The sequence below is a fragment of the Streptomyces sp. NPDC096132 genome (assembly GCF_044763345.1).
Classification (GTDB): Bacteria; Actinomycetota; Actinomycetes; order Streptomycetales; family Streptomycetaceae; genus Streptomyces.
In genome coordinates this window covers 1-55,561 of record NZ_JBIWGA010000034.1, presented here as the reverse complement: position 1 = coordinate 55,561, position 55,561 = coordinate 1, and the positions used below count along the sequence as shown (strand labels likewise).

53 protein-coding genes and 1 pseudogene (1 of these 54 cut by a window edge) are annotated in these 55,561 nt (G+C 71.0%); 16 read left to right on the top strand and 38 right to left on the bottom strand.

All coding sequences use genetic code 11. The annotated features are described in order from the left end of the window. The 10 genes from argG to ACIRF9_RS45255 form a co-directional block, all read right to left on the bottom strand. Positions 1–1,138, bottom strand: the 5' portion of a protein-coding gene (gene argG / locus ACIRF9_RS45300; RefSeq protein ID WP_403835311.1) for an argininosuccinate synthase. It extends 311 nt beyond the left edge of the window; the window shows 1,138 of its 1,449 coding nt (coding positions 1–1,138); it begins with the start codon at positions 1,136–1,138; the stop codon falls past the left edge of the window. 121 nt (positions 1,139–1,259) lie between these two features. Continuing rightward, the gene (locus ACIRF9_RS45295; RefSeq protein WP_403835308.1) at positions 1,260–1,496 is read right to left on the bottom strand and encodes a hypothetical protein; all 237 of its coding nucleotides are present in this window, start codon (positions 1,494–1,496) and stop codon (positions 1,260–1,262) included. An 89-nt stretch (positions 1,497–1,585) separates the two neighbouring features. Beyond that, positions 1,586–3,955 (bottom strand): SpoIIE family protein phosphatase, encoded by a 2,370-nt coding sequence (locus ACIRF9_RS45290; protein ID WP_403835305.1) that lies wholly within the window; start codon positions 3,953–3,955, stop codon positions 1,586–1,588. Positions 3,956–4,096: 141 nt separating this feature from the next. Further along, positions 4,097–4,702, bottom strand: a complete 606-nt coding sequence (locus ACIRF9_RS45285) for a sigma-70 family RNA polymerase sigma factor (RefSeq protein ID WP_403835303.1) — start codon at positions 4,700–4,702, stop codon at positions 4,097–4,099. A 143-nt stretch (positions 4,703–4,845) separates the two neighbouring features. Beyond that, positions 4,846–5,529 (bottom strand): hypothetical protein, encoded by a 684-nt coding sequence (locus ACIRF9_RS45280; protein ID WP_403835301.1) that lies wholly within the window; start codon positions 5,527–5,529, stop codon positions 4,846–4,848. Between the two features lie 157 nt (positions 5,530–5,686). Further along, positions 5,687–6,952 carry an ArgE/DapE family deacylase gene (locus ACIRF9_RS45275; protein ID WP_403835299.1) on the bottom strand — a complete coding sequence of 422 codons (1,266 nt, stop codon included), beginning with the start codon at positions 6,950–6,952 and terminating at the stop codon, positions 5,687–5,689. 63 nt (positions 6,953–7,015) lie between these two features. Then, positions 7,016–8,431 carry an ATP-binding protein gene (locus ACIRF9_RS45270; protein WP_403835296.1) on the bottom strand — a complete coding sequence of 472 codons (1,416 nt, stop codon included), beginning with the start codon at positions 8,429–8,431 and terminating at the stop codon, positions 7,016–7,018. Then, on the bottom strand, positions 8,432–9,142 hold the full coding sequence (locus ACIRF9_RS45265; RefSeq protein WP_403835401.1) for a response regulator transcription factor: 711 nt from the start codon (positions 9,140–9,142) through the stop codon (positions 8,432–8,434). A 158-nt stretch (positions 9,143–9,300) separates the two neighbouring features. Further along, on the bottom strand, positions 9,301–9,897 hold the full coding sequence (locus tag ACIRF9_RS45260) for an FMN reductase (RefSeq protein WP_403835293.1): 597 nt from the start codon (positions 9,895–9,897) through the stop codon (positions 9,301–9,303). Then, positions 9,894–10,985 carry an LLM class flavin-dependent oxidoreductase gene (locus ACIRF9_RS45255; RefSeq protein ID WP_403835291.1) on the bottom strand — a complete coding sequence of 364 codons (1,092 nt, stop codon included), beginning with the start codon at positions 10,983–10,985 and terminating at the stop codon, positions 9,894–9,896. Before ACIRF9_RS45255 ends, ACIRF9_RS45260 begins: the two co-directional genes overlap by 4 nt. 167 nt (positions 10,986–11,152) lie before the next feature. Here ACIRF9_RS45255 and ACIRF9_RS45250 point away from each other — a divergent pair. Further along, positions 11,153–11,497: pseudogene (locus tag ACIRF9_RS45250) on the top strand (helix-turn-helix domain-containing protein); the annotation flags it as partial. On the opposite strand, the gene ACIRF9_RS45245 reads toward ACIRF9_RS45250, so the two are convergent. From ACIRF9_RS45245 to ACIRF9_RS45230, 4 genes are read right to left on the bottom strand one after another with little or no spacing between them, the layout of a single operon-like run. Further along, on the bottom strand, positions 11,494–12,243 hold the full coding sequence (locus tag ACIRF9_RS45245; RefSeq protein ID WP_403835288.1) for a TIGR03943 family putative permease subunit: 750 nt from the start codon (positions 12,241–12,243) through the stop codon (positions 11,494–11,496). The pseudogene ACIRF9_RS45250 and the gene ACIRF9_RS45245 overlap by 4 nt on opposite strands. Then, positions 12,240–13,310, bottom strand: a complete 1,071-nt coding sequence (locus ACIRF9_RS45240; protein ID WP_403835285.1) for a permease — start codon at positions 13,308–13,310, stop codon at positions 12,240–12,242. The genes ACIRF9_RS45245 and ACIRF9_RS45240 overlap by 4 nt, the downstream gene beginning before the upstream one ends. Before the next feature lie 7 nt (positions 13,311–13,317). Beyond that, positions 13,318–13,791: a MarR family winged helix-turn-helix transcriptional regulator gene (locus tag ACIRF9_RS45235; protein WP_403835282.1), complete on the bottom strand. Its 474-nt coding sequence runs from the start codon at positions 13,789–13,791 to the stop codon at positions 13,318–13,320. 58 nt (positions 13,792–13,849) lie between these two features. Next, on the bottom strand, positions 13,850–14,317 hold the full coding sequence (locus ACIRF9_RS45230; RefSeq protein ID WP_403835280.1) for a hypothetical protein: 468 nt from the start codon (positions 14,315–14,317) through the stop codon (positions 13,850–13,852). 110 nt (positions 14,318–14,427) lie between these two features. Between ACIRF9_RS45230 and ACIRF9_RS45225 the strand changes: the two genes are divergently transcribed. After that, on the top strand, positions 14,428–14,763 hold the full coding sequence (locus tag ACIRF9_RS45225; protein ID WP_403835279.1) for a YnfA family protein: 336 nt from the start codon (positions 14,428–14,430) through the stop codon (positions 14,761–14,763). A gap of 19 nt (positions 14,764–14,782) precedes the next feature. Here ACIRF9_RS45225 and ACIRF9_RS45220 read toward each other — a convergent pair whose 3' ends face one another. After that, entirely contained in the window at positions 14,783–15,220 is a 438-nt protein-coding gene (locus ACIRF9_RS45220; protein ID WP_403835277.1) for an ester cyclase, read from the bottom strand. Between the two features lie 98 nt (positions 15,221–15,318). Between ACIRF9_RS45220 and ACIRF9_RS45215 the strand changes: the two genes are divergently transcribed. Further along, positions 15,319–16,095, top strand: coding sequence for an SDR family NAD(P)-dependent oxidoreductase (locus tag ACIRF9_RS45215; protein ID WP_403835274.1), 777 nt, complete (start codon positions 15,319–15,321; stop codon positions 16,093–16,095). Positions 16,096–16,215: 120 nt separating this feature from the next. Here the strand turns inward: ACIRF9_RS45215 and ACIRF9_RS45210 are convergent, their stop codons facing one another. Next, a complete protein-coding gene (locus tag ACIRF9_RS45210) occupies positions 16,216–16,521 on the bottom strand; it encodes a hypothetical protein (RefSeq protein WP_403835272.1) in 306 nt (101 codons plus the stop codon). Further along, positions 16,509–16,793, bottom strand: a complete 285-nt coding sequence (locus tag ACIRF9_RS45205; protein WP_403835269.1) for a hypothetical protein — start codon at positions 16,791–16,793, stop codon at positions 16,509–16,511. Before ACIRF9_RS45205 ends, ACIRF9_RS45210 begins: the two co-directional genes overlap by 13 nt. 92 nt (positions 16,794–16,885) lie before the next feature. On the opposite strand from ACIRF9_RS45205, the gene ACIRF9_RS45200 reads away from it, so the two are divergent. Further along, positions 16,886–18,148 (top strand): GNAT family N-acetyltransferase, encoded by a 1,263-nt coding sequence (locus ACIRF9_RS45200; RefSeq protein WP_403835267.1) that lies wholly within the window; start codon positions 16,886–16,888, stop codon positions 18,146–18,148. Positions 18,149–18,184: 36 nt separating this feature from the next. On the opposite strand, the gene ACIRF9_RS45195 is transcribed toward ACIRF9_RS45200, so the two are convergent. After that, on the bottom strand, positions 18,185–19,378 hold the full coding sequence (locus tag ACIRF9_RS45195) for an RtcB family protein (RefSeq protein ID WP_403835264.1): 1,194 nt from the start codon (positions 19,376–19,378) through the stop codon (positions 18,185–18,187). A 203-nt stretch (positions 19,379–19,581) separates the two neighbouring features. On the opposite strand from ACIRF9_RS45195, the gene ACIRF9_RS45190 reads away from it, so the two are divergent. From ACIRF9_RS45190 to ACIRF9_RS45180, 3 genes are all read left to right on the top strand, one after another. Next, positions 19,582–20,442 (top strand): DUF3558 domain-containing protein, encoded by an 861-nt coding sequence (locus ACIRF9_RS45190; RefSeq protein ID WP_403835262.1) that lies wholly within the window; start codon positions 19,582–19,584, stop codon positions 20,440–20,442. 133 nt (positions 20,443–20,575) lie between these two features. After that, on the top strand, positions 20,576–21,499 hold the full coding sequence (locus ACIRF9_RS45185) for a DUF3558 domain-containing protein (RefSeq protein WP_403835260.1): 924 nt from the start codon (positions 20,576–20,578) through the stop codon (positions 21,497–21,499). A gap of 74 nt (positions 21,500–21,573) precedes the next feature. Next, positions 21,574–22,944 carry a DUF2637 domain-containing protein gene (locus ACIRF9_RS45180; RefSeq protein WP_403835258.1) on the top strand — a complete coding sequence of 457 codons (1,371 nt, stop codon included), beginning with the start codon at positions 21,574–21,576 and terminating at the stop codon, positions 22,942–22,944. 71 nt (positions 22,945–23,015) lie between these two features. Here the strand turns inward: ACIRF9_RS45180 and lysS are convergent, their stop codons facing one another. After that, the gene (gene lysS / locus ACIRF9_RS45175) at positions 23,016–24,758 is read right to left on the bottom strand and encodes a lysine--tRNA ligase (RefSeq protein ID WP_403835256.1); all 1,743 of its coding nucleotides are present in this window, start codon (positions 24,756–24,758) and stop codon (positions 23,016–23,018) included. Positions 24,759–24,898: 140 nt separating this feature from the next. Here lysS and argS point away from each other — a divergent pair, with 140 nt between their 5' ends. Further along, positions 24,899–26,662 (top strand): arginine--tRNA ligase, encoded by a 1,764-nt coding sequence (gene argS, locus ACIRF9_RS45170; RefSeq protein ID WP_403835255.1) that lies wholly within the window; start codon positions 24,899–24,901, stop codon positions 26,660–26,662. A 101-nt stretch (positions 26,663–26,763) separates the two neighbouring features. Here argS and ACIRF9_RS45165 read toward each other — a convergent pair whose 3' ends face one another. Both ACIRF9_RS45165 and ACIRF9_RS45160 read right to left on the bottom strand, forming a co-directional pair. Continuing rightward, entirely contained in the window at positions 26,764–28,263 is a 1,500-nt protein-coding gene (locus ACIRF9_RS45165) for a sensor histidine kinase (RefSeq protein ID WP_403835253.1), read from the bottom strand. Then, positions 28,250–28,930, bottom strand: a complete 681-nt coding sequence (locus ACIRF9_RS45160; RefSeq protein WP_403835250.1) for a response regulator transcription factor — start codon at positions 28,928–28,930, stop codon at positions 28,250–28,252. Before ACIRF9_RS45160 ends, ACIRF9_RS45165 begins: the two co-directional genes overlap by 14 nt. 128 nt (positions 28,931–29,058) lie before the next feature. On the opposite strand from ACIRF9_RS45160, the gene ACIRF9_RS45155 reads away from it, so the two are divergent. Beyond that, a complete protein-coding gene (locus tag ACIRF9_RS45155; protein ID WP_403835248.1) occupies positions 29,059–30,534 on the top strand; it encodes a hypothetical protein in 1,476 nt (491 codons plus the stop codon). On the opposite strand, the gene ACIRF9_RS45150 is transcribed toward ACIRF9_RS45155, so the two are convergent. Next, entirely contained in the window at positions 30,512–30,937 is a 426-nt protein-coding gene (locus ACIRF9_RS45150) for an ATP-binding protein (RefSeq protein WP_403835245.1), read from the bottom strand. The genes ACIRF9_RS45155 and ACIRF9_RS45150 overlap by 23 nt on opposite strands. A 113-nt stretch (positions 30,938–31,050) precedes the next feature. Here ACIRF9_RS45150 and ACIRF9_RS45145 point away from each other — a divergent pair, with 113 nt between their 5' ends. Genes ACIRF9_RS45145 through ACIRF9_RS45135 form a run of 3 tightly spaced genes read left to right on the top strand, consistent with a single transcriptional unit; the run spans position 31,051 to position 32,920 of the window. Then, entirely contained in the window at positions 31,051–31,857 is an 807-nt protein-coding gene (locus ACIRF9_RS45145; protein WP_403835243.1) for a Scr1 family TA system antitoxin-like transcriptional regulator, read from the top strand. Further along, entirely contained in the window at positions 31,854–32,099 is a 246-nt protein-coding gene (locus tag ACIRF9_RS45140) for a DUF397 domain-containing protein (RefSeq protein ID WP_403835240.1), read from the top strand. Before ACIRF9_RS45145 ends, ACIRF9_RS45140 begins: the two co-directional genes overlap by 4 nt. 35 nt (positions 32,100–32,134) lie before the next feature. After that, positions 32,135–32,920, top strand: coding sequence for a DUF4253 domain-containing protein (locus tag ACIRF9_RS45135; protein ID WP_403835238.1), 786 nt, complete (start codon positions 32,135–32,137; stop codon positions 32,918–32,920). Between the two features lie 15 nt (positions 32,921–32,935). Here ACIRF9_RS45135 and ACIRF9_RS45130 read toward each other — a convergent pair whose 3' ends face one another. Next, positions 32,936–34,129, bottom strand: a complete 1,194-nt coding sequence (locus ACIRF9_RS45130; RefSeq protein WP_403835235.1) for a PLP-dependent aminotransferase family protein — start codon at positions 34,127–34,129, stop codon at positions 32,936–32,938. Between the two features lie 447 nt (positions 34,130–34,576). Continuing rightward, entirely contained in the window at positions 34,577–35,569 is a 993-nt protein-coding gene (gene hemB / locus ACIRF9_RS45125) for a porphobilinogen synthase (protein ID WP_403835233.1), read from the bottom strand. A 219-nt stretch (positions 35,570–35,788) separates the two neighbouring features. Between hemB and ACIRF9_RS45120 the strand changes: the two genes are divergently transcribed. Continuing rightward, positions 35,789–38,086: an N-acetylmuramoyl-L-alanine amidase gene (locus ACIRF9_RS45120; protein WP_403835230.1), complete on the top strand. Its 2,298-nt coding sequence runs from the start codon at positions 35,789–35,791 to the stop codon at positions 38,084–38,086. A 64-nt stretch (positions 38,087–38,150) separates the two neighbouring features. On the opposite strand, the gene ACIRF9_RS45115 is transcribed toward ACIRF9_RS45120, so the two are convergent. From ACIRF9_RS45115 to ACIRF9_RS45095, 5 genes are all read right to left on the bottom strand, one after another. Then, positions 38,151–39,860: a uroporphyrinogen-III synthase gene (locus ACIRF9_RS45115; protein WP_403835227.1), complete on the bottom strand. Its 1,710-nt coding sequence runs from the start codon at positions 39,858–39,860 to the stop codon at positions 38,151–38,153. Further along, positions 39,857–40,816: a hydroxymethylbilane synthase gene (gene hemC / locus ACIRF9_RS45110; RefSeq protein ID WP_403835225.1), complete on the bottom strand. Its 960-nt coding sequence runs from the start codon at positions 40,814–40,816 to the stop codon at positions 39,857–39,859. Before hemC ends, ACIRF9_RS45115 begins: the two co-directional genes overlap by 4 nt. 5 nt (positions 40,817–40,821) lie before the next feature. Continuing rightward, on the bottom strand, positions 40,822–42,516 hold the full coding sequence (locus tag ACIRF9_RS45105) for a glutamyl-tRNA reductase (RefSeq protein ID WP_403835223.1): 1,695 nt from the start codon (positions 42,514–42,516) through the stop codon (positions 40,822–40,824). Beyond that, positions 42,513–43,283, bottom strand: a complete 771-nt coding sequence (locus tag ACIRF9_RS45100; protein ID WP_403835221.1) for a redox-sensing transcriptional repressor Rex — start codon at positions 43,281–43,283, stop codon at positions 42,513–42,515. The genes ACIRF9_RS45105 and ACIRF9_RS45100 overlap by 4 nt, the downstream gene beginning before the upstream one ends. A gap of 246 nt (positions 43,284–43,529) precedes the next feature. Continuing rightward, positions 43,530–43,805 (bottom strand): glutaredoxin family protein, encoded by a 276-nt coding sequence (locus ACIRF9_RS45095; RefSeq protein WP_403835218.1) that lies wholly within the window; start codon positions 43,803–43,805, stop codon positions 43,530–43,532. 103 nt (positions 43,806–43,908) lie between these two features. Here ACIRF9_RS45095 and ACIRF9_RS45090 point away from each other — a divergent pair, with 103 nt between their 5' ends. From ACIRF9_RS45090 to ACIRF9_RS45080, 3 genes are all read left to right on the top strand, one after another. Then, positions 43,909–44,841, top strand: a complete 933-nt coding sequence (locus ACIRF9_RS45090) for an HAD family hydrolase (RefSeq protein ID WP_403835216.1) — start codon at positions 43,909–43,911, stop codon at positions 44,839–44,841. A gap of 332 nt (positions 44,842–45,173) precedes the next feature. After that, positions 45,174–45,962, top strand: a complete 789-nt coding sequence (locus tag ACIRF9_RS45085) for an ECF subfamily RNA polymerase sigma factor, BldN family (protein ID WP_403835213.1) — start codon at positions 45,174–45,176, stop codon at positions 45,960–45,962. Between the two features lie 251 nt (positions 45,963–46,213). Next, positions 46,214–47,440 carry a DUF5667 domain-containing protein gene (locus ACIRF9_RS45080; RefSeq protein ID WP_403835212.1) on the top strand — a complete coding sequence of 409 codons (1,227 nt, stop codon included), beginning with the start codon at positions 46,214–46,216 and terminating at the stop codon, positions 47,438–47,440. A gap of 83 nt (positions 47,441–47,523) precedes the next feature. Here ACIRF9_RS45080 and ACIRF9_RS45075 read toward each other — a convergent pair whose 3' ends face one another. From ACIRF9_RS45075 to ACIRF9_RS45035, 9 genes are all read right to left on the bottom strand, one after another. After that, positions 47,524–48,582 carry a lysophospholipid acyltransferase family protein gene (locus tag ACIRF9_RS45075; RefSeq protein WP_403835210.1) on the bottom strand — a complete coding sequence of 353 codons (1,059 nt, stop codon included), beginning with the start codon at positions 48,580–48,582 and terminating at the stop codon, positions 47,524–47,526. A 14-nt stretch (positions 48,583–48,596) separates the two neighbouring features. Continuing rightward, a complete protein-coding gene (locus ACIRF9_RS45070) occupies positions 48,597–49,679 on the bottom strand; it encodes an NAD-dependent epimerase/dehydratase family protein (RefSeq protein ID WP_403835208.1) in 1,083 nt (360 codons plus the stop codon). 295 nt (positions 49,680–49,974) lie between these two features. Beyond that, entirely contained in the window at positions 49,975–50,073 is a 99-nt protein-coding gene (locus tag ACIRF9_RS45065) for a 30S ribosomal protein bS22 (protein WP_003948845.1), read from the bottom strand. A 167-nt stretch (positions 50,074–50,240) separates the two neighbouring features. Next, entirely contained in the window at positions 50,241–50,453 is a 213-nt protein-coding gene (locus tag ACIRF9_RS45060) for a helix-turn-helix domain-containing protein (RefSeq protein WP_004984898.1), read from the bottom strand. 129 nt (positions 50,454–50,582) lie between these two features. Then, positions 50,583–51,407, bottom strand: a complete 825-nt coding sequence (locus tag ACIRF9_RS45055; protein WP_403835399.1) for a phosphatase — start codon at positions 51,405–51,407, stop codon at positions 50,583–50,585. Positions 51,408–51,538: 131 nt separating this feature from the next. Then, positions 51,539–52,711: an acetoin utilization protein AcuC gene (locus ACIRF9_RS45050; protein ID WP_403835205.1), complete on the bottom strand. Its 1,173-nt coding sequence runs from the start codon at positions 52,709–52,711 to the stop codon at positions 51,539–51,541. Next, complete coding sequence (locus ACIRF9_RS45045) at positions 52,662–53,897, bottom strand: MFS transporter (protein WP_403835203.1); 1,236 nt, start codon at positions 53,895–53,897, stop codon at positions 52,662–52,664. The genes ACIRF9_RS45050 and ACIRF9_RS45045 overlap by 50 nt, the downstream gene beginning before the upstream one ends. Before the next feature lie 66 nt (positions 53,898–53,963). Next, positions 53,964–54,734: a VC0807 family protein gene (locus ACIRF9_RS45040; RefSeq protein ID WP_403835200.1), complete on the bottom strand. Its 771-nt coding sequence runs from the start codon at positions 54,732–54,734 to the stop codon at positions 53,964–53,966. Between the two features lie 79 nt (positions 54,735–54,813). Beyond that, positions 54,814–55,458, bottom strand: coding sequence for an HAD family hydrolase (locus ACIRF9_RS45035; RefSeq protein ID WP_403835198.1), 645 nt, complete (start codon positions 55,456–55,458; stop codon positions 54,814–54,816). Positions 55,459–55,561: the final 103 nt, after the last annotated feature.

Sequence of the window (55,561 nt, the reverse complement as noted above, 5' to 3'; positions counted from 1 at the left end):
AGGCCGGGCCCGTGGTGTCGAGGATCGAGTAGTCCTCGCCGCGCCGCAGGCGGAGGGTGACCTCGCCGGTGACGGCGGCGCCGACCCAGCGCTGCAGGGACTCGCGGACCATCAGCGCCTGCGGGTCCAGCCAGCGGCCCTCGTACATCAGCCGGCCGAGACGCCGTCCCTCGTTGTGGTACTGGGCGACGGTGTCCTCGTTGTGGATGGCGTTGACGAGGCGCTCGTAGGCGGCGTGCAGCAGGGCCATGCCGGGCGCCTCGTAGATGCCGCGGCTCTTGGCCTCGATGATCCGGTTCTCGATCTGGTCGGACATGCCGAGGCCGTGCCGGCCGCCGATCGCGTTGGCCTCCATCACCAGCTCGACGGCGGAGCCGAACTCCTTGCCGTTGACGGTGACCGGGCGGCCCTGGTCGAAGCCGATCGTCACGTCCTCGGCGGCGATCTCGACCGACGGGTCCCAGAACCGCACGCCCATGATGGGCTCGACGGTCTCGATGCCGGTGTCCAGGTGCTCCAGCGTCTTCGCCTCGTGGGTGGCGCCCCAGATGTTGGCGTCGGTGGAGTACGCCTTCTCGGTGCTGTCCCGGTAGGGCAGCCCGTGGGCGACGAGCCACTCGGACATCTCCTTGCGGCCGCCGAGCTCGGTCACGAAGTCGGCGTCCAGCCAGGGCTTGTAGATCCGCAGGTGCGGGTTGGCGAGCAGGCCGTAACGGTAGAACCGCTCGATGTCGTTGCCCTTGAAGGTCGAGCCGTCGCCCCAGATCTGGACGTCGTCCTCGAGCATCGCCCGGACCAGGAGCGTGCCGGTGACGGCACGGCCGAGCGGCGTGGTGTTGAAGTACGCCCGCCCGCCGGAGCGGATGTGGAACGCACCGCAGGCGAGCGCGGCCAGGCCCTCCTCGACCAGCGCCGCGCGGCAGTCGACCAGGCGCGCGATCTCGGCGCCGTAGGTGTGCGCACGGCCGGGCACCGAGGCGATGTCGGGCTCGTCGTACTGGCCGATGTCAGCGGTGTAGGTGCACGGGACGGCGCCCTTGTCGCGCATCCACGCGACGGCGACCGACGTGTCGAGTCCGCCGGAGAAGGCGATGCCGACGCGCTCGCCGACCGGAAGGGAGGTGAGGACCTTGGACATAGGAAGAGTATGCAGCAGAACGCATGACCATGCAAAGTTGAGCAGGCGGCTGTGATGGGGGTCACATCGAGCCCGGGCGCACGGTTCTTTCGGGGGTGGGTGACGGCCTTCGACACGGGCGTCACGCTCCGGCTTCGCTCGCCTCCTTGAGCAGCCGGCGGGCCTGCCAGGCCTTACGGACGGTGTGTACGCGGATGGCGGTGAACAGCACGACGGCGGCGCCGATGCCGGCCATGGCCCAGCCGCCGTCCCGGGCGACGGAGGCGTAGAAGAGGAAGCCGGCGAAGAAGGCGCCGAAGACGATGAGCAGGGGTTCGCGCACCCAGAACGGGAGGACGCGGAGGACGAGTCCGAGCATGCGGCCAGTTGATCAGGTTCATGCCATTCAACGCCACGGGTTTTCCACGCTTCCCGCACAGATTCATCACGTCCGCCTTCTCCGGACGCCTAGACGCTCTGTTCCGCCCAGATCGTCTTCCCGCCCTTGGTGCCGGGCCGGGTCCCCCAGCGCTCGGTGAGCTGGGCGACCAGGAGCAGGCCCCGGCCGCCCTCGTCGTAGGTGCGGGCGCGGCGCATGTGCGGGGCCGTGCTGCTGGCGTCGGAGACCTCGCAGATGAGGACGCGGTCGAGGATGAGCCGCAGCTGGACCGGGGGTTCGGCGTGCCGGATGGCGTTGGTGACCAGCTCACTGACGATCAGTTCGGTGACGAAGGCCGCGTCGGTCAGCCCCCAGGCCTCCAGCCGGTCGACGACGTTCTTGCGGGTCTCGGCTACGGCGGCGGGGTCGGGCTGCACGTCCCAGATGGCCACCCGGGAGGCGTCGAGCGCCCGGGTGCGGGCCACGAGCAGCGCCACGTCGTCGGCGGGCCGCTGCGGCAGCATCCCGGCGAGGACCGTGTCGCACAGCGCGTCCAGCGAGTCGGCGGGCTCGGCCAGGCTCCGGCACAGCAGGGAGACCCGGTCCTCGGTGTCGTCGGCGCGGGTGCGGGAGTCGATCAGGCCGTCGGTGTAGAGGGCGAGCACACTGCCCTCGGGCAGGTCGAACTCGACCGCCTCGAAGGGGAGTCCGCCCAGGCCCAGCGGGGGGCCGGCCGGCAGGTCGAGCAGTTCGACCACGCCGTCCGGACTCACCAGGGCGGGCAGCGGGTGCCCGGCCCGGGCGAGCGCGCACCGCCGCGAGACCGGGTCGTACACGGCGTAGAGGCAGGTCGCGCCCACGTCCCCGATGGTCTCCCCGTTCCCCGGGACCTCCGCCTCGGTGGCCAGCCGGGCCACCAGGTCGTCGAGGTGCGTGAGGAGTTCGTCGGGCGGCAGATCGATGTCGGCGAGGGTCCGTACGGCCGTCCGCAGCCGTCCCATGGTCGCCGAGGCGTGGATGCCGTGGCCCACGACGTCCCCCACGACCAGCGCCACCCTTGCCCCGGACAGCGGGATCACGTCGAACCAGTCGCCGCCGACCCCGGCCCGGGCGCCGGCCGGCAGATAGCGGGAGGCCACGTCCACCGCGGACTGCTCGGGCAGCCGCTGCGGCAGCAGACTGCGCTGCAGGGTGACCGCCGTGCCGCGGGCGCGGGTGTAGCGCCGGGCGTTGTCGATGCAGACCGCGGCGCGGGCCGCCAGCTCCTCGGCGAGGATCAGGTCGTCCTGCTGGAACGGGTCGGGGTGCCGGTGCCGGGCGAAGACGACGACCCCGAGGGTGGTGCCGCGCGCCGACAGGGGCACGGCCATCACGGAGTGGAAGCCGAAGTCACGGATGCGGGCGGTCCGCACCGGATCGTCGGCGACCCAGTCGGAGATCGCGGACTCGGTCACCTGCCGGCGCACGGCCCGCCCCGAGTGGAGGCTCTCGAACGGCGGGGAGCCCCGCGGGTACTCGTCCACGTCTCCCAGTGCGAGGACCGCCTCGGGCACGCCGGGCAGCACGGACTGGTGGGCGACGCGCCGCAGCAGCAGGGACCCGTCCCTCGCGGGCTCCTCCTGGCCCTCCTCGAACGAGGTCAGCAGGTCCACGCTGAGGAAGTCGGCGAGGTCCGGCACCGCCACGTCCGCCAGCTCCTGCGCCGTCAGGGTCACGTCCAGCGTGCTGCCGATCCGGGTGCTGGCCGCGGCGATCAGCTGCAGACGCTTGCGGGCCCAGTACTGCTCCGTCATGTCGTGCCCGGTGGCGGCCACGCCCAAGACCCGGCCGTCCGGGTCCTCCACCCGGTAGAGGTGGACGGACCAGGCGTGCTCACGGGCCTCGCCGGGGGAACGGGCGTGGTTCTCGACGTACTGCGGCTCTCCCGTCTCCAGGGCCAGCCGCATCCGTTCCTCGACCTCCGCCGCCACCAGGGTGGGGATCACGTCCGTCATCCGCAGCCCGCGCAGCTCCTCCTCGCTCAGTCCCAGGGCACGCTGCGCGGAGCGGCTGGAGTGGCGGTAGCGCAGGTCCTTGTCGTACACCGAGGTCGCGCAGGACGGGGACTGCACCAGCCCCCGCCGCATGAGCGCGTCGTCCTCGGGCCGCAGCCGGGGCCCGGGCACGGCGGAGACCAGAAGCCAGTCAGGGGACCCGCCGTCCGCCGTCCGGTGGTGGGCCAGGACCCTGGTGTCCAGGCGGTGGCCCGCCCGGTGCCGGAGCGCGAGCGTGCCGTGCCAACGGGGCAGTCCGGCGAGCGGCGGAAGGCCGTGCACGGCCGGCTCCTCGACCAGCAGTACGGCCGCCGGCCGGCCCACGACCTCCTCGGCCGGGTACCCGAGGAGCCGCTCGGCACCGTCGTTCCACCCGGTGACGGTGCCGTGCTCGTCAACGGTGACACGCGCGGTGAGTGCCTCCATGGCCGCTCAACTCGCTCTCCTGAGTGACGGATAGTGACGGATGGCGACGGACATCCCGGGTTACGGATATGTCGCACTCCTACCCATTCGTGGCACCGTTCACCATTCACCATTCACCGTTCGCTATTCGCCGTTCACCGTTCAGGCGGCGGCGCAGGCGAGCGCGTTCGCCTCCTCCCTCTCCCCCGTCTCGTCCAGCAGGTCCATGAGGGCCGCGCGCGCCCTGGCCACCCGGGAGCGGACCGTGCCGACCGGGCAGTCGCCGACCTCCGCCGCCTCCGCGTACGGCAGCCCCAGCAGCTGGGTGAGGACGAACGCCTCCCGCCGCTCGTCCGGCAGCGCGGCCAGCAGGTCGAGCAGCACGATCCCTTCGTCGAAGCCGGGCAGCCCGCGCGGCTGCGCCGACTCGACGGCCAGCTGCCAGTCCGGTACGTCGGCCGTGCGGGGCCTGGCGGAGGCGTACCGGTAGCTGTCGGTCACCGCCCGGCGGGCGATGGACAGCAGCCAGGAGCGCGCCGAGGAACGGCCCTCGAACCGGTGCAGGCTGCCGAGCGCCCGCAGGAACGTGTCCTGGGCGAGGTCGTCCACAGCCTGGGGATCGCCGCACAGATGGGCGACGTACCGCTGCACGTCCCGGTGGAGCGCGCGGACGAACCGCTCGACGGCGACCGCGTCACCGGAGCGTGCGGCCAGCGCCCACGCCGTGATCGACTCGTCGGGGCATGGCGTAGGAGCAGAAGTGATCACCTGGGTGTCCTTCTCGGTCGTCCGGATGCCGCGGGGCTCACGGGCCCTGCGGTCCGGATACGGGGAGACGGCCCTACGGCGCCTGCGCGCACGTACGGCCGAAGCCCGGGGCGCACACGGGCGGCCCGGGTCACCGGCTGCCGTCAGACGGCAGCGGTCCCCAGGGGCGGACCCCGAGAAGTGATCGCGTGGACGAGGAGCAGCCGCGGCGTCCGCTCCGAGCGGCGACGGCGCGGCCGGACGCGCGGGCGCTCCGGCGTGGCGGGCAGGGCGAGGAGCAGCCGCAGCGGAGCCGCCAGCCACCCGGCCGCCGCCCGCAGCACACGGAACGCGGCCTTCTCGCCGTGGGCCAGCCACAGCCCGCACAGCAGCGCGGCCAGCAGGTGGGCGGCGAGCATCCCGAACGAGGAGGAGCCCACGCCGAGGGAGTCTCCCGAGCCCATGTGACTCGGGTGGCTCATGTGGCCCATGTCCATGCCGGCCATGGCACCCATGGGGTCGCCGGACCCGGTGCCCGTCGAGCCCGTGCCCGTCGAGCCCATGTCCATGGCGGCCGTACCCGCGCCCCCGCCCACCGACTGCGCGTACTCGAACGCCGTGTGCAGGGCCGTCTGCGCGGCCACGACGACGGTCACGACCGTCACCGGCCCCCGCTCACGGCCCGCCAGGCACCAGCCGGCCGCGCCGGTCAGGGCGGCCCCGGCAGCCAGGGCCCACGCGGGCACATGGACGCCGGACATCAGGACGTGCCCCAGGGCGGCGAGCAGCACGCACACGGCCGCGAACATCGCGGCACGCAGCGTACGAGAACACCACCCGGCGGTCATGGCGCCTCATCCTCGCATCCGTACAGGGGCCGTCACACGGTGGTACGCAAACCCACGGGCTCGCGCTCATCCGCGGCCGGCTCCGGACAGGCCGCCGACACCGGAGAGGAGGGAAATCACGTCCGCGGGGTTCCTCCGGCGGCCCCCCGGCGATCCCTCACTTCACGCCCACCGTCCGCAGCACCGTCAGCACCAGTGCGCGGGCCGCGTCGGTCACCTCCCGTACGGACACCTGCTCCCGGGCGCTGTGCGCGACCGCGATGTCGCCCGGGCCGAACTGCAGCGTCGGGATCCCGGCGCCGGTGTAGTGCCGCAGATCGCTGCCGTACGTCGCCCCGCGCTCCCGGGGCCGGGCCGCGCCGGTCGCGTCGGCGTACGCGTCCGCGACGGTGTCCCGCAGCGGATGCCCGGCCGCAAGGCGCCCGCTCGCGAACTGCCCGCCCGGCCAGGTCACCACCGCCGGGTGGTCCCGCAGCCAGGGGTCCTCGGCCCCCGCCCGCGCCACACACCGCTCCAGCGCCGCCCGTGCCTCGGCCGGGTCCTCCCCGAGCCGCACGCCCAGCCGCCCCTCGGCGACGAGCGCGTCGGGCACGCTGCTCGCCCAGTCGCCGGAGCGCAGGGTGCCGACGGAGAGGGAGTACGGGATCGGGTACTCGGCGAGGAGCGGGTCGGGGTCGCGGTTGCGGTCGGCCTCCAGCCGGGCCAGCGCCCGGTGCAGGGGCAGATAGGCGTCGATCGCGCTCACCCCCGCCTCCCGCGAGCTGGCGTGGGCTGCCTTGCCGGGCACGGTGATCCGGAAGGTCAGCGCGCCCGCGTTGGCGGTGATCACCGTCCCGGCGGTCGGCTCGGCGATCACGCACGCGTCACCGCCGTACCCCCGTCGCAGGGTGCCGAAGGCGCCGATCCCGCCGTCCTCCTCCCCGATGACGAAGTGCACGGCGACCCGCCCGCGCAGCCGCACCCCGGCCGCCCGGATCGCCGCCAGCGCGGCCAGGTGCGCCACCAGCCCGGCCTTCATGTCGCAGGCCCCGCGCCCGTGCACGAGGTCACCGGTCACCCGCGGTACGAACGGATCCCCGGCCCAGGCGGCCGGGTCCCCGGGCGGTACGACGTCCACATGCCCCTGGAGGATCAGCGTCGGCCCGTCACCGCCGTCGGCCGTGTGCCCCACCAGCCCCCACGCCTCCTCGCGCGGCACCTCCATGCCGGGGAAGTCCGGGTGCGCGAGCAGCACGGGCAGATCCATGGACCACAGGTCGACGTCCAGCCCGAGCCGCTCGAGCCGCCCGGCGAGGAGGTGCTGCGCCTCGGACTCGGCGGCGCTCCCGGTGACGCTCGGTACGGCGATCAGCTCCAGCAGCGTCCGTACGGCGTCCGTCTCGTCGACCGCCGCCAGCGCGGCCGTCTCCTGGTCACTCAGCACCCGTCGGTTCCCCTCGGTCGTCCCTGCTCCGACGAGGTGAGCGTCGTACGCCGGACGCCCCCGTCACAACCCCCCGCCGACCGTGAACCCGATCACCGAGCCGCCGCCCGCCCGCTGGTGGGCGAAGGGCGCGCCGCCGTGGGCGAGGGCGACCTCCCGCACGATCGACAGGCCGAGGCCGGAGCCCGGCAGGGAGCGGGCGTCGGCGGCGCGGTAGAAGCGGTCGAAGACCCGGGTGAGGTCGGCCTCGGCGACACCGGGGCCACGGTCGAGGACCTCGACGCGGACGGTGCCCGGCCGGGTGGGCCCGGTGACGGCGATCTCGACGGGCGCCCTGCCCGCGCGGTCGAACTTGGTCGCGTTCTCGACGAGGTTGGACACCGCCCGCTGGAGCATGCCGGGCCGCCCGTCGGTCGTGGTGTCGCCGCTCGCCCGGACCAGGATCTCCCGCCCGGTGCGGCGCCGGGCGACCCCCGCGACCTCCTCGGCGATGTCGGCGAGGTCCAGCTTCTGCGGGGGCTCGGTGTCGGACTGGCCGGCCGCGAGGTCGACGAGTTCGTTGACCAGGTCGGTCAGCTCGCGGGCCTCCTGGGTCAGGTCCGCGACCAGTTCCTCCCGCATCGACGGCGGCAGCTCGTCGATCCTGCGCAGCAGCGAGATGTTCGTCCGCAACGACGTCAGCGGGGTGCGCAGCTCGTGCCCCGCGTCCTGCACCAGCCGCCGCTGGTCCTCCTCCGACTGGGCGAGCCGGCCCAGCATGCGGTCGAAGGCACGGCCGAGCCGGCCCACCTCGTCGTGTCCGGTGACCGGCACCTGCACACCGAGGCGGCGGGTGCGGGCGACGTCCTCGGCGGCGGTGGTCAGGATGACGAGCCGGTGGGTGATGCGCCGTGCCAGCCACCAGCCGAACAGGCCGGCGGCCAGCACGACGGCGGTCATCAGGATCAGCGTGCGCTGCTGGAGCGCCCGCAGCAGGTCCTCGGTGTCGCTGAACTCCTGCGCGACCTGCACCGCGCCCCGCCCGCCGCCGAGCGCGACGGTCGCCACCCGGTAGACGTCGCTGCCGACGTCCACGTCCTTGTGCTCGGCCATCCGCCCGGCCGCCGCGGCCCCCGCGACGTCCCGGTCCGCGGCCACCACCGGCAGCCGGGGGCTCCCGCTGTCCGCGACCGTGCCGTCGGCGCCCAGCACCTGCACGTTCGTCCGCGCGGGCCGCACGATGTCGTGGCCCGGCGCCGCCGAGAAGAAGTCCTCCGGCGCCATCCTGTGCCCGCGCACCTCGTCCCGCAGATCCTGCACGACCTCGTCGAACACCGACTCCTGGTCGACCCGCACCAGCCGCGCGGCCGCCGAGTACGACAGCACACCCACCAGCACGGTCACGGCAGCGGTCACCGCCGCGAAGGACACCGCGAACGTGGTCCGCAGCGACACCAGCTTGGGCCGCGGCCGAGCCAGCAGCCGGCGCAGCCCGCCCACTCAGTCCTCCCGCAGCACGTAACCCACCCCGCGCACGGTGTGGATCAGTTGCGAGGCGCCCGGTTGGTCCAGCTTGCGGCGCAGGTAGCCGACGTAGACGGCGAGGTTCTTGGAGCCGGGGCCGAAGTCGTAGCCCCAGATGCGGTCGTAGATCGTCGAGTGGTCGAGGACGATCCCGGCGTTGCGCACCAGCAGTTCCAGCAGCTCGAACTCGGTGCGGGTCAGCTCCAGCTCCCGCTCGCCCCGCCAGGCCCGCCGCGCCTGCGGGTCCATCCGCAGTCCGGCCGCCTTCACATGCCGCTCGGGCGTCTGCTTCGGGGCGGCGGCCGCCTCGGGTGCGGCGGGGACGCTGCCCGGGTTGGTGCGGCGCAGCAGCGCCCGCAGCCGGGCGAAGACCTCCTCGACGTCGAACGGCTTGACGACGTAGTCGTCCGCGCCCGCGTCCAGGCCGGCGATCCGGTCGGCGGTCTCCACCAGCGCGGTCAGCATCAGGATCGGCGTACGGTCGCCCTCGGCGCGCAGCACCCGGCAGACCTGGAGGCCGTCGATCCCGGGCATCATCACGTCGAGGACGAGCACGTCCGGCGGCGACTTGTGGGCGTGCGCCAGCGCCTCGACCCCGTCGGCGACCGCGGTGACCTGGTAGCCCTCCAGGGCCAGGGCGCGTTCCAGGGCGTGACGGATGGCGCGGTCGTCTTCGGCGAGCAGCAGGGTGGGAGGCACCGGTCCAGTCTGCCAAGGCCTCCGGCGGTTCGGCCGTGAGGAAGGTCTTACGATCGCCCTTCTTACTCGGCTCTCACCGTCCGGCGGGCGTGCCTGGGGGCTGCCGCCCCCAGACAGGCTGAAACACACCGGCCGGCGCTCGAAACTCACCTGCTGGAGATCGCCGCCAGCTGCTCGGCGAACGGCACGACCTCGAAGGCGTCCTTCGCCGGCTTCGCCGGACAGGCCGTCGACAGTCCGCCCATCAGCGTCGCCAGCTCCCCCGCCGCCCGTTCGATCCGCTCGGGCAGGCCCTCCGCGCCCCAGTCCTCCGAGGCCGCGTAGACGGCGGTCGGGACGACGACGGCCCGCAGGTGGGCGAAGAGCGGCCGCAGGGCGTGCTCCAGGACCAGCGAGTGCCGGGCGGAACCGCCGGTCGCGGCGATCAGCACGGGCTTGCCGGTCAGCGCGTCCTGGTCCAGGACGTCGAAGAACGACTTGAACAGTCCGCTGTAGGAGGCGGAGAACACCGGGGTGACGACGATCAGTCCGTCGGCTGCGGCGACCGCGTCGAGCGCGTCCGCCAGCTTCCGCCCGGGGAACCCGTTCGTGAAGTTGTGCGCGATCTCGACGGCGAGGTCGCGCAGCTCCACGACCTGGACGTCGACGGAGGCCTGCCCCGCCACCGCCCCGGCCAGCCGGTCGGCCAGCAGCCGGGTCGACGACGGGACGCTCAGCCCCGCCGAGACGACGACGAGCTTCATGCGACGGCCTCCTTCTTCTGCGCGTCGGCGAGCAGGGACGCGTGGGTCGGCGCCTCGGGCACGTCCGCCGGACGCCCCTTCGCGAACTCCTCGCGCAGCACCGGCACGACCTCCTCGCCCAGCATGTCGATCTGTTCCAGGACTGTCTTCAGCGGCAGCCCCGCGTGGTCCACGAGGAACAGCTGGCGCTGGTAGTCGCCGGCGTACTCGCGGAAGGTCAGGGTCTTCTCGATGACCTGCTCGGGTGTGCCGACGGTCAGCGGGGTCTGGTCGGTGAAGTCCTCCAGGGACGGCCCGTGCCCGTAGACCGGCGCGTTGTCGAAGTACGGCCGGAACTCGCGCACCGCGTCCTGCGAGTTCTTCCGCATGAACACCTGCCCGCCGAGCCCGACGATCGCCTGCTCCGGGGTGCCGTGCCCGTAGTGGGCGTAGCGGGCCCGGTACAGCTCGACCATCCGCTTGGTGTGGTCGGCCGGCCAGAAGATGTTGTTGTGGAAGAAGCCGTCGCCGAAGTAGGCGGCCAGCTCGGCTATCTCCGGGGACCGGATGGAGCCGTGCCAGACGAAGGGCGGTACGCCGTCCAGCGGCCGCGGCGTGGAGGTGAACCCCTGAAGGGCGGTCCGGAACTTTCCCTCCCAGTCGACGACGTCCTCCCGCCACAGGCGGTGGAGCAGGGCGTAGTTCTCGATGGCGAGGTTGATGCCCTCCCGGATGTCCTGCCCGAACCAGGGATACACCGGGCCGGTGTTGCCACGGCCCATCATCAGGTCCACCCGCCCGTCGGCCAGGTGCTGGAGCATCGCGAAGTCCTCGGCGATCTTCACCGGGTCGTTCGTGGTGATGAGGGTGGTGGAGGTGGAGAGGATCAGCTTCTCCGTCCGCGCGGCTATCCAGCCGAGCATGGTGGTCGGGGACGACGGCACGAACGGCGGGTTGTGGTGCTCACCGGTCGCGAAGACGTCCAGGCCGACCTCCTCGGCCTTCAGCGCGATCGCGACCATGGCCTTGATCCGCTCGCGCTCGGTCGGCGTACGGCCCGTCGTCGGGTCCGGCGTGACATCGCCCACCGTGAAGATCCCGAACTGCATGGTCGCTCACCCTCCAGGTTGTTGACGGTTCAACTATACCCGGAGAACGGCGACCCGCACTCACCTATTCCCAGCGACCGGCACTCACCTATTCCCAGCCCGGATCCCGGCCCGCCAGCGCCCGCAGCCGCTCGAACGCCGACGCCTGCGCCGCGGCCGGCACCGGCCCGCGGGCCGACCGCGCCATGGCCCTCGTCCAGCGCGCCCGCGCCGACCGCACGGTCCGTCGCGTGGACGACTTCGCCGACGCGGCCGGACTCTCCGTACGGGCACTGCAACGGCTCTTCTCGGCCTACGTCGGCGTCAGCCCCTGGGGGTCCCCCCTCTGGGGGAGGGTGATCCTCCGCTACCGCATCCACGAGGCCCTGGAAGCCGCCGCCACCCGGGACGACCTCGACTGGGCCGCCCTGGCCGCCGACCTCGGCCACGCCGACCAGGCCCATCTGGCCCGGGACTTCACCGCGACCGTGGGAGTGCCACCGTCCGCGTACGCCCAGGCCGCCTCCGGCTAGGACGTGAGGGGCAGCGCGTCCATGTACGCGTTGGACGGCTTGCGCACCTTCGTCACGCTCCGCGCGTCCAGCGCCACCACCGCCGACGACGTGCCCAGCGTGCCGGCCGCGTGCCAGGTCCCGGTGACCGTCACCCAGGTGTCCGCCTTCGGCACGGCGCCCCCGTACACCCGTACCTTCAGCGTCGTGGCGTCCGCCGCGCAGCAGCTGATCAGGATGCGTGTCAGATACCAGCCGTCCCCGCCGGCCGGCGAGGCGAACCCCGTCAGCCGCACCGCACGTCCCTTGATGGCCCGGCTGCGGTCCTGCTGCACCCGCTGGGTGAAGTCGGTCAGCGTGATCGGCAGCGGCGAGGTCGTGGGCAGCGGGTCGAAGCCGTCGTCCCGCACCGCGACGGCCTTCACCGGCTCCCGGGAGGCCGTGTACGAACCGAGGGCGGGCGGCGCGTAGAACAGCAGGCTCAGCACGGGCAGGAACAGCAGCCAGGCGACGCGCGGAACACCGGAGTGGTCGTGCCCGTGCCCCTCGTCGGGGTCATGCCGTTCCCTCTCCGCGCCATGCCGTTCCTTCGAGAGGGAGGCCAGGGCCTCCACCACCCCCAGCCCGACCAGCACCACCCCGGAGACGACCAGCAGCGGCCGCATCCCCGGCTTCACAAACCGCAGGTACTCGTCCGTGAGCAGCGAGGTGTGCAACAACCCCAGCCCGGCGAGCACGAGCAGCGCCACCTGCGCGAACCGCTTCACAGCAGCACCCCTCCCACGACCGCGCTGCACACCACCGCGACCACCACCGTCGCCGAGGAGAAGCGGACCGCGAAGGCCCGCCCGAACGTCCCCGCCTGCAACGCGATCAGCTTCAGATCGACCATCGGCCCCACCACCATGAACGCCAGCCGGGCGACCGGCGAGAACCCGGTCAGCGAGGCCGCCACGAACGCGTCCGCCTCGCTGCACACCGCCAGCAGGATCGCCAGCGCCGCCAGGAACAGCACCGACAGCCACGGCGAACCGGAGAACGCCTCGAGGACCGAGCGCGGCACCGCCACATTGAACGTTGCCGCCGCCATCGCCCCCACCACCAGGAAACCCCCCGCGTGCAGGAAGTCGTGCTGGAAGCCGCGCCGGAACTCCGTCCAGCGGCTGGCCCCCGGCCGGTGCCCGGTGTGCCGTACGACGGGCCGCAGCCACTCCTCCCGGCCCAGCCAGAGCCACAGCCAGCCCATCGTCGCCGCCGTCACCAGCGAGGCCAGCAGCCGGGCCAGCACCATCTCGGGGCTGCCCGGGAACGCGACGGCCGTCGCCGTCAGCACCACCGGGTTCACGGCGGGCGCCGACAGCAGGAAGGCGAACGCGGCCGCGGGCGTGACCCCCCGCCCGATCAGACTGTTCGCCACCGGCACCGACGCGCACTCGCACCCCGGCAGCACCACCCCCGCCACCCCCGCGACCGGCACCGCCAGCGCCGCACGCTTCGGCAGCAGCCGCCCGAACACACTCGCCGGCACGAACGCGTTGATCGCTCCCGACAGCGCCGTACCCAACAGCAGGAACGGCAGCGCCTGCACGGTCACCGCCAGACACACCGTCCGCCACGCCTGCACGGCCGGCTCCTCCAGCGACCGCCCGACGAGCACCAGCAGCGCCCCCGGCAGCACCGCCGCGCCCAGCAGCAACAGCGGCCACTGGCGCGGCAGTCGACGCGCCGCGGCCGCCGCCTGCACCCCGTCCACCGGTGTGTCGGTGTCCCGTATGCCGGTGTCTCGTATGCCCGTGCCCCGTATATCCGTGCCCCGTATGTCGGTGTCCCGCATGTCCCCTCTAGACCCGGCCTTCCCGCAACCGCGCGATCCGCTCCCCGTGGAACTCCACCGTCCGCCTCATGTGCCGCACGATCACGGCGAGTTCGGCGTCCGCCAGATCCTCGAACAGGGGCGAGCGGTCCCCGCCCAGCCGCTCCCACATCCGCCCGAACTCGGCGATCCGCTCCGGCACCGGCGCCACCAGCACCCGCCGCCGGTCGCCCGTGTCCCGCTCCCGGACGACGTACCCCGCCTTCTCCAGCCGGTCCACCAGCCGCGTCGCCGACCCGGTGGTCAGCCCCGTCAGCTCGGCCACCCGGCCCGCCGTCACCGGCTCCCGCTCCAGCGTCAGCAGGTTCAGACACTGCAGGTCCGTGGGATGCAGCCCGAGCCGGTCGGCCAGCGCCTGGTTGAACAGGGCGTACGACGCCACGTACCGGCGGGAGACGGTGGACAGTTCGTCCAGCAGCCTCGACCGCACGTTCCCGGACATCGCCCAACCCCTTCGTCAGCGCCGTGTGCCGAGATCGTACTCAGGGACCTCACTGACCTCAGAAGTAGTACGCGTCCCCGGTGTCCAGCACCAGCACCTGCTGTTGGTCATTGGCCCGGTTGCGGTCCACCGAACCGCCCGCCCACACCGTGTCGATCGCCACCGTCGCCTCCGTCGGCCGCCCCCGCAGCCGCACCCCCACCTCGATGCGCTCCCCCAGCCCGTCCGCCGCCAGCGCACCCGTCCGGCACACCACCGACCGCTCCCCCGTCCGCGCACACCTCTCGGGCAGCCGCTGCTCCCCCGCCGCGAGCGGCACCGACCAGCGCAGCCGTACGGTCGCGTCGGCGACGTCCGCCGGACCGTGGTTGCGCGGGGTCAGCCGTACGTCGATCCGCCCGCCGTGCATGACGGCGGAGCCGTGGTAGGAGAGATCGGCCTCGGCCGTGTCCCCCGCCACCGCGGGCGAGCCCACCGCCAGCATCCCCATGGCCCCCCACACCGCGAGCCCCCGCATCCTGCGCATGCCACCACTCCTCGTCCGGGTCGTCTCCTACCCGGCCATGTATCCCCCGCGGAACGGACGGCGAGGCGCCCTCCAACAGGTGACAGGGCAGCGCGTGTGAAGCTGGCGGCATGTCGATCCTCCGCTCCGCAGCCCTCTTCGTCCTCGCCGCGCTCCTCGAGATCGGCGGCGCCTGGCTGGTCTGGCAGGGCGTGCGCGAGCACCGCGGCTGGCTCTGGGCCGGCGGCGGAGTCCTCGCGCTCGGCGCGTACGGGTTCGTCGCCACCTTCCAGCCCGACGCCCACTTCGGCCGTGTCCTGGCCGCGTACGGCGGGATCTTCGTCGCCGGTTCGCTCCTGTGGGGCGCGGTCGCCGACGGCTACCGGCCCGACCGCTGGGACCTGGCGGGCGCGCTGATCTGCCTCGCGGGCATGGCCGTGATCATGTGGGCACCGCGAGGCGGGTGAGCTGTAGCGGCTATGCCTGCTATGGCGTCTCGTCGGGCGCCAGCCCCAGCTGCTGCAGGAACTCCATCTCGTCGAAGTACAGCCGGTAGTCCACGATCCGGCCGTCCTCGTCGATGGTCGCGAAGTCCACCCCGCGGAGCCTGACCTCCTTGTTCGTCGCCGGCAGTGACTCCCCGGTGGGCAGCTGGATCGGCCCGGTGTTACGGCCGCCGAAGAACCCCTCGTCGATGGCCGTGTTGCCGATCTCGTACGCGTGCAGCGACTCGTAGCGGCCCTCGGGAACCGCGTCCGTCAGCTGCCGCCAGTACTCGACGATGCTGTCCCGGCCGCGCAGCTCCCCGCCGTCGGGGGTGACGGCGACGGCGTCATCCGCGAACAGCTCACCGATGACCTTGAGGTCCGCCCTCGTGGTCAGCGCCTCGGTGAGCCGGTCCATGACCTCTCGTGCCTGCCCCATGGTCCACCTCCCGGACAGAGGATCACCCACCTCGATTTTCGCACCTATCCTGGCCGGACACCCTTTCGACGCCGACCGTCCCGCCCGAGGAGCAGTCCATGGCCACCGCCGCACCGTCCGCCGCCTCCCGCATCGCCGTCGTGACCGGTGCGAGCAGCGGAATCGGCGCCGCCACGGCCCGGCAGCTCGCCACCGCGGGCTACCGCGTCGTCCTCACCGCCCGCCGCAAGGACCGCATCGAGGCGCTGGCCGAGGAGATCGTCGCGGCGGGCGGCTCGGCGACGGCGTACCAGCTGGACGTCACGGACCGCGCGGCCGTCGACGAGTTCGCCACCGCCTTCAAGGCGATCGGCGTGCTCGTGAACAACGCGGGCGGCGCCCTCGGCGCCGACCCGGTGGCCACCGGCGACCCGGCCGACTGGCGCACGATGTACGAGACGAACGTCCTCGGCACCCTGCACGTCACCCAGGCCCTGCTGCCCAAGCTGGAGGCGAGCGGCGACGGCACGGTCGTGGTGGTCTCCTCCACCGCCGGCCACGGCACGTACGAGGGCGGCGGCGGCTATGTCGCCGCCAAGCACGGCGCCCATGTCCTCGCCGAGACGCTCCGCCTGGAGATCGTCGGCAAGCCCGTCCGCGTGATCGAGATCGCCCCCGGCATGGTCAGGACCGACGAGTTCGCGCTCACCCGCTTCGGCGGCGACGCCGACAAGGCCGCGAAGGTCTACGAGGGCGTCGCCGAACCCCTCACCGCCGACGACGTGGCCGACACGATCACCTGGGCGGTGACCCGCCCCAGCCACGTCAACGTCGACCTCCTGGTCCTGCGCCCCCGCGCGCAGGCCTCGAACACGAAGGTGCACAGGGAGCTCTGATGACCTCCAAGGACCCGCACGACGAACGCCAGATGTGGTGGTGGCTCGGCTACTTCCTGTTCGGCATCCACATCGTGGCGTTCGTGATGATCTACGCGGTGCGGCACGCGAAGTGACCGGTCAGGGTGCCGTGCACCCCGGGTCGTCGACGATCACGGCGTTGGCCGGGATGATGACGACGTCGTCCTCGTCCTCGACCTGCACGGACTTCGTCGTGGCGTAACCGCGTTTGCCCTTCCCCACGCACTTGGTGGCCAGGTTCCCGAACCCGTCGGGGAAGTTGTAGACCTCGGCGGGGCTGTCCTCCCCCGCACCTTTGGCCACCGGGGCGTCGGCCTTGCCCCGCTCGTCGTAGTGCTCCCGCGAGCATCCGCCCAGTGCGAGGACGAGCAGGGCCACCAGGCCGGCGGCGCTCACCCGCCGCATGTCTTGTCCTCGACGATCTGCACATTGGACGGCCCGGTCGCGTTGGTGGTCACATACGCCCGGAACCCGTGCCCCACGCACTTGGTGGCGAGGTTCCCGAACCCGTCGGGCATGTTGAACACCTCGGCCGGGGTGTCGTCCCCCGTCTTCCCCGACACCGGGGCGTCTCCCTTGCCCCGCTCGTCGTCGTACTCCTGCGAACACCCGGCGAGCAGACTGCCCACGACGAGCACGACCCCCGCCGTCCACACCGACGCACGTATCCGCTTCATCAGACACCCCCGTGTCAACAGGCCGATTCGGCTCACCTCAAGACAGCGCACCGCCCCACCGCGGTTCCGCGACGGCCGCATAAGGTCACGACGTGGACCGACACATACCGTTCGACAAGCTGCACAACTTCCGCGACCTGGGCGGCTACCGGACCCGCGACGGCCGCCGTGTCCGCCCCGGCCGGCTGTACCGCGCGGACTCCCTGGGCAAGCTGACCAAGGACACGGACGACTGGACGCGCTTCCTGGCCCTGGGCGTGGGCACGGTGATCGACCTCCGCCATCCCTGGGAAGCCGAGGGGAGAGGCCGTGTCCCGGCGGACGCCTCGTTCACGTACCACAACCTGAGCATCGAACACCGCCCCTACAACCAGGCGGCCCTGACGCCCGACGTCGACCCGGGCCCGTACCTCGCGGAACGCTTCATGGAGGTGGCGGAGGACGGCACGAAGGAGATCCGGGCGGCCCTGGAACTGGTCGCGGAAGCGTCGGAAGAACGGGCCCTGGTCTTCCACTGCGCCTCCGGCAAGGACCGCACCGGCGAACTGGCGGCCCTGATCCTGGCCCTCCTCGACGTCCCCGACGAGACGATCATCGAGGACTTCAGCCTGACGGAACTCGCGACACCGGCCCTGCTGGCCGACTGGCGCGCCCGCAACGAGGGCCGCTCCCCCACCTGGCCGGGCTTCGCCCGAGCCCCCGAGTCGGTGATGCGTCTGTTCCTCTCCTCCCTGCGCGCCCGCTACGGCTCGGTGGAGGGTTACGTGACACAGGCCCTGGACCTGAACGCGCGGTCCCTCTCCACAACCCTGCGCACCCGCCTCCTGGAACCGACCCCCACCACCTGGCCGGACCTCACCTACCGCAGGGCCACGCCCCAGGACGCCCCCCTCCTGGTCCGCCTCCGCGACACGGCGGCGCTCTGGCAACTGGCCCGAGGCATCGACCAGTGGCGACCGGGCGAGAAGGACGAGACCCACTTCCGCGACCGCATGCGCGAGGGCGAAGTCTGGCTGGCCCACACGAACGGCTCGGTGACCGGCGCCTACGAGCTCTGGTGGACCGACCCCGCCGCCTGGGGCCCCCGCCCACCCGACGCCGGCTACATCCACCGCCTGATGACAACCCCCCACACGGCACCCCCGGGCACGGGCCGCGAACTCCTCACCCACGCCGAGTCCCGCATAGCCACCGAGGGCCTTCCCTACGCCCGCCTGGACTGCCTCTCCTCCAACCCCCGCCTCCGCGCCTACTACGAGTCCGCCGGCTACCGGGTCGTAGGCGAACAGCGCGCGAAGGACGGCGGCTCGGGCAGCCCGTACGCGGTGACACTGCTGGAGAAACGGCTGGTGTGACCGCAGGGGGAGGGCCCTGGCCCTCCCCCTGCCGGCTCAGCCCTTCACGCAGACGACCTGCTTCAGCTTCGCCACGACCTCCACGAGGTCCCGCTGCTGGTCGATGACCCGCTCGATCGGCTTGTAGGCGCCCGGGATCTCGTCCACGACGCCGGAGTCCTTACGGCACTCCACGCCCCGTGTCTGCTCCTCCAGGTCCTTCGTCGAGAAGCGCCGCTTGGCCGCGTTGCGGCTCATGCGCCGGCCGGCGCCGTGCGACGCCGAGTTGAAGGCCTTCTCGTTGCCGAGGCCCTTCACGATGTACGAACCCGTGCCCATGGAGCCCGGGATGATCCCGTACTCGCCGGAACCGGCCCGGATCGCGCCCTTACGGGTCACGAGCAGGTCCATCCCGTCGTAGCGCTCCTCGGCGACGTAGTTGTGGTGAGCGCTGATCTCCGGCTCGAAGGTCGGCTTCGCCTTCCGGAACTCCTTGCGGATCACGTCCTTCAGGAGCGCCATCATGACCGTGCGGTTGTACTTCGCGTACTCCTGCGCCCAGAACAGGTCGTTGCGGTACGCCGCCATCTGCGGGGTCTCCGCGATGAAGACGGCGAGGTCGCGGTCGACCAGACCCTGGTTGTGCGGGAGCTTCTGGGCCACGCCGATGTGGAACTCGGCGAGTTCCTTGCCGATGTTGCGGGAACCGGAGTGCAGCATCAGCCAGACGGAACCGGTCGTATCCGTGCAGACCTCGACAAAGTGGTTGCCGGATCCGAGCGTTCCCATCTGCTTGGTGGCACGTTCCTGACGGAACTTCACCGCATCGGCGACGCCCCCGAACCGCCCCCAGAAGTCGTCCCAGCCCGCGGCGGCGAAGCCGTGCAGCCGCCCCGGGTCCACCGGGTCGTCATGCATCCCCCGCCCCACCGGAATGGCCTGCTCGATCTTCGACCGCAGCCGCGACAGATCCCCGGGCAGGTCGTTCGCCGTCAGGGACGTCCTGACGGCGGACATCCCGCAGCCGATGTCGACGCCGACCGCGGCCGGGCACACCGCACCCTGCATCGCGATGACCGAACCGACCGTCGCGCCCTTCCCGAAGTGGACGTCCGGCATGACCGCCAGACCCTTGATCCACGGCAGGGTGGCGACATTGCGCAGCTGCTGCAGCGCGACGTCCTCCACCGTCGCCGGGTCGGTCCACATCCGGATCGGTACCTTCGCGCCCGGCATTTCCACGTACGACATATCGTCCCCAACCCCCCGGAATCACAAAAGAAGTCTCAAGTCGCAAAACCGGCGCCAAGGTCGACGAAAAAGGACAACGGACCGGCGTCCACGGTGTTGCGTGCGATACACATTGTCTGCCGGTGCCGCCCCCGCCCGGCAAGCGATTAACCAGCGGGGACACTGGACCACGATCATCACGCGACCGTCGAGAGGAGCCGACCGTGCAGCGGAAGGCCTATGTATCCGGCGTCGCCGCCCTCCTCGCGGCGCTGCTGGTCGGCTGCACCGGCGGCTCGGACAACGGCGGTTCGACGGACGACTCCAACCCCGGCGAGGCCGGCACGGCTTCGGCCACCGCGCAGCCCGGCAAGTACACCACCCTCCCCGAGGCCTGCAGCGCCGTCGGACGGTCCACGCTCGACTCCCTGCTGCCCGGCATCAAGGAACTCGCCGACGAACAGCAGCGCGAGACCGCCTACGCGGGCGAGGCGACGCTGACGTACGACACGGACCGCAAGGTGGGCTGCCGTTGGAAGGCGCAGTCGACGGACTCCACCGACCGCCTCTCCGTCGACTTCGAACGTGTCGTCTCCTACGACAACTCCGTCAGCGACGACAACGAGGCCGAGGAGTTGTTCGCCAAGAAGGTCGCCGCGGCCGACCTCCCGGAGCCCACACCCTCCGACACCGCCACGGAGACCCCTGCTTCCAGCGCGAGCCCCTCGACCTCCTCGACCCCGTCCGGCTCCGCGACCCCGTCCAGCTCCGCGACCCCTTCCGGCTCCGCGACCTCTTCCGGCTCCGCCTCGGCCGGCTCCTCCGCCTCCGCCACCCCCACCGGCCTCCAGCCCCGCCTCCTGGACGACCTCGGCGACGAGGCGTTCGTCGACGACGCGCTCAGCAGTTCGGGGTCGACGGTGAAACAGCGCACCGTGACTGTGGCGTTCCGCACGTCCAACGTCATCGTGACCATCGAGTACGAGGAGCAGCCGGCCACCGTCGGAACGGTCCCGGACAGCGAGGAAATGCAGGACAAGGCCCGGAAACTGGCCTCTCGGCTGGCCGACTCCCTGGCGGGATAACGGCCTTCGTCGTGCGCCCGGGGCAGGTCCGCAAAGCCGGTGAAGCGGAACCGCACAGCTGTCTCACCGCGTACCGTGGCCCCTCGGACCCGATCCGACCGCAGGAACCACGAGCGTCATGAGTGAAGGAACCATGCAGCGACGAGCCCAGCGAGACGACCAGTTTGCCCAGCGCGCCCCCCGTACGGGAGGCCTGAACCGTGTCCTGGCCGCCGCACTCGCGGTGCCGGTGATGGTGTTCGCCGCGGCCTGCTCCTCGGACTCCGGCTCGGACTCGGGCTCCGCCACCACGGACAACGCGCAGGGCACCGGCGGCTCCGGCAAGGTCGCCGCCAGCTCCTCCCCCACCGTCCAGGCGGCCGCGTACGCGACGCTGCCCGGCGCCTGCAAGGTGCTGTCGAAGAAGACGCTGACCGAACTGGTCCCGAAGGGGACGTCCTCGGGCAAGGAGGGCGCCTCCAGCGATGTTGCCGCCCGCACCAGCTGCTCCTGGTCCAGCCTCGACAACAACGGGGTAAAGGGCTCCCAGTTCCGCTGGCTCAACGTCTCCCTGCTGCGCTTCGAGTCGGACACGGCGAGCGGTGACGCCGAGACACAGGCGGAGACGTACTACGCGAAGCAGGTCAAAGCCGCCCAGAGCGTGGCGGACGCGAAGAACACCAAGACGGAGACGGTCACCGGGACGGGCGACCAGGCGACGGTGGTGCGCTACGACCTGAAGAAGAAGGAAGGCGCCTTCAAGCAGCAGACGATCGTCGCCCGCGTCGAGAACGTGATCGTGACCCTCGACTACAACGGCGCCGGCCTGGCCGGCGAGAAGACCCCGAGCGCCGACACCCTGACGACGGCGGCGAAGAAGGCGGCCAAGGAGGTCGTGGCCGCGGTGCAGTCCGCCAACGGCGAAGGCGGCAGCGGCAGTTCGGGCACGACGACGAGCCCGTCCCCCACCAAGTCGGCCTCGAAGTCCGCCTCCGCGACCCCGAAGGCGACGGCCTCCAAGACCCCCTCGAAGACGGCGACCACGTCGGCTTCGAAGTCCACTTCCTCGAAGAGCTGACGATCCGGCAACACGTGCGCCGCACACATGTGCCACCCTGTTGCGCGCAACAACACGCAAGGGGAGGGAAGTAGGTGGCCGCGCCAATCCAGCTGACTCGGATGCACCGCGTTCTCATAGGCGTGGTCGTGACCGGCGCCGTGATCATCGCCGGCATCGGCTTCGCCGGCTCGTACGCGGCCGTGCGCGAGTTGGCCCTGAAAAAAGGATTCGGGAACTTCTCCTACGTGTTCCCGATCGGCATCGACGCGGGCATCTGCGTCCTGCTGGCCCTGGATCTGCTCCTGACCTGGATCCGCATCCCGTTCCCGCTGCTCCGCCAGACGGCCTGGCTGCTGACGGCGGCCACCATCGCCTTCAACGGCGCGGCCGCCTGGCCGGACCCGCTGGGCACGGGCATGCACGCGGTGATCCCGGTCCTGTTCGTGGTCGCCGTCGAGGCGGCCCGCCACGCCATCGGCCGCATAGCGGACATCACGGCCGACAAGCACATGGAGGGCGTCCGCATCACGCGCTGGCTGCTCTCCCCCGTCCCCACCTTCCTCCTCTGGCGCCGTATGAAGCTGTGGGAGCTCCGCTCCTACGACCAGGTGATCAAGCTGGAGCAGGAACGTCTCGTCTACCAGGCGAGGCTCCGCTCCCGCTTCGGCCGCGCCTGGCGCCGCAAGGCCCCGGTCGAGTCCCTGATGCCCCTCCGCCTGGCCCGCTACGGCGTCCCCCTGGCAGAAACGGCCCCAGCGGGCCTGGCAGCAGCAGGCATAGAACCGGCGGTACTCCCGCCGGCCTCCCCACACCAGGAACTCACGGCGGCGGGTGCCGACGTGTCTGCGGCGGCGGCCGCGCTGACGGCAGCGCCCGCCTCCGACACCGTAGCTGCGGGCAATCGTGCCGCTGGGGCGGCACGGGTGGGCGCAGCGGCACCTCCCAGCGAGCAGCGCGCATACCCCGGCGGCAACCAGAACCCCGGGTACCCGGACAACGAACCGCCCCCCGACGAGAGCCCCTGGTTCCAGGCGGCGGACCCGAACCACATCCAGTACCAAGGCGGCTACGACCCCACCTACGACCCCTCGGAGCAGTACGCCCAGTGGTACGAGCAGGAACAGCACGCCACCGAGTACCGCGAGCAGTACGAGGAGGAGCCCCCGGCCCCGGGCCAGGAACCCTCCCCGGAGGAGACCGGCACGTTCCCCATCCCGGTGGGCCCGGGCCGCACCCGCGAACTGGGCGAGGGCGGCGGCCCCCCGGAACCGGACGAGGACGCGTACTACCAGGTCTTCCGTGAGTCGATCAAGGGCGGAAACGGAGCACCGACCCCGAAGGGATTCATCGTCGACGTCGAGGCGACGTACGGCATCACGCTCCCCGAGGCCGAGGCCAAGCGCATGGTGAACCGCTTCTCCAACCGCCTCAACGCGGAACTGGCGGACGAGCACATCGCCTGAGAAACACGCATGAGAAAGCCGCATGAGAAAGCGCCCGGTGCCCCACGGCACCGGGCGCTTTCCTCACGGCGTCACTGCCCGAGCAACGCCCGCACCCGCTCCTGCCCCACCGCCAGCAGCAGCGTGGGCAGCCGCGGACCGGTGTCGCGCCCGACGAGCAGGTGGTACAGCAGCGCGAAGAACGTCCGCTGGGCGGTCTTGATCTCCGGCGGCAGTTCCTTGGGCGTGGCATCGGCGGCGAACCCGGCCTGCACCTTCGGGACGCCGTAGACGAGGTGGGTCAGCCCGTCCAGCGACCAGTGATCGGCGAGGCCGTCGAGCAGCAGCCGCAGGGACTGCTGGGAGGCCTCGTCGAGGGACTTCAGCAGCTCGGCGTCCGGCTCCTCGCGCACGATGGTCCGCTGGTCGGCGGGGACGTGCGTGTTGATCCATGCCTCGGCCTTGTCGTACCGGGGCCGGGCCTCGTCGAGCGTGCCGAGCGGGTCCGAGGGGTCCAGTTCGCTCAGGATCCGCAGCGCCTGGTCCTCGTGCCCGGCGGTGATGTCGGCGACGGAGGCGAGCGTCCGGTACGGCAGCGTCCGCGCCGTACGCGGCAGCTCACCGGTGGCCGTGCGCACCGCGCGCGAGTGCGCGGCCACGTCGGCCGGCAGCGCGGCCCCCTCCGCCACCTTCCCGTCCAGCTTGTCCCACTCGTCGTAGAGCCGCTGGATCTCCTGGTCGAAGGCGATCTTGAAGGACTGGTTGGGCCTGCGGCGGGCGTAGAGCCAGCGCAGGATCTGCGGCTCCATGATCTTCAGGGCGTCGGCCGGGGTGGGCACGCCGCCGCGCGAGGACGACATCTTGGCCATGCCGCTGATGCCGACGAACGCGTACATCGGCCCGATGGGCTGCTTGCCGCCGAAGATCCCGACGATCTGCCCGCCGACCTGGAAGCTCGACCCCGGCGAGGAGTGGTCGACGCCCGACGGCTCGAAGACGACGCCCTCGTACGCCCACCGCATGGGCCAGTCGACCTTCCAGACCAGCTTGCCGCGGTTGAACTCGTTGAGCCGGACGGTCTCCGAGAAGCCGCACGCGGTGCAGGCGTAGGTCAGCTCGGTGGTGTCGTCGTCGTAGGAGGTGACGGTCGTGAGGTCCTTCTCGCAGTTGCCGCAGTAGGGCTTGTACGGGAAGTAGCCGACGGAGCCGGAGCTGCTGCCGTCGTCCTCGCCGGCCGCGCCCGAGCCCTCGGCGGCCTCCAGCTCGGCCTCGTCGACCGGCTTCTGCGACTGCTTCGCGGGCGTCTTCTTCGTCCGGTACTGGTCGAGGATCGCGTCGATGTCGGCGCGGTGCGCGACGGCGTGCAGAACCTGGTCCCGGTAGACACCGGAGGTGTACTGCGCGGTCTGGCTGATGCCGTCGAACTCCACGCCGAGCTCGGCCAGCGACTCGACCATCGCGGCCTTGAAGTGCTCGGCCCAGTTCGGGTACGCCGATCCGGCGGGGGCCGGGACGGAGGTGAGGGGCTTGCCGATGTGCTCGGCCCAGCCGTCGTCGACCCCGGCGATGCCGGCGGGCACCTTGCGGTAGCGGTCGTAGTCGTCCCAGGAGATCAGATGGCGGACCTGGTGGCCGCGCCGGCGGATCTCGTCGGCGACGAGGTGCGGGGTCATGACCTCGCGCAGATTGCCCAGGTGGATGGGGCCCGAGGGCGAGAGGCCGGATGCGACGACGACAGGTTTGCCGGGGGCCCGACGCTCCGACTCCTCGATGACCTCGTCCGCGAAACGGGAGACCCAGTCGGTGGTCTCGGTGCTCTGAGCCACGATCGGCACGTCCTTCTTTACTGAACGGGTGACGCTACGGGTGACGCTCCATTGTCACAGACCGTGTCCCGACCGGGAAAACGGCTTTACCCCCCGTGGGATACTGGCGGAGACCATCCATTCCCACGAGGAGAACGGCACCCCTTCCTATGGCCTCGGTCACGTCCCTCAGCGACTCCGTCCAGCAGCGCCTCGCGGCGGCACTCTCGGCTGCCCTGCCGGAGGCCGGTTCCGCCGACCCGCTGCTGCGACGAAGCGACCGGGCCGACTTCCAGGCCAACGGGATCCTGGCCCTCGCCAAGAAGGCGAAGGCGAACCCGCGGGAGCTGGCGACACAGGTCGTCTCCCACATCGCCACCGGCGCGGAGCTGATCCAGGACGTCGAGGTCTCCGGGCCCGGCTTCCTCAACATCACGCTCGCGGACCGGGCGATCACCGAGAACCTGGCCGCGCGGTACGCGGACGGCGACCGTCTCGGCGTACCGGCCAAGGCGGACCCGGGCATCACGGTCATCGACTACGCCCAGCCGAACGTGGCCAAGGAGATGCACGTCGGCCATCTGCGGTCGGCGGTGATCGGCGACGCCCTGCGCGGCATGCTCGACTTCACCGGCGAGCGGACGATCGGTCGGCACCACATCGGCGACTGGGGCACCCAGTTCGGCATGCTCATCCAGTACCTGATCGAGAACCCGGACGCGCTGTCCGTGGAGACCGACACGGACGGCGAGCAGGCCATGTCGAACCTGAACCGGGTCTACAAGGCCTCGCGTGCGGTCTTCGACGCGGACGAGGACTTCAAGGAGCGGGCGCGCAAGAGGGTCGTGGCCCTCCAGTCCGGCGACAAGGAGACCCTGGACTTCTGGCAGCGGTTCGTGGACGAGTCGAAGGTCTACTTCTACTCGGTCTTCGAGAAGCTCGACATGGAGATCCGCGACGACGAGATCGTCGGCGAGTCGGCGTACAACGACGGCATGCCCGAGACCGCCCGCCTCCTGGAGGAGATGGGCGTCGCGGTCCGCTCGGAGGGCGCCCTCGTCGTGTTCTTCGACGACATCCGGGGCAAGGACGACCAGCCGGTCCCGCTGATCGTGCAGAAGGCGGACGGCGGCTTCGGCTACGCGGCCTCCGACCTCACCGCGATCCGCAACCGGGTCACCGACCTGCACGCCACCTCGCTGATCTACGTCGTGGACGTGCGGCAGTCGCTGCACTTCAAGATGGTCTTCGAGACGGCACGGCGGGCGGGCTGGCTCACCGACGAGGTCACCGCGCACAACATGGGCTACGGCACGGTGCTGGGCGCGGACGGCAAGCCGTTCAAGACGCGTGAGGGCGAGACCGTACGGCTGGAGGACCTGCTGGACGAGGCGGTGCAGCGGGCCGCCGAGGTCGTCCGGGAGAAGGCGCAGGACCTCACCGAGGACGAGATCCAGGAGCGGGCCGCCCAGGTCGGCATCGGCGCCGTGAAGTACGCGGACCTGTCGACGTCGGCCAACCGCGACTACAAGTTCGACCTGGACCAGATGGTCTCGCTGAACGGCGACACCTCCGTCTACCTCCAGTACGCGTACGCGCGTATCCAGTCGATCCTCCGCAAGGCGGGAGACGTACGGCCGGCCGCGCATCCGGAACTGGAGCTGCACGCGGCGGAGCGGGCGCTGGGCCTGCACGTGGACGCGTTCGGCGACACGGTCTTCGAGGCGGCGGCGGAGTACGCCCCGCACAAGGTGGCGGCGTATCTGTATCAGCTGGCGTCGCTGTTCACGTCGTTCTACGACAAGTGCCCGGTGATCAAGCCTCAGCCGCCGCTGGACGTGGCGGAGAACCGCCTCCTCCTGTGCGATGTCACGGCCCGCACCCTGCACCAGGGCATGGCCCTGCTGGGCATCCGGACGCCCGAGAAGCTCTGAGCGGCCTCACCGGCCTCAGCACGGCAACGGCTTGTGGCCGGTCCTCCCCCGGGGGACCGGCCACAGGCCGTTGTTCGGGAGTGCTTCGAGGTGAAGGTGGACTAGCCGGGGGCCCGGGGAAGGCGTAGCTCGAAGCATGCTCCGAGGGTCCGGGGGGTGAGGGTGAGGGTGCCTCCGTGGCGGTGGGCCAGGTCGCGGGCGATGGCGAGGCCCAGGCCGGTGCCGCCGTGGTCGCGGGAGCGGGCGTCGTCGAGCCGGACGAAGCGTTCGAAGACGCGCTCGGCGTCCTCGGTGGGCACGCCCGGTCCGTCGTCGTGCACCGTAAGGACGACCCAGTCGTCCTCGTTCCGGACGGTGATCTGGATGCGGTGTGCGGCGTGGCGGGCGGCGTTGTCGATGAGGTTGCGCAGCAGCCGTTCGTATTCGTCGGGGTTCCCGTATGCGTGTGCGGGGGCGGTGCTGTCGCAGGTGAGGGTCAACTGCCGTTCGGTGAGGGGGTACTGCTCGGTCAGCCGGGAGGCGAGGGCTGTCAGGTCGACGGTGTCGGGGCCGGTGGTGGGGGTGCGGGTGTCGAGGCGGGCGAGGAGCAGCAGGTCTTCTGCGAGGGCCTGGAGGCGGCGGGTCTGTCGTGCGGCGGTGGTGGCCGCGGCGGGCCAGTCGGTGCGTTCCGGGTAGGCGAGCGCGACCTCCAGGCTGGCCAGCAGTGTGGTGAGGGGGCTGCGCAGTTCGTGGGCGGCGTCCGCGACGAAGCGGCGTTGCCGGGCGGCGGCGTTGTCGAGGCGCTGGAGGGTGGTGTTGATGGTGGTGGCCAGGGCGGTGATCTCGTGTCCCGTGGCGGGGACGGTGACGCGTTCGCGGGGGTCGTTCGCGGTGACCGAGGCGGTGAGGACGCGGATGGCCTCGACCGGCCGCAGCGCGATGCGGACGGCGAAGTAGGCGACGGCGGCGATCAGTACGAGGCCGACGAGCCCGGCCCGCAGCAGCAGGCGGTCGGTGGCCTCGGTGATCGCCTCGGCGATGTCCTCGCCTGCGTGCGGGAGCACCACCGCGTAGACCCGCAGTTGGGCGTCGGGGGCGACACCCAGAGCGGCGGCTCTGTCGGCGCCCAGCTCATCGGCCCTGACATCGTCGTACATGACCAGGTAGGTCCCACCGTCCTGGCCGAACAGGTCCCAGGGCTTGGAGTCGGGGCGCGCCGGTATGCGCATGGGGCGGGTCGTGTAGCCCCAGACCGCCCCGTCATCCGGTGGGGCGGGCAACTCGGCCCTCGGTGGGGCGGGCAGCACATGGTGGGTGCCGGGATCGAACTCCTCCATGCCTCCGCCGTAGGCGACAGCGGCGCGGCGGCCGGTCGCGACGACCTCGTACGGCACAGGGCTTCGGCGAACGGGAACCACACCCTCCTCCAGCTGATCGACGAGAGCCAGGAGCTGTTCCCGCGCCTGCTCTTCGGCGATCCGCGTGCTCTCGCGGTAGACGTCGCGGTGTATCCACCAGCCGATACCGACCAGGATGACGGCGGCGGCCGAGGCGGCGGCCAGGGCCGTACGGGCCCGTACCGAACGCGGCCACCAGCGGCGTCGAGGCTCAGTCGCGGTCACGGTCGTCCACCAGTCGGTAGCCGGTGCCCCGTACGGTCTGCAGGGACTGCCGGTCGAACGCGGCGTCCACCTTCTTGCGGAGGGCGCTGACGCGCGCCTCCACCAGGTTGGGATCCAGGGCTTCGTCGGGCCATGCGTGATAGAGCAGATCCGCTTTGGAGACCGCCTGGCCCGCCCGGCGGGCCAGCAGCTCCAGTACGGCGAACTCCCGGGGCGTGAGGTCCACCCGGGCCCCGGCCCGGCGGCAGACCCGGCCGGCGACATCCAGCGAGAGGTCGCCCACGGCGAGGACGGGCGGGGCGACCGTGGCGGCTCGTCGGACCAGGGCCCGCAGCCGGGCGACGAGCACCACGTAGGAGAAGGGTTTGGCCAGGTAGTCGTCGGCCCCCGTGTCCAGGGCCTCCGCCTGATCCCAGTCCCCGTCCTTGGCGGTGAGCACCAGGATGGGGGTCGCGTTGCCCTCCCGGCGCAACTGGGCGCAGACCTTGTAGCCGTTGAGTCCGGGCAGCATCAAGTCCAGTACGACCAGGGCGTATTCGCCGGTCCGGGCCATCCACAGCCCCTGCCGGCCGTCATGGGCGAGGTCGACGCTGTAGCCCTCGGCGGTCAGACCGGTGTGCAGGGTGTGAGCGAGGTCCACCTCGTCTTCGACCACCAGAATGCGCATGCGGTGCAGCCTCGCACAGCGCGGGCCCGCCTTCCTGATCGTCCGGTCAGGTTGGATCAGCATCCGGTCAACGAGGTCCCGGCACGCTGGCGGCGTCTCTTCGCCCCTGCTGAAAGGCCCTGCCACCGATGTCCGTTGATGAACGTGCCCCCGCGGTAGCCGAGGCGATCTCCCCTCTCGTACCCGCCCGTCGACGATCACCGGGCCCGGCCAAAGCCGTTGTCGTCATCGCGCCCTTGACCCTGACCATCGCTCTGGGGCTCTGGGGCATCCGCAGGAAGAACACGATGTGGGGGGACGAGGCCGTCACCTATCAGGTCGCGCACCGCGATCTTTCGCAGATATGGCACACCGCCCAGCACATCGACCTGGTCCATGCCCTCTACTACGCCGTGATGCACGAGGTCTTCGGTCTCTTCGGCGGAGGGCTGCTGACGTTGCGGCTGCCGTCCGTGCTGGCGATGTCGGTGGCGGCGAGCGGAGTCGGGCTTCTGGGGCTACGCCTGGCAGGACCCCGTGCCGGGCTGCTGGCCGGGCTGGTGTTCCCGCTCCTTCCCCAGGTACAGAAGTACGCGCAGGAAGGCCGCTCGTACGCCATGGTCTGCGCCCTGGTCGCCTGGGCGACCTATGCGCTCGTGGTCAGCGTTCCGCAGCGCGCCCGGTGGCGGTGGGCGGTCTACGGCTGCACCATGCTGCTGGCCTGTCTGCTCCATGAGTTCGCGGTCCTCGCCCTGGTCGCACACGGCGTCACCCTGGTCGTCTCCCGTGTTCCACGACCGGTGCTGAGAGCGTGGAGTGCGGCTGCCGCGGGGGTGGTGGCCGGGCTGGCGCCGCTGGCGATCCTCAGTGCCGGGCAGTCGGAGCAGGTGTCCTGGATCGGCGCACCGGTGCGGCTTCAGTATTTCCTGGTTGCGGCGGGCGTGGGCGTGGTGTGTGCCCTGGCACCTCTGGGGAGGAGGGGGCCCGTGCGGCTTTCCGCGCTGGCTGTGCCGATCCTTGTGCTTCCGGGGCTTCTGCTGCTGATCACCTCACTGGTCAAGCCCCTTTTCGTCGACCGGTACGTGCTCTTCGGCAATATCGGAATCGCCTTGCTGCTGGGCGCCTGGATCGACTACTTCCACCGGCGGCAGCGGTCTTCCCACAACGCGTGGATCGCGTGGACCGCGGCGGTCGCCGCGCTGGCCGCGCTCGTCCAGCCGAGCCTTTCGCTGAGGACGCCCCAGAGCCGGAGCAATGACACCACCGCCATCGGCGCCGCCGTACGCGAGGAAGGCCGTCCCGGCGACGGGCTGCTCTATCTCTCCGCCCGGTACCGGGCCTGGACCGCGGCCGACCCCGAGGACACCCGTTCCCTGACGGATCTGGCCCTGGCCCAGGACCCCGTTTCGTCCAACACGCTTGCTGGTGTCGAGCTTCCCGCCCAGGACATAGCGGCACGCATGCTGGAATTCGACCGGATCGTCGCAGTCCGCGACCCGGCGGGCGCGCCCGCGCCGACCAACCCGCAGGACGAAGCGAAGACAAGCACCTTGCGGCGCCATTTCCGCGAGTACGGGACGAACCACGTCAACGGGGCGCGAGTCACCGTCTATGTCGCCCGTTGACCGACGAGCTCACGAACTCGCACCACACGACCTTCCCGAGCGGGCGTTCCCGAACACCCCAGTCGTCACTGAGCGCGGCCACCAGCAGCAGCCCCCGCCCGCCTTCACCCTCCGGCTCGACCACCTGGGGCACCCCGGTCCCGCTGTCGTGCACCTCGACGCGGATCACCCGCCCGTCGTACCGCAGGAACAGCAGAAACTGACGGCCGGGCGGTACGCCGTGCAGCAGCGCGTTGGTCACCAGCTCGCTGACACACAACAGCACGTCGTCCGCCCGCTCGGCCCCTGCGAGCCCCCACCCGGCGAGGGTCTCCGACGCGAACAGCCTCGCGGCGGGGACGGAACGCCGTTCCCGGCGGAAGAACCTCTCGCGGAGGGGCGGGAGTTGGATCGTCTCGTTCACGGGACGAGGGTTGCGGAGAGTGACTATCGTTGAGCAGTGTGTGAGGCCGTACGGAATTTCTGTACGGGCCCCGCCCGGGTCAGGCACCGTCGCACACGGGGATGGGCAGCACCATGAGCCAGCGCAGGAAGAACCACTCGACCATGAGGATGCTGGGCAAGCAGCTCGGCACGGCCCGCCGCGAGGCGGGCCACACCCAGGGCGGTCTCGCCGAACTCGTCCGGCTGGACGAGGAGACCATCGCCTCGATCGAACAGGGCAGACGGGCCCTGAAGCCGGATCTGGCGGCGCTGCTGGACGAAGTCCTCGACACGAAGGGGATGTTGGCGACCGGCGTGGCCAACCTCCCGGAGATCGACCAGTTCCCCCTGTGGGCCGAGCTGTACATGGAACATGAGCGGGAGGCGATCGCGCTGTCCTGGTACGACAACGCTGTCCTGCCGGGCCTGCTCCAGAACGAGCCGTACGTCCGGGCCGTACTGCGCAACAGGGTTCCGGCGTACGACGAGGACGAGATCGAGACGTACACGGCACTCCGGCTGGACCGCCAGGAGATCCTGCGCCGGAAGAACCCGCCCACCTTGAGTTTCGTGGTGTGGGAGCCGGTGCTGTACATGGAGATCGGGGATCGGCGGGCGCAACTTCGGTATCTGCGGGAGCTTGCCGAACTGCCGTGCGTGTCCTTGCAGTTCCTACCGATGCGGAGCCCGTGCAACGCAGGCTTGGACGGCCCCTTCATCCTGGTCGAAACACCGGATCACCAGCACCTGGCGTATGCCGAGGGTCAACGCGGCAGCCAGTGGGTTTCCGACGCAGATGAGGTGTCCATCCTCGCGCGCAAGTATGCGATGCTGCGAACACAGGCCCTGACCACCCAGGATTCGCTGGGCCTGCTCGACCGCCTGCTAGGAGAGCGATGAGCGCCGAAGCACTTCAGTGGTTCAAGTCGACATACAGCAGTGACCAGGGCGGCCAGTGCCTCGAAGTCGCCTTCGAGTGGCGGAAGTCGAGCTACAGCGGCAGCGAAGGCGGCGCCTGCCTCGAAGTCGCCCTCACCCCCTCCGCCATCCACATCCGCGACTCCAAGCACACCCCCGACAGCGGCCCCGCCCTGCTGCTCACCCCCGCCGCCTGGGCGGACTTCACCTCCGCCCTCAAGTAACCCCGTTGTCAGTGGCTGCCCCTACAGTCACCGGCATGGCGACTCTTCCCAATCCGCTGCCCAAGCTGGCCTCCGACCCGAGCGGCCGTTCGCTGGGGCTTCAACTGCCGCCGGGGCGGCTGATCGACGCGACCGACGAGGGGCCGTGGCACGAGCCGCTGCTGTGGCATGCGGAGCGGCCGGCCGCGCCGGGCAACTGGGCCGCGCTGGGCGCGCGTTCGGGGCGGGCGGGGCTGGTGCCGGTCCTCGTCGACCTGGGCGGGTCGCAGGGCGGTCCGGACGAGTGGGAGCTGATGCCGGGGGAGGTGTCCTACCCGGGGGACCATGACCCCGAGGAGGTCCTCGCGGAGTACTGGTCCCAGGTGGCGGCGGAGGGCGAGGAGTGGCCCGGACCGGCCGCGAGCCCGGCGCTCACCTCCGACCCGGACACCCGGGCCGCGCAGATCGCCGACCTGCTGACGAGCGAGGCGCCGTCCTGGTTCCGCACGCCCCATCTCGCGCTCGTCCCGGCCCGCCGCAGCGCGGACGTGCCCACGGCCGTCGGCTGGAGCGGCCCGGCCAACTACGAGGGCGACACCGCCCGTCTGTCGGCGGTCCTGCGCTCCTGGGAGGACCGCTTCGGCATACGGGTCGTGGGGCTCGGCTTCGACGTCCTGGTGCTGTCCGTCGCCGCCCCGCCGACCACGGTGGAGGAGGCGCGGGCGGTGGCCGCGGAACACTTCGCGTTCTGCCCGGACAACATCACGCAGGGCCCGGGATCGCCGGAGTCCTACGCCGATCAGCTCGTCGGAGAGCACATCTGGTCGTTCTGGTGGGACTAGAGCCCGGCTGGTCCGTCAGCCCCTGAGTCCCTTCCCCAGCCTGCGCAGCCCCTCCCCGATCTCCTCCGGTGTCTGGGTCACGAAGCAGAGCCGCAGGGTGGAGCGGTCGGGCTCGCCGGCGTAGAAGGGTGCGCCGGGGACGTACGCCACGTCGTGCCGGACCACCTGCGGCAGGAGGGCGGTCGTGTCGTACGACTCCGGCAGCCGGGCCCAGAGGAACATGCCGCCCTCGGGCCGGTTCCAGACCGAGCCGTCCGGCAGGGCCTCGCCCAGTCCCGCCAGCATGGCGTCGCGCCGCTCGCGGTAGACGGCGGCCACCTTCGCCACATGCGCGTCGAGGTCGTTGACGGCCAGATAGCGGGCCGCAGCCAGCTGGTTGACCGTCGGTGTGTGCAGGTCGGCCGCCTGCTTGGCGACGACACAGGCGCGGCGCAGTTCGGCGGGCCCGCGCAGCCAGCCCAGCCGCAGGCCCGGCGCCATGACCTTGGAGAAGGAGCCGAGCAGCACCGTACGGTCGACGGCGTCGGGGTGGGCGGCGATCCAGGGGACGCGCTCACCGTCGTAGCGGAGTTCGCCGTAGGGGTCGTCCTCGACGATCCACAGTCCGTGGCGGGCGGCGACGGAGGCGATCGCGGCGCGGCGTCCGGCGGGGAGGGTGCGGCCGGTGGGGTTCTGGAAGGTGGGGACGGTGTAGAGGAGCTTGGGCCGCTCCCGCACCACGAGTTCGGCCAGTGCCTCGGGGTCGGGTCCCTCCGCGTCCCCCGGCACGGCGACGATCCGGGCCCCGGCCAGCGTGAAGACCTGGAGGGCGGCGAGGTAGCAGGGGGACTCGACAAGGACCGTGTCGCCGGGGTCGAGGAGGGCCGTGGCGAGGAGGGAGAGGGCCTGCTGGCTGCCGGTGGTGACGAGGAGGTCGTCGGCGGTGGTCGCGAGCCCCCGTGCCGACGTCCGCGCCGCGAGGGCCTCGCGCAGCTCGGGCTCGCCCTCGGTGGTGGCGTATTGCAGGGCCTGCGCCGGGGCCTCCTCCAGGACGTACCGGAAGGCCTCGGCCACGCCGTCCCGGTCGAAGAGTTCCGGGGCGGGCAGCCCGCCCGCGAAGTTGATCATCTCGGGGCGGGCGGTGACGGCGAGGATGTCCCGGACGGGAGAGCCCCCGGTCGACCGGGCACGGGCGGCGAGGGCCGGTGGTGAGGCGGGTGCGAGAGTCATGCCCGCACCCTAGAGAGATACATGCCGTCTACACCTGGGTTTCTGACATGTGGACGGCGTCGAGGCCCCGACCGCGTCCCACATCCCGTCCCAGAAGGACACCGTTCGCCCAGGTCAGACGGCATGGGACCGGACCGGCGTCCCGAGTTGCCCGTCAGGTGTGGAGGGCCGGGGCGCTACGACTCAGGCTTGCCCCATGCCCACACGCCCCACTCCCCTCCGCATCCGCCTCCTCGCCGCGACCCTCACCGCGACGGCGGCCCTGACCCTGACCGCCTGCAACGACGGCCAGGGTCTGAGAGACGAGGGCCCCTCCAGCACCGGAGCGAAACCGGCCGCGGTAGGGCAGCACACCTCAGGGGCGCGGGGCCCTGTCGACATGCGGCTCCGCCGCGGGGCGCGACAAGCCACAACGGCGCCGCACCAACCCGACAACCTGCCCCGGCACTACCGAAGCTTCAACGCCGCCTCAGTGGCCCAATAGGTGAGAATGTTCCGCGCCCCGGCCCGCTTGATCCCCGTCAGCGTCTCGAAGATCGCCCGATCCCGGTCGACCCACCCCTTCTCCGCGGCGGCCTCGATCATCGAGTACTCACCGGAGATCTGATAGGCCGCCACCGGCACGTCCACCGCGTCCGCGACCCGCGCCAGGATGTCGAGGTAGGGACCGGCCGGCTTGACCATCACCATGTCGGCGCCCTCCTCCAGGTCCAGCGCCAGCTCCCGCATCGACTCGCGCAGGTTCGCCGGATCCTGTTGGTAGGTCTTCCGGTCGCCCTTCAGCGAGGACCCCACGGCCTCCCGGAAGGGCCCGTAGAACGCGGACGAGTACTTCGCGGTGTAGGCGAGGATCGCGACGTCCTCCCGCCCGATCTGGTCGAGCGCGTCACGGACGACCCCGATCTGCCCGTCCATCATCCCGCTGGGCCCCACCACGTGCGCCCCGGCGTCGGCCTGCACCTGCGCCATCTCGGCGTACCGCTCCAGGGTCGCGTCGTTGTCCACGCGCCCCTGCTCGTCCAGCACTCCGCAGTGCCCGTGGTCGGTCGTCTCGTCCAGGCACAGGTCGGACATGACGAGCAGGTCGTCCCCGACCTCGGTGCGCACGTCCCGGATGGCGACCTGGAGGATCCCGTCCGGGTCGGTCCCCGGCGTCCCCAGCGCGTCCTTCTTCGACTCCTCCGGCACACCGAACAGCATGATCCCGGAGACCCCTGCCTCCACGGCCTCCAGCGCGGCCTTCTTCAGGCTGTCCCGCGTGTGCTGCACGACCCCGGGCATGGCCTGGATCGGCACCGGCTCGCTCACGCCCTCCCGCACGAACGCGGGCAGGATGAAGTCGGCCGGGTGCAGCCGTGTCTCGGCGACCATGCGCCGCATGACGGGGGTGGTCCGCAGCCGCCGCGGCCGCGCACCGGGGAAGGATCCGTACGTCGTCATGCGTCCACGCTACGCCCGTCCCGGCCCCGCCTTTACCGACGCCGAGTCGGACCCTCCACGGACCGGGGTGTGACGCTTTCCGACCACCCTGCGCTCTGTGTATGGGCCAACTGTTGAACAGCTGTGCTCTCGATGACCGTTTATGCGACATAGGGGTGGGGTTTCGTCGTGAGTCGACGTGGACGCCGGGGTGGGACACGCGCGTACAAGCCGCTGAGCATGCGCAGAAGAGCCTGGCTGACGCTGGGCGCGGTGCTGCTGGGAAGCGGGGGCGTGGTGACGTACGCCGTCGCCGACCAGCCCGGCGACCAGGGCACCCGGCCCAAGCGGCCGGTGAAGGTCTACGACCTCGCGCTGAAGGGCACCTCGGCCGACCGCCAGGACCTGCCGCGCACGGACACCGAGGAGTTCTCGCTGCTCGGCGTCACCTGGACCGGCGGCGCCAAGCGGCTCCCCGGCACCGCGCAGGTGCGCACCCGCAGCATCGCCACCGGGGAGTGGAGCGCCTGGCACGAGCTGGAGCTGGACGTCGACCCGCTGGACAAGCCGGGCCCGAAGGTGCGCGGCGCGTCCGAGCCGGCCTGGGTCGGCCCGTCCGACGGCGTCCAAGTGCAGGTCGTCCGCAAGAACGGCACCACCGCCGCGCTGCCCAAGGGACTGCGGGTCGACCTGGTCGACCCCGGGGTGGTGACCGACGCCGAAACGAGCACCGGCACCCCCGAGCCCGCCGGCTTCGTCCTGGACCCGAGCCCCGGCGCGACGGACTCCGCGACGGCCGACCCGTCCGCCTCGGCCGGTGAGCCCACGGACACGGCCACGGACACGGTCACGGACACGGCCTCGCCGGCCGACACGACGACCGCCGAGCCCACCGACACCGTCTCCGCCTCGCCGACGGACACCACGCCCGAGGTCACCGCGAGCGCCTCCACGGGCACCGCGACCCCGACCACGAGCCCGTCCGCCACCGCGTCCACGCCCACCGCGCCGCCGTCCACCGTGCCCGAGCCGCCGATCCGCTCGCGCGCGGACTGGGGCGCCGACGAGTCGATCAGCCCCGACGCGCCGGAGTACAACCACGACGTCAAGGTGATGTTCGTGCACCACACGGACGGCACCAACGACTACACCTGCGACCAGACGCCGTCGATCATCCGCAGCATCTACGCGTACCACGTGCAGGTCAGCGGCTGGAAGGACATCGGCTACAACTTCCTGGTCGACAAGTGCGGCACGCTCTACGAGGGCCGCAAGGGCGGTGTCGCCCTGCCGGTGCTCGGCGCCCACACGTACGGCTGGAACCGCGAGTCCGCGGCCGTCGCCGTCATCGGTGACTACACCCAGACGACCGCCACCGACGCCGCGCTGACCTCCATCGCCCGCCTCGCCGCCTGGAAGCTCGGCCAGTACCACGCCGACCCGTCCGGGACCGTGCAGCTCACCGCGGGCGCGACCCAGACGAACTTCTTCGGCAAGAGCTTCACCTCGGGCAGCCTGTACACCTTCAACCGGATCTCCGGTCACCGCGACGGCTACAACACGCAGTGCCCCGGCGGCCTCCTGTACGACCAGCTGCCGAAGGTCCGCGCCTGGGCGGCCGGCCCGGTGCAGGGCCTGAAGGTCACCTCGGTGGCCGGCGGCGCGACCCTGTCGGGCTCGACCTACTACACCAAGGGCGCCGTCACCGTGAACTGGACGACGACCACGCCCGGTTCGCTGATCTCGAAGTTCGAGCTGCTGGTCGACGGCAAGACCGCGGCCACCGCCGCCGGCACCGCCACGTCCGCGAAGGCCACCCTCCCGCTGGGCAGCCACACGGTCGCCGTACGGGCGGTGCACCAGTCCGGCAAGACGGCCACGACCGCCGCGTTGAACGTCGTGGCCGAGACGACGGCACCGACCTTCACCACCGCGCCCAAGCTCTCCCTGCGCACCGGCACGGTCAGCACCACCGCCGTCCCGGTCACCCTGGGCTGGAAGGCCACCGACGACAAGGCCCTGAGCTCGGTGAAGCTGCTGGCGCCCACCACCGCGACCTTCGGCCCGACCGTCACCAGCTCCAGCCGCACGGCCAAGCCGGGCACCGCGACCACCTGGTCGATGCGGGCCTACGACTACGCCGGCAACTACCGCACCGCGTCGGCCGCGTTCACCCCCGTGCTGCTGCAGGAGACCTCCGCCACCAAGTCGGGCAGCTGGACCAGCCGTTCCTCGACCAGCTACCTCGGCGGCAAGTCCTACTCCAGCGGCTCCAAGGGCGCCAGCCTGACCTGGACCTTCACCGGCCGCTCCGCCTCCTGGGTGGTCTCCCGCGCCACCACCTCCGGCCAGGCGTACGTCTACGTCGACGGCACGAAGGTCGCGACCGTCGACCTGAAGTCCTCCACCACGCTGTACCGCCAGGCGATCTGGACGAAGACCTGGTCGAGCAGCGCCAAGCACACGGTCAAGATCGTCGTCGTGGGCACCAGCGGACGCCCGACCATCACCACGGACGGTCTGGTGTACATCAAGTAGTCCCGTACAACGGCCGATGGCCTCACGATCATCTGTGATCGTGAGGCCATCGGCCGTTGTGGGCTCAGGTGGCTCGGCGCCGCCGCGACCCCGGCCGCCGCTCGCTCGGCCGCGTCACCGGGTCCCCGGCCTCCAGCGCCGCGGCCCGCCGCCGCAGCCCGAAGTCGGCGAGGGCCTCGGCGAGCTTGTGCACGGACGGCTCCGGAGCCATCACGTCCACCCGCAGCCCGTGCTCCTCGGCCGTCTTGGCCGTCGCCGGACCGATACAGGCGATCACCGTCACGTTGTGCGGCTTCCCGGCGATGCCCACCAGGTTGCGCACGGTGGAGGACGACGTGAAGAGAACGGCGTCGAAGCCGCCGCCCTTGATCGCCTCCCGGGTCTCCGCCGGCGGCGGCGAGGCCCGCACGGTCCGGTAGGCCGTGACGTCGTCGACCTCCCAGCCGAGCTCGATCAGCCCGGCGACCAGGGTCTCCGTGGCGATGTCGGCACGCGGCAGGAACACCCGGTCGATCGGGTCGAACACCGGGTCGTACGGCGGCCAGTCCTCCAGCAGCCCGGCCGCGGACTGCTCCCCGCTCGGCACCAGGTCCGGCTTCACACCGAACGCGATCAGCGCCTTGGCGGTCTGCTCGCCCACCGCGGCCACCTTGATGCCCGCGAAGGCCCGGGCGTCGAGCCCGTACTCCTCGAACTTCTCCCGCACCGCCTTGACGGCGTTGACGGAGGTGAAGGCGATCCACTCGTAACGGCCCGTCACGAGCCCCTTGACCGCCCGCTCCATCTGCTGGGGCGTGCGCGGCGGCTCGACGGCGATCGTCGGCACCTCGTGCGGCACGGCCCCGTACGACCGCAGCTGGTCGGAGAGCGACGCCGCCTGCTCCTTCGTACGCGGCACGAGGACCCTCCAGCCGAACAGCGGCTTGGACTCGAACCACGCCAGCTGGTCGCGCTGGGCGGGTGCGGAACGCTCGCCGACCACGGCTATCACCGGGCGGCCGCCGTCCGGCGAGGGCAGCACCTTCGCCTGCTTCAGCGTCTGCGCGATGGTGCCGAGGGTCGCCGTCCAGGTCCGCTGACGGGTCGTCGTACCGGCGACCGTGACCGTCATCGGGGTGTCGGGCTTGCGGCCCGCCGACACCAGCTCACCGGCGGCCGCCGCGACCGAGTCGAGGGTCGTCGACACCACGACGGTCCCGTCGGAGGCGCCCACCTCGGTCCAGCAGCGGTCCGAGGCCGTCCGCGCGTCCACGAACCGGACGTCCGCGCCCTGCGCGTCCCGCAGCGGCACACCGGCGTACGCGGGCACGCCCACGACGGCCGCGACGCCCGGGACCACCTCGAACGGCACCCCGGCGGCGGCGCAGGCGAGCATTTCCTCCGCCGCGTACGTATCCAGTCCCGGGTCCCCGGACACCGCACGGACGACCCGCCTGCCACCCCGCGCGGCCTCCATGACAAGATGTGAGGCATCCCGCACAGCGGGTACCTCAACGCTTGTTGACGTGCCGTCAACAAGCGTGGGTACAGGCGTGCCCGTGCCCGGAAGCGGGTCCGACGAAGGACCGGTTTCCGCGTTCACGACGGCGACGCCGGGCCGCGCGTGCGTCCGTACGACGTCGAGCACCTCGTGCTCGGCGACGAGGACGTCCGCGTTCGCCAGCGCCTCCACGGCGCGCAGAGTCAGCAGTCCCGGATCCCCGGGTCCGGCACCCAGAAAGGTGACGTGCCCGTGCTCAGGACCGGCGGCGGCAGGAAGGGCGGTGGGGCTCACTGTGCTCGCTCCCCCATCAGACCGGCCGCGCCCTGGGCAAGCATCTCGGCGGCGAGTTCGCGACCGAGCGTCATTGCCTGGTCATGCGTCTCGGGCACGGGACCGGTGGTGGACAGCTGCACCATGCGGGAACCGTCGGTCGTGCCGACGACGCCCCGCAGGCGCATTTCCTTGACAATCTGCCCGTCGGCCAGAAGGTCGGCCAGCGCGCCCACAGGGGCGCTGCAGCCGGCCTCCAGGGCGGCGAGCAGGGACCGTTCGGCGGTCACGGCGACCCGGGTGTACGGGTCGTCGAGCGCGCCGAGCCCGGCGATCAGCTCCGCGTTGTCCGCGGCGCATTCGATCGCCAGTGCCCCCTGGCCGGGAGCGGGCAAAACCGTGTCTATCGACAGGAAGTCGGTGACCTCGTCGATGCGGCCGATGCGGTGCAGGCCGGCCGCGGCCAGCACCACCGCGTCCAGCTCGCCGTCGCGGACGTATCCGATCCGCGTGTCGACGTTGCCGCGTATCGGGACGGTCTCTATGTCGAGCCCGTGGCTGCGCGCGTACGCGTTGAGCTGGGCCATGCGACGGGGCGAGCCGGTCCCGATCCGTGCCCCGCGCGGGAGGTCGGTGAACTTCAGCGCGTCCCGGGCGACGAGCGCGTCCCGCGGATCCTCGCGCACCGGTACGGCGGCCAGGACCAGGTCCTCGGGCTGCGTGGTCGGCAGGTCCTTCAGCGAGTGAACCGCGAAGTCGACCTCGCCCTTGAGCAGCGCGTCCCGCAGGGCCGTGACGAACACACCGGTGCCGCCGATCTGCGCGAGGTGCTCGCGGGAGACATCGCCGTAGGTGGTGATCTCAACGAGTTCGACCGGGCGTCCGGTCACCTGGCGCACGGCGTCCGCGACCTGCCCGGACTGGGCCATGGCGAGCTTGCTCCGCCTGGTCCCCAGCCTCAGTGCCCTTGTACTCATGCCGCTCATGCCGGCCCTCGGTTCTCTGCGTTCTTCTCGGTGCTGTCCTCGGCCCGGGACACGGCGGCCACCGCCTCCTGGTCGAGGTCGAACAGGGTCCGCAGCGCGTCCGCGTACCCGGCGCCGCCGGGCTCGGCCGCGAGCTGCTTGACCCTGACGGTCGGCGCGTGCAACAGCTTGTCGACGACGCGCTTCACGGTCTGGGTGATCTCGGCGCGGTGCTTGTCGTCGAGGCCGGGCAGCCGCCCTTCGAGGCGGGCGATCTCGTTCGCGACGACATCGGCGGCCATCGACCGCAGCGCGACCACGGTCGGCGTGATGTGCGCGGCCCGCTGGGCGGCGCCGAACGCGGCGACCTCGTCGGAGACGATCCGCCGCACCTGGTCCACGTCGGTGGCCATCGGGGCGTCGGCGGAGGCCTCCGCCAGGGACTCGATGTCCACCAGCCGCACCCCGGCCAGCCGGTGCGCGGCCGCGTCGATGTCCCGCGGCATCGCCAGGTCCAGCAGGAACAGCACCGGCTCGGGCCGTACGGGGGCGGCGACGGGCTCGGGCCTGCGGCGCTCGGGGATGCGGCCGACGGTGGCGGCGGTCGCGGCGAGCGCGGTGATCAGCTCGGCGTCGGCCTCGGGGCTGCGCCGGCCGGCCGTACGGCGGTCCACGCTCGCGTTGTCGACCCAGGCCGCGTGCTGCTCCAGGGTGGCCGCGTCCATGCCGGCCACGGCGGCCTCCCCCATCACGGAGAAGCCGGGCTGCTGCTGCACGGCGGTCAGGTCCAGCGGGCAGCCGTCCTCGGTGCCGACGGAGGTGGGCGGCAGCGGCCGTACCTCGTACTCGGTGAAGGCGACCGGCGCGCCCGTACGGCCCTCGACCGCCGTGGCGACGGCCTCCGCCGTGAGGACGAGTCCCGTCGCCCCCGTACAGGAGACGGCGACGTCGGCACGTGTCAGCTCGGCCGGCACCGATTCCATCGGGACCGCGCGGGCCAGGACGTCCGTGCCCCCGTCCTCGGTGAGGATCTGTGCGAGCCGCTCGGCGCGGTCGAAGGTGCGGTTGGCGACGACGATCTCGGCGACACCGGCGCGCGCGAGGGTCGCGGCGGCCAGCGAGGACATCGAGCCGGCCCCGATGACCAGCGCCTTCTTGCCCCGCGCCCAGTCCTGTACGTCACCGCCGGCGGCGAGCTGCTCCAGGCCGAAGGTGACCAGGGACTGCCCGGCGCGGTCGATGCCGGTCTCGGAGTGGGCGCGCTTGCCGACGCGCAGGCCCTGCTGGAACAGGTCGTTCATCAGCCGGCCGGCGGTGTGCAGCTCCTGCGCCCTGGCAAGGGAGTCCTTGAGCTGCCCGAGGATCTGCCCCTCGCCGACGACCATGGAATCGAGCCCGCAGGCCACCGAGAACAGATGGTGGACGGCACGGTCCTCGTAGTGGACGTAGAGATAGGGCGTGAGCTCCTCCAGGCCGACCCCGCTGTGCTGGGCGAGCAGCGTGGACAGCTCGGCGACGCCGGCGTGGAACTTGTCCACGTCGGCGTAGAGCTCGATGCGGTTGCAGGTGGCGAGGACGGCGGCCTCGGCGGCCGGTTCGGCGGCGACCGTGTCCTGGAGCAGCTTGAGCTGGGCGTCCGTGGAGAGGGAGGCCCGCTCCAGGACGCTCACCGGTGCGCTGCGATGGCTCAGTCCGACGACGAGGAGACTCATGCCGGCATCACGGCGGGTACGTCCCCGTCGGGCCCCTGGTCGGTGTCGTGGGATTCGTCGCGGCTCAGGGGGGCCGGCCCGGCGCCGTCGGGCAGCGCCGCCTCCTCGCCCGCCTTGCGCTGCTCGTGGAAGGCGAGGATCTGCAGCTCGATGGAGAGGTCGACCTTGCGCACGTCGACGCCGTCCGGCACGGACAGCACGGTCGGCGCGAAGTTCAGGATGGAGGTGACCCCGGCGGCCACGAGCCGGTCGCAGACCTGCTGGGCGGCACCGGCGGGAGTGGCGATGACACCGATCGACACGCCGTTGTCCGTGATGATCTTCTCGAGGTCGTCCGTGTGCTGGACGGGGATCCCGGCGACGGGCTTTCCGGCCATCGCGGGGTCGGCGTCGATGAGCGCGGCGACCCGGAAGCCGCGGGAGGCGAACCCGCCGTAGTTGGCGAGCGCGGCGCCCAGGTTTCCGATGCCGACGATGACGACGGGCCAGTCCTGGGTGAGCCCCAGCTCACGGGAGATCTGGTAGACGAGATACTCGACGTCGTAGCCGACACCGCGCGTTCCGTAGGAGCCCAGGTAGGAGAAGTCCTTGCGCAGCTTGGCGGAGTTGACCCCCGCCGCCGCGGCCAGTTCCTCGGAGGAGACCGTGGGTACCGAGCGCTCCGACAGCGCGGTCAGCGCGCGGAGGTACAGCGGAAGCCTGGCGACGGTGGCCTCGGGAATCCCTCGGCTACGGGTCGCCGGTCGGTGAGTTCGGCCAGTTGCCACGGTGCTCCTGCGGGTAGAGCGGGGCTGCAGGCGGTCACACGTACCCAGACCGCCCCGTCGACAGCAGGCTATGTCTTTGTGAACGCGTGCACAAAGATGGTGTCCGATTTGCCCGGCCAACGTGACCGGGGTCACGCGCGTCGCTCCTAGGGACATCCCTGGGGGCAAAACCGACACACTCCTCGTGAATCCCGCCCCCGAGACCAAAGCGCCATCGATCCTAAGCGACACCCGGCGTGTCTTGTACTAGTTGGTCAGTTCCTTGCGGAGGCGAACCTCGTCGACCCGCCAGAAGGTGTGCTGCCTCCCGTCCACGAGGACGACGGGGATCTGCTCCCAGTACTCGTCGTGGAGCGCCCGGTCCTGGGTGATGTCCTTCTGCTCCCAGGGCACGCCGAGTTCGCCGCAGACCTTCGCGACGACCGCCTCCGCGTCCTCGCACAGATGGCAGTCGGGCTTCCCGATGAGCGTCACGAGCCGGTCCTGCGCGGCCGGCCCCTTCCGTCGAAAGAGGGGACTCATACGGGTCATTCTCGCGCCTCTTTAACGGCGCGGTCGTGGAGAGTTCACACCCTTCGAACCTCACGGCTCCGGAACCACCGAACAAAATGGCTATGCTCACGCCATGGCCGCTCTCGGATGGCTCACCCCCCGTAGGCGCTCCGCCACGGCGCGGAGCGTGTTGGCTGGCGAGGCCTCGGCTGAGGCTGCCCGCAAGTCCACGCAGGAAGAACAGCACACGGTCCCGGAAGAAGAAGGGGCCGAACCACAGTTCCCGGTGCACGGCGATGTGCTGGCCGCCGCCTTCTTCGACCTGGACAACACCGTGATGCAGGGCGCCTCCCTGTTCCACTTCGGTCGTGGCCTGTACAAACGCAAGTTCTTCGAGACCCGGGACCTGGTCCGGTTCGCCTGGCAGCAGGCGTGGTTCCGGATGGCCGGCCTCGAGGACCCCGAGCACATGCAGGACGCCCGCGACTCGGCGCTGTCCATCGTGAAGGGCCACCGGGTCGCCGAGCTGATGTCGATCGGCGAGGAGATCTACGACGAGTACATGGCCGAGCGCATCTGGCCGGGCACCCGGGCCCTCGCCCAGGCCCATCTGGACGCGGGCCAGAAGGTGTGGTTGGTCACAGCCGCCCCGGTGGAGATCGCCCAGGTGATCGCCCGCCGCCTCGGCCTCACCGGCGCGCTCGGCACGGTCGCGGAGTCGGTCGACGGCGTCTACACGGGCAAGCTCGTCGGCGAGCCGCTGCACGGCCCCGCCAAGGCGGAGGCGGTACGCGCCCTGGCCGCCGCGGAGGGCCTGGACCTCTCCCGCTGCGCCGCCTACAGCGACTCCCACAACGACATCCCGATGCTCTCCCTCGTCGGCCACCCCTACGCCATCAACCCGGACGCGAAGCTGCGCAAGCACGCCCGCGGCCTGGACTGGCGCCTGCGCGACTACCGCACGGGCCGCAAGGCGGCGAAGGTCGGCATCCCGGCGGCGGCCGGGGTCGGCGCGGTGGCCGGCGGAACCGCGGCGGCCATCGCACTGCATCGTCGGCGCCGGTAACCGGCCCCCGCCCGGCCCACCACGGCCCGCACCAAACAGACGGTCGTACCCCCCGGGACGGCCGTCTATTCGCGTTGTCCGCGCACAGCCACAACACACCCCGGACCGACCCAAAACTCGAACCTTTCCGATCAACACCCGCTCACCCTGCGCATCCCGATCGAACGCCAATAGGTAACAGAAGCGACGTAATCGAAGTTTTGAGCAACTCGGTGTAGCAGCGCCAGCACAAAGCGTTATTCTCCTCAGACGCAAACCGGTACCCCCCTGTCGCTACGACGGGTGAAAGGTCCCGCACTGCACGTGATGGAAGCTCTGCCTCTGGGAGTCCCGTGTACCCACACGTCGGGGTTGACACCTCGGGCCTGGCTACGCTGCGCGCAACGGTCGCTACGGTCCAGGACCTGTTGCGCGGCTTCGTCCCCACCGCGTACGCCGTACCCGCCTTCGCCACGGTCGCCGCTCCGGCGGGACCGTGCTACGCACTGGCGGAAGGCAGCGCCGCGGTCGGCAGAAGAGGACGCTCGACCGGCGGCGCGACCACCGCCCCCCGCCGGCCTGCCGCCGACAGCGACAGCGCCCGGATGATGGACCTCGTCGAACGCGCCCAGGCCGGCGAGGCCGACGCCTTCGGGCGCCTGTACGACCAGTACAGCGACACCGTCTACCGCTACATCTACTACCGCGTCGGCGGCAAGGCGACCGCCGAGGACCTCACCAGTGAGACGTTCCTGCGCGCCCTGCGCCGCATCGGCACGTTCACCTGGCAGGGCCGCGACTTCGGCGCCTGGCTCGTCACCATCGCCCGCAACCTCGTCGCCGACCACTTCAAGTCGAGCCGCTTCCGGCTCGAGGTGACCACCGGCGAGATGCTCGACGCCAACGAGGTCGAGCGCTCCCCGGAGGACTCCGTCCTGGAGTCCCTCTCCAACGCCGCGCTGCTGGACGCCGTACGCCGGCTCAACCCCCAGCAGCAGGAGTGCGTGACCCTCCGCTTCCTGCAGGGGCTGTCCGTCGCCGAGACCGCGCGCGTGATGGGCAAGAACGAGGGCGCCATCAAGACCCTCCAGTACCGCGCCGTGCGCACCCTCGCCCGCCTCCTGCCGGAAGACGCCCGCTGACCCCACCACCCGGCCAGCGGGCCCACTGTCGGCGATCTCCAACTCACTTTCAGTGAAAGTCCGTTGCCTTCCCGATCCGATCATCCGCCGTCCGTAACCCAAGTGCCGCGCCCGTCGTTGTGCGGGATACAGGCTCCCTGTGGTCACGTCCCGGCCGACCCCGATCACTCGATCGAGGGAAAGCAAAGGGGGACGTGCAACCCCCGAGACCCCCGGGGAGTCGACCGTCATGACGAGAGGAGGTGCCGCCAGTGATCGCGAACGTATCGGCGCACCGGCGGGCGAACGCCTTCGCCCAGGCCCTGGGGGAGCAGTCCGACCAGGGCACGGCGGCCGAGCAGACCGAAGGATCGCCGCCGGCACCGGCCGCTGCGGACCAGACCGAGCAGGGCCGCCTCCTGGCCCTCGCGACGAGTCTCGCCGAGCTGCCCAAACCGGAGCTCGACCCCGAGGTCAAGGTCGTCCAGCGGGCCCAGTTGGTGGCCGCGATGGAGGCCATGCTGCAGGCGGGCACCGTGGGAGGCGAGGCGGCGGACCCGGTACCGGAACAGCGATCCCACCGGGCCAGAGGAGCGCACCGGGCGACCGGGCTGGGAAAGTTCCGGCCGCGCAGCCGGATCGCCAAGGGCCTCACCGCGGGCGGCCTGAGCGTGAGCGTCGCCGCGGGGGCCTTCGGCGGAGTAGCGGCCGCGAGTTCGGACGCCCTCCCCGGTGACGGGCTCTACGGACTCAAGCGCGGCATCGAGGACTTCAAGCTCAACTACCTGGCCGACGGCGACGACGAGCGCGGACGGAGCTATCTCGACCAGGCCTCCACCCGCCTCAGCGAGGCCCGCCGCCTCATGGAGCGCGGCCGCGGCGGCCACCTCGACCACGAGTCCCTCGGCGAGGTCCGCCGCGCCCTGAGTGGTATGCAGCACGACGCCTCCGAGGGCCACCGCCTGCTCCACGAGGCCTACGAGCGCGACCCGGACTCCCTGGGCCCCATCCAGGCCCTGGAGGCCTTCTCGCGCTCGCACCGCGAGGCCTGGGGCGCCCTGCGCGAGAAGCTCCCCGTGCAACTGGGCGACGTGAGTCAGCAGGTGTCGTCGGTCTTCGACGCCATAGACGAAGAGGTCGCCCCGCTCCAGTCCCTGCTGCCCCGGCCCCCCGCCCAGGGCAGCGGCGGCAGACAGGGCTCCGGCCCGTCGTCCACCGACACCTCGACCGGCACGGGCCATTCGACGACCCCCAGCGCCGGCGACACCTCCCAGAGCGGCGGCACGGGCACGGGCAGCAGCCCCAGCAGATCGGCCGGCTCCGGCACGACCGACGACGGCCTCCTGGGCGGCAGCACGGGCGGCCTCCTGGACCAGCCCGACGGCACCAGCACCACCTCCCCGTCCACCACCCCCTCCACCGACCCCGACGTCACCATCCCACCCCTCCTCCCCGGCCTCCTACCGGGCCTGGGAATCGACAGCGAGGACGCGGACTAGCACCGACAGCCGATGGGGGCGCCCTTCTCAGGAAGGGCGCCCCCATCGTCGTACGAGAACCGTCAATCGTCGGACGAGAACCGTCAGAAGAACACCGACCGCCGCTGCACCAGCAGTTTGTAGAGCGTGTGCTGGATCTGCTCCCGTACCTGGTCCGTCAGGTTGAACATCAGCATCGGGTCCTCCGCCGCCTCCGGCGGATAACCGTCCGTCGGGATCGGCTCGCCGAACTGGATCGTCCACTTGGTGGGCAGCGGGATCGCACCCAGCGGCCCGAGCCAGGGGAAGGTCGGGGTGAGCGGGAAGTACGGGAAGCCCAGGACCCGAGCGAGGGTCTTGGCGTTGCCGATCATCGGGTAGATCTCCTCCGCCCCGACGATCGAGCAGGGAATGATCGGGGCGCCCTGGCGCAGCGCCGTGGAGACGAAGCCGCCCCGCCCGAACCGCTGGAGCTTGTAGCGCTCGCTGAACGGCTTCCCGATGCCCTTGAAGCCCTCCGGCATCACCCCGACCAGTTCCCCCGCCGCCAGGAGCCGCTCGGCGTCCTCCGCGCAGGCGAGGGTGTGCCCGAGCTTGCGCGCCAGCTCGTTCACCACGGGCAGCACGAAGACCAGGTCGGCGGCGAGCAGCCGCAGATGACGGTTGGCGGCGTGGTGGTCGTGCACGGCGACCTGCATCATCAGGCCGTCCAACGGCAGCGTGCCGGAGTGGTTGGCGACGATCAGCGCCCCGCCCTCGGCCGGGATGTTCTCGACGCCCTTCACCTCGACCCGGAAGTACTTCTCGTACACCGGCCGCAGCAGCGACATCAGGACCTGGTCGGTGAGCTCCTCGTCGTAGCCGAAGTCGTCGACCTCGTAGTCGCCCGTGAGCCGACGCCGCAGGAAGGACAGCCCGCCCGCGATACGCCGCTCCAGGCCCCCCTCGTCCCGCGCATCCGTCGTCACGTGAACATCATCCTGCCCCATCGCCCTGGTGGGCAGGGGCTGGACCTCGCCGATCTCGTCGCCGCCGATCTCACGGACCGGCGCCGACTCGCCGTTCTTGCGCCGACTCCCCGCACTCCGGCGCCGCGGGGGCCGCGCCAGGGCGCCCCCGCGGGTCCGGTCGTCGTCGAACGGAATGACCTTGGCGTCCGCCATCGTTGATGCGCTCCTCAGTTGGCGCTCGGCGTCGAGGGGTGGGCCGCGGAATCCGCGGAGTGCCCGCTTCGGGCGAGAGGCAGCGCGGCGATCCGGTCGACGGCCCCCGCCACGGCCTCGGGGGGCAGCAGCCCGGGCCCCTGGCTGCGCGCGAAGTCCGCGAAGGCCTCGGCCGTCGTGTACTTCGGACTGAACCCGAGCGTCTCGCGCATCTGCGTGGTCGACACGACCCGCCCATGGGTCAGCAGCCGGATCTGCTCGGGCGAGAAGTCCGTCATCCCCAGCGTCCGCACCAGCGACCCCGCCCAGGTGACGGCCGGCAGCAGCAGCGGCACGGTGGGCCGCCCGAGCCGCCGCGAGCACTGCGACAACAGCAGCACCCCGTCCCCGGCGATGTTGAAGGTGCCACTGTTGAGCGTGCCCCGCTCCGGCTCGTGCGAGGCGATCCGCAGCACCTCGATCACGTCGTCCTCGTGGACGAACTGCAGCCGAGGGTCGTACCCGAACACGGTGGGCAGCACGGGCAACGCGAAGTACGAGGCGAGCGGAGTCTCCGCCGTCGGCCCGAGGATGTTCGCGAACCGCAGCACGCACACCGCGACATCGGGCCGCCGCCGTGCGAACCCGCGCACATATCCCTCCACCTCGACGGTGTCCTTGGCGAACCCGCCACTGGGCAACGACTTGGCGGAGGTCGTCTCGGTGAAAACGGCGGGATCACGAGGAGCGGACCCGTACACATTGGTGCTGGACTTCACCACCAGCCGCTTCACACTGGGCGACTTCTGACAGGCGCCGAGCAGCTGCATGGTCCCGATGACGTTGGTCTCCTTGACCGTGGTCCGGCTGCCGCTGCCCAGCGCGGTGGCCGTCACATCCAGGTGTACGACCGTGTCGGCGCCGGTCTCGGCCAGCACCCGCGCGATGGTGGGCTGCCGGATGTCGGCCTGGACGAACTCGGCACCGCCCAGATGGTGCTCGGGCCGCACGGCATCCACCCCGACGACCCGCTCGACGTCCGGGTCACGCTGAATCCGTCGTACGAACCGGCCCCCCAGCTGACGGGCCACTCCGGTCACGAGCACGACCTTCCCCAAGACCAGCGCCTTCCTCTCGTCCGCACTGATGCACAGCTCGTACCCTGCCGCGTTCCCCGTGTGCGGGCCAACCTATCGGGTCGATGTTGCGCTGTGATGACCACCGGATGCACGAAGTGACGAGAACCGTCGGTCATACGACCAGATCAGCCAGGGTGCTCGTCCAGACATACGCACGGCATTCAGCCCACCGCACACCACCCGGACATGCGTGTGGCCCCCCACCGGAGAAACCGGCCGGGGGGCCACACCACGCTTCCGCGGCTCGCGTCCCGCGAAGAACTAAGGTCAGGCCTTACTTCTTGTTACGACGCTGAACGCGCGTGCGCTTGAGCAGCTTGCGGTGCTTCTTCTTGGCCATCCGCTTGCGCCGCTTCTTGATAACAGAGCCCACGACTACCCTCGCTCACTTCTCATCACTCGGTGTTTGGGCGCCATGGGCCCATACGACCTACGAGGGGCCAGCCTACCCGCCCGAGCGCTGAGGTCGTAATCGAGGGCGCCGGAGGGGTCCGAAGGTGCCCTGTACAGCTGTAGCCGAACCCCTCCGGCGGCCGTCCGTCAGGCGGTTTCCACCCCCACATAACTCTCGCGGAGGTACTCGTGCACCGCTTGCTCGGGGACGCGGAAGGACCGCCCCACCCGGATCGCGGGCAGATGACCGCTGTGCACCAGCCGGTACACGGTCATCTTCGACACTCGCATCACCGAGGCGACTTCCGCCACGGTAAGGAACTGAACCTCGTTCAGAGGCCTTTCGCCAGCTGCAGCCATGACACACCTGAACCTTCCGCACTCGACGGCCACCGGCTTCCCCTTCCGGTGACTCTTCGTCGTTGCGTGCTCACTCCCCAATGTAGGGGCGTGTGATGCGAGTGGGGAAGAGGTGCACCCATCGCAGGCCTACTGTGACAGACACGCTCGATTGAGTACGTAGCGGGTCAGCGGCAGGTAGTAATCGGACCGCACACCGTCATCAAGTGGAACGACGACGGACACGACCCCCTCCGCCTCCCCCACGAACAGTGCAGGGTCATCGGTATCCGCGAGCCCAACGGCCTCAAACCCCAGCTGACCTGCCCCGCAGACCCATCCATGATCCCCGATCACAAGATCCGGCAACGGCCGGCCCTCCTCGGCGGCCGCCGCCAGCGCCATCCGAACCGGCAGCGGCGAGTGACTGTGCAGGGGGGTCGCACAACCGGCGCGTTCACCGCTTTTCCCCCGAACAACCCCAACCCCTCGTACGTAGTCAATCTCGCCCGTGCGTAGACCGAACCGGGTCGTTATGTCGACACAGCGACCCTGCGCGAGGGTGAGGACAGTACATCCCACCGCCGACAAAGCGTCCGCAAGCCCGGCGTAGAACCCGAGCAGCCGATGCGGATGCCCGGTCCCCAGCAACACGGCCCCACCACGCTGGGCAACCGCCCCCACCCGCTCACCGAAGGCATCCAGCGCGGCGACGGTCCGCTCAGGATCAATCACATCCTGCCCGGAAACACACCGAGGATCGGCCGAAACCCCACATCGCTCGGCCATCAACGCCACCAACTCCCGCTCCCCCCAGTCCCCTTCGGGATCAATCCCGATCAACACCCGAGGATCCCGAGCAGCGAACAACCGATAACTCCGCAAACTCACCTCCCGCGACGTCCCCACCACCCCCGCCAACCCCGCCCCCACGACATAACCCCGAATCCCACCATCACTCACCACCCCAGCGATGCTGACGGACACATCCGAGCCTGGCCAGGAGAACGGGGTGAACTGGGCACGGTTGGCGTAAAGGACTGGACGGGGGATGCGCTGTGGGGACGGCGGGGAGCCCGCCGGGGTCCGGGGCAAACTCCCCGGCGCTAAGCCAACAGCCCCCGCAACGGAAACACAGCCCGCCGAGTAGCCAGCACAGCCTGATCCAACCGATCCGCAGGGTCGTACCCCGCCTCCCACCCGGCCCACTCCACAGGCCACCGCCCATCCGTCATCCGCACCGGCGCCAACTGCCGCGTACGAGCGAACACATCCTGCCGCCAGCTCTCCGGAATCACCGTCTCCGGCGCCACCTCCCTCCCCGCCACGATCCCCACCAGATGCGCCCAGGACCGCGGCACCACATCCACCACCGCGTATCCACCCCCACCCAACGCGACCCACTTCCCCCCGGCGTACTCATGCGCCAGCTCATGACACGCCACCTGCACCGCCCGCTGCGCATCCAACGACACCGCCAGATGAGCCAACGGGTCCTCGAAGTGCGTATCGGCCCCATGCTGAGTCACCAGCACATCCGGCCGAAAATCAGCGATCAACTCCGGCACCACCGCGTGAAACGCCCGCAACCACCCCGCATCCCCGGTCCCCGCCGGCAACGCCACATTCACCGACGCCCCCTCCCCCGCCCCGGCCCCCGTCTCCTCCGGCCACCCCGTCTGCGGAAACAACGTACGAGGATGCTCGTGCAACGAGATCGTCAGCACCCGCGGATCCTCCCAGAACGCGGCCTGCACCCCATCCCCGTGATGCACGTCCACATCCACATAAGCGACCCGCTCGGCCCCCAACTCCAACAACCGGGCAATGGCCAACGACGCGTCGTTGTAGATACAGAACCCCGACGCACCCCCGGGCATCGCATGATGCAGCCCACCCGCGAAGTTCACCGCATGCAGCGCATCCCCCCGCCACACCGCCTCCGCCGCCCCCACGGACAGCCCGGCGATGACCGACGACACCTCATGCATCCCCGAGAACGCCGGATCGTCCATGGTCCCCAGCCCATACCCCGCGTCCGCCGCCGCAGGATCCGCCGAAGCCACCTTCACGGCCTCGACGTAGTCCTCCCGGTGCACCAGCCGCAACGTCGACTCCCCAGCCGGCTTCGCCCCTACGACCGCCACCTCCCGGTCGAGCCCCAGGGCACCCACCAACCTCCGGGTCAACTCCAGCCGGACCGGATCCATCGGATGGTCCGGACCGAAGTCATAGCCCGTTACTGCCTCGTCCCACATCAGCTGTGCGCGGCCGCTCATGCCCGCCACCGTATACGTCCGGTTGAGCGGCGAACGACCTGGCATACACCAACGTCACCAGCACCAACACCATCGGCACCACCATGGCCCCCCGATAGCTCCACGCGTCCCCCAACGCCCCCACCAACGGCGACCCCACCAGGAATCCGACGTAGTTGAAGACGTTCAGCCGAGCGATGGCCGCATCCGACGCCCCCGGAAACAACCGCCCCGCCGCGGCGAAGGTCTGCGGCACCAGCACGCACAGCCCGAGCCCCACCAGCGTGAACCCGCCCATCCCCACCCACGCACCCGGCGCCACCGCCACCACCGCGAACCCCACGGCCGCCACCAGCGCCCCCAGCCGCACCACGGCCGCCGCCCCGAACCGCCGCACCCCGAAGTCCCCGATGGCCCGCCCGACCAGCGTGGTCACCATGTACACGTTGTACGGGACCGTCGCCAGCTGCTCCGAACTCCCCAGCACGTCCTGCAGATACTTCGCACTCCAGTTGGAGACGGTCGAGTCCCCGATATAGGCGAAGGACATCACCAGGCACAAAGGCAGAAGCACCTTGAAAACAACGCCCCCACCGTGCCCTGCCTCCACCACGGCCCCGCCGCCGTCCCCCGCACCGTCCTCCTTGCCTCCCCCGTCGACGTACCACCGGCTCGCCACCAGAGCCGCCGGCAGCAACACCGCCACCACCGGCAGATACGACACCCACAGCGCGAGATGCCAGTGCGCCCCCACCCATGCCAGCGAGGCCCCCAGGATCCCGCCCAGGCTGTACGCGGCATGGAAGCTCAGCATGATGCTGCGCCCGTACGTCCGCTGCAGACTCACCCCGAGCATGTTCATCGAGGCGTCCAGCGCCCCGACAGCAAGCCCGAAGACCGCCATGGCGACCCCCAGCACGGCCATCGAGTCGCCCGCCCCCACCCCGACCAGCGACAGCAGCACCACCGGCTGGGACCAGCGCAACACCCGGCTGGCCGCTATCCGCTTCACCAGCTGCTCGGTCGTCACACTCCCGACCCCGGCCAGCACGGGCACCGCCGCCAGGAAGACCGGCAGCAGCGCATCCGAGACGCCGTACCGGTCCTGGATCGCCGGAATCCGGGTCACGAGCAGCGCGAACGCGGCCCCCTGGGCAAAGAAGCTGAACGCCAACGAGGCCCTACCGCGCCGCAGCACTTCTGTCATGGCGGCGAGCGTAGGGCCCCGGCGTACTCGTGGGTAGATCCAGCCAAAGATGAATTTTCCTCAGCTTTATCGCCCGGCGGCGGCCAGGGCCACAGCACCGTGCCCCTCGACCACCACCCGGGTCTGCCCCTGAGTCTCGCCTCGCGCCTCGCCCTGGGCCCCGACACCGGCCGCCACCTCGGCCGATATCATCCGCGCCATCGGCTCGGCGGCAAGCCCACCGCTGACCACGACCCCGACGCCGATCGCCACCACCATCACCACGGACCCGAGCCACACCATCGTGTCCACCGGCACCGTGTACGCCCCCACGACCCGCAGGACGCACTCGGCGAGCAACGCCACACCCCAGACGACCGAGAAGGCCCGCTCAGCCCGCAGGAAGGCCACGGAACCCTTCGCCCGGCCGCCTATCAGCCGCTCCCAGGCTGCCTCCCTGGCCGCGTCACCCTTCACCAGGAACGGCTTGAGCCCGGCGGTCATCATCGGCTTCCCCAGCGCCACGGAGACCAGGATCCCTATCGCGATCGCGCTGCTGACCCCGCCGTCCTTGGCGAGCATCAGCCGCGGGTCACCGGAGACGAAGCTCAGCAGCAACCCGACCACGTTCACCACGAGGATGAGCCCGGCGAGCCCGTTGGTCCTGCGCTCCTTGACCAGACTCCACACGGTCCGCACGGCCGGCACCACACTGCTCCAGGCGAGCGCCGCGAAGGTGCTCATCCCGAACGCGTCCTTGAACACGTAGTACGACCCGAGCGGCACCGCCACATCCACGATGAGCGGGGCGAAGGCGTTCTTCCTGTCCTGCTGCGTCTCGTGCTGGTTCGTCGTCATGCCCCCAAGCTTCGCCGCCGGGAGGGGTCCTCCAGTAGAAACGATCGTCAGCAGCTTCGCATGACAAATGTCAGGGCGGTCAGGCTAGCAGACCGGCCAACTCGCTCATGTCTGAGAACAGTTGAGTGGCACCGGCAAGCTTGGCCGCAGGCGTCATCGCGGTGAACCCCAACACGTCCATCCCGGCCGCGACGGCCGCCTGCACCCCCAACGGAGAGTCCTCGACGACGACACATCGCTCTGGCACGACCCCCATCCGCTCGGCGGCGTGCAGGAAGAGATCCGGTGCCGGCTTCCCCTTCCCCACGTCCTGCGAACTGAAGATCCGCCCCTCGTCGAACCACCGGTCCAGCCCCGTCGTCCGATGCCCCACCCGGATCCGCTCATGACTCCCCGACGAAGCCACGCAGTACGGCACCTCGTCCGCAGCCAGCTTCCCGAGTACGTCCACGACCCCGGCCACGGCCTCCAGGTCCCGCTCGAACACCGCGAACACCCGCTGATGGAAGACGTCGTCGAACTCGGCCGGCAGCCGCTCCCCCGTCCGCTCGTACACCAGGTCGTGGATCCGATGCATGGCGGACCCCATGTAGTCCCGGATGGAGTCCTCATAGGAAGTGGGGTGACCGAGCTCGGTGAGATAGGCGGCCAGCAGCCGGTTGGAGATGGGCTCACTGTCCACGAGGACACCGTCGTTGTCGAAGATCACCAATTCGTAGCGCATGCCATAGACCCTAAACGCAGAAAACCCCCGCACCAGACGGTGCGGGGGTTTCCCGGAATGATTGTTCGGCGGTGTCCTACTCTCCCACAGGGTCCCCCCTGCA

What these genes read in the sequence shown, in the direction of transcription:
- ACIRF9_RS45050 (WP_403835205.1), bottom strand. Translation starts at nt 52,711, where the DNA reads ATGAGCGGCCGCGCACAGCTGATGTGGGACGAGGCAGTAACGGGCTAT.
- ACIRF9_RS45295 (WP_403835308.1), bottom strand. Translation starts at nt 1,496, where the DNA reads ATGCTCGGACTCGTCCTCCGCGTCCTCCCGTTCTGGGTGCGCGAACCC.
- ACIRF9_RS45215 (WP_403835274.1), top strand. Translation starts at nt 15,319, where the DNA reads ATGGCCACCGCCGCACCGTCCGCCGCCTCCCGCATCGCCGTCGTGACC.
- ACIRF9_RS45045 (WP_403835203.1), bottom strand. Translation starts at nt 53,897, where the DNA reads ATGACAGAAGTGCTGCGGCGCGGTAGGGCCTCGTTGGCGTTCAGCTTC.
- ACIRF9_RS45255 (WP_403835291.1), bottom strand. Translation starts at nt 10,985, where the DNA reads ATGCAGTTCGGGATCTTCACGGTGGGCGATGTCACGCCGGACCCGACG.
- ACIRF9_RS45095 (WP_403835218.1), bottom strand. Translation starts at nt 43,805, where the DNA reads ATGAGTCCCCTCTTTCGACGGAAGGGGCCGGCCGCGCAGGACCGGCTC.
- ACIRF9_RS45280 (WP_403835301.1), bottom strand. Translation starts at nt 5,529, where the DNA reads ATGACCGCCGGGTGGTGTTCTCGTACGCTGCGTGCCGCGATGTTCGCG.
- ACIRF9_RS45290 (WP_403835305.1), bottom strand. Translation starts at nt 3,955, where the DNA reads ATGGAGGCACTCACCGCGCGTGTCACCGTTGACGAGCACGGCACCGTC.
- ACIRF9_RS45145 (WP_403835243.1), top strand. Translation starts at nt 31,051, where the DNA reads ATGAGCCAGCGCAGGAAGAACCACTCGACCATGAGGATGCTGGGCAAG.
- ACIRF9_RS45220 (WP_403835277.1), bottom strand. Translation starts at nt 15,220, where the DNA reads ATGGGGCAGGCACGAGAGGTCATGGACCGGCTCACCGAGGCGCTGACC.
- ACIRF9_RS45225 (WP_403835279.1), top strand. Translation starts at nt 14,428, where the DNA reads ATGTCGATCCTCCGCTCCGCAGCCCTCTTCGTCCTCGCCGCGCTCCTC.
- hemB (WP_403835233.1), bottom strand. Translation starts at nt 35,569, where the DNA reads ATGACGACGTACGGATCCTTCCCCGGTGCGCGGCCGCGGCGGCTGCGG.
- ACIRF9_RS45130 (WP_403835235.1), bottom strand. Translation starts at nt 34,129, where the DNA reads ATGACTCTCGCACCCGCCTCACCACCGGCCCTCGCCGCCCGTGCCCGG.
- argS (WP_403835255.1), top strand. Translation starts at nt 24,899, where the DNA reads ATGGCCTCGGTCACGTCCCTCAGCGACTCCGTCCAGCAGCGCCTCGCG.
- hemC (WP_403835225.1), bottom strand. Translation starts at nt 40,816, where the DNA reads ATGAGTACAAGGGCACTGAGGCTGGGGACCAGGCGGAGCAAGCTCGCC.
- ACIRF9_RS45230 (WP_403835280.1), bottom strand. Translation starts at nt 14,317, where the DNA reads ATGCGCAGGATGCGGGGGCTCGCGGTGTGGGGGGCCATGGGGATGCTG.
- ACIRF9_RS45035 (WP_403835198.1), bottom strand. Translation starts at nt 55,458, where the DNA reads ATGCGCTACGAATTGGTGATCTTCGACAACGACGGTGTCCTCGTGGAC.
- ACIRF9_RS45135 (WP_403835238.1), top strand. Translation starts at nt 32,135, where the DNA reads ATGGCGACTCTTCCCAATCCGCTGCCCAAGCTGGCCTCCGACCCGAGC.
- ACIRF9_RS45260 (WP_403835293.1), bottom strand. Translation starts at nt 9,897, where the DNA reads ATGAAGCTCGTCGTCGTCTCGGCGGGGCTGAGCGTCCCGTCGTCGACC.
- ACIRF9_RS45140 (WP_403835240.1), top strand. Translation starts at nt 31,854, where the DNA reads ATGAGCGCCGAAGCACTTCAGTGGTTCAAGTCGACATACAGCAGTGAC.
- ACIRF9_RS45235 (WP_403835282.1), bottom strand. Translation starts at nt 13,791, where the DNA reads ATGTCCGGGAACGTGCGGTCGAGGCTGCTGGACGAACTGTCCACCGTC.
- ACIRF9_RS45075 (WP_403835210.1), bottom strand. Translation starts at nt 48,582, where the DNA reads ATGGCGGACGCCAAGGTCATTCCGTTCGACGACGACCGGACCCGCGGG.
- ACIRF9_RS45205 (WP_403835269.1), bottom strand. Translation starts at nt 16,793, where the DNA reads ATGAAGCGGATACGTGCGTCGGTGTGGACGGCGGGGGTCGTGCTCGTC.
- ACIRF9_RS45060 (WP_004984898.1), bottom strand. Translation starts at nt 50,453, where the DNA reads ATGGCTGCAGCTGGCGAAAGGCCTCTGAACGAGGTTCAGTTCCTTACC.
- ACIRF9_RS45240 (WP_403835285.1), bottom strand. Translation starts at nt 13,310, where the DNA reads ATGCGGGACACCGACATACGGGGCACGGATATACGGGGCACGGGCATA.
- ACIRF9_RS45185 (WP_403835260.1), top strand. Translation starts at nt 20,576, where the DNA reads ATGCAGCGACGAGCCCAGCGAGACGACCAGTTTGCCCAGCGCGCCCCC.
- ACIRF9_RS45195 (WP_403835264.1), bottom strand. Translation starts at nt 19,378, where the DNA reads ATGTCGTACGTGGAAATGCCGGGCGCGAAGGTACCGATCCGGATGTGG.
- ACIRF9_RS45040 (WP_403835200.1), bottom strand. Translation starts at nt 54,734, where the DNA reads ATGACGACGAACCAGCACGAGACGCAGCAGGACAGGAAGAACGCCTTC.
- ACIRF9_RS45090 (WP_403835216.1), top strand. Translation starts at nt 43,909, where the DNA reads ATGGCCGCTCTCGGATGGCTCACCCCCCGTAGGCGCTCCGCCACGGCG.
- ACIRF9_RS45105 (WP_403835223.1), bottom strand. Translation starts at nt 42,516, where the DNA reads ATGAGTCTCCTCGTCGTCGGACTGAGCCATCGCAGCGCACCGGTGAGC.
- ACIRF9_RS45160 (WP_403835250.1), bottom strand. Translation starts at nt 28,930, where the DNA reads ATGCGCATTCTGGTGGTCGAAGACGAGGTGGACCTCGCTCACACCCTG.
- ACIRF9_RS45120 (WP_403835230.1), top strand. Translation starts at nt 35,789, where the DNA reads ATGCGCAGAAGAGCCTGGCTGACGCTGGGCGCGGTGCTGCTGGGAAGC.
- ACIRF9_RS45210 (WP_403835272.1), bottom strand. Translation starts at nt 16,521, where the DNA reads ATGCGGCGGGTGAGCGCCGCCGGCCTGGTGGCCCTGCTCGTCCTCGCA.
- ACIRF9_RS45155 (WP_403835248.1), top strand. Translation starts at nt 29,059, where the DNA reads ATGTCCGTTGATGAACGTGCCCCCGCGGTAGCCGAGGCGATCTCCCCT.